We start from the raw sequence: 57,671 nt of genomic DNA, 5'->3' as shown, positions 1-57,671 counted from the left end.
AATTTGCGGTAGGGTTTCTCGTTTTAATTGCGGTAAACTAACAACCCCAACGGCGATTAATAGCAGCATTAAAATATTAGCTGCGGTGGGATGTTTAGCGAAAAAACGGATCATCATCTACCTCCTTTGTAGATTACCTAGCTCTGTGTAGGACTTTGCTCAAGCTGCAATAACATCCCTTCAACAATGGGGAATAAGTCAGTAGTAATTAACCTTTGTTGGTTCATCGCGGTCACCTTGAAGAGATATGCATGCTCCTGTTTAAGCGCGTTACCGACCGCTAATTTCAATAGGTGATTGTTTTCATCGGCAAACAAAGCAAAGCCATTGCGTACTAAATGCCGTGGGATGGCAATAAATTCTTGGGCTTTTGCTGATAAACGCACTTTTGCCCGCATTCCAGTGAGTAAAGGCAAGCGTTCACCTGGCTCAATGTGTTGATAACTGTTTGCGACACTCACTACCACGCCAATGGTTTGACTGCGCGGATCAAGCGCATCACTAAAGCGCTCAATGCGGCCCTGCCATGTTTGTCCGTCATTGCCTAATAACGATACATCTGCACTGAGTATCTGCTCACTTAAGTAGCTCTGCATACCTTGTGATGACAAGGTAGCAACGTTTGGCGGCGTAGCAAAAAAACCGCTAAATTCATGAAATGCTTGATAGCTAAATTGTGCATTAATAAGTACTTTAGCAATGTCACTAGCGGCAAATAATGGCGTGCCCTGAGTAACAAATTGTCCTTGCTCAACATGCACTTGTTGAATACGTCCCGTAAATGGTAAACGCACCTCAGCTCTTGCAATAGCCAGTTCACTTTGCGTTAAATCAGCGTCAACTTGTTTTATCGATGCTTCTAGGGCTGATATTTCTAGTGGAAATAAGCTCTTTTTATTTTCCAATTGTTGTAACTCTTGCTTATTAATAAGCAAGACTTGCTGTGCATTATCTAATTGTGCTGTTGAAACCGTCGACTGCTGAAATAAGCGCTCTATTCTTGCAAATTCCGATTCTGCGATAGCCAATTTATGCTGACTTAACTCAATATCAAGCTGTGTGTTTTTTAACTCTATTTGCTTTGCAGCCAGTGCCAACTTTGCACTCGCTACAGCAGCTTGTGCTTGAGCTTGGCGTAACCGTGCATCACTATCATCAAGCTTTAGCAGTAAGGTATTTTTGCTAAATAACTCACCTTTTTTTAAGGCTGGGTGGACGTAAACAACTTTTCCCGCCACCTCGGCAATACTTTTTAGTTGCACGTTTGCTTCAATATCACCAAAACCAACAATACTTGGTTGGATCATTTCAGGTTTAAGCACTTGATAGCTTGCTGGAAAACCCTGCTGCGACACAGCTTCATGTGCTAAAGATGGCAGTAATTTAATAATTAATACCACCATTAACACTGCCAACACGAGCAAAATAGGTAAATTGCGTTTTGCCTGAAAGTTCCAACCTATCATTACATTCTCCTCAATCCATTTAAGAAGCTGTGATATAAATGTTCTGCCCATTCAGAGCCTTGCACTGTTTCATCAGCTATTTGCCAAGCCTGGCGACGAATAGTTTTTAATACCAAAGGAGCAAGCATAAGGGAGACCAAATTAAACGCCGCTAACTTTGCAACTTGAGGGTCATCAATGCCTGTTTCTTTGGCAACTAAAGCAGGCAGAAACTGCGATACCCTCGCTGGAAACGCATCCATAAAGGCATAAGCAAGCGGCGTAGTTTTATGCAATACCTCTTCATGTAAAAGGTGCACTAAACCGGGTTGTGCCTGCATCACTTGATCAATAATCAAAATAAACTGTAGTAGTGGTTTTTCAGCCTGTTGTAAACGCTCAAATTGCCCTAGCTGGGCATCTGCTAACTGCTCAATTAATGCGACAAATAATGCCTCTTTGCCACCAAAATAATACTTAATCATTGCCGAGTTAATTTCAGCTTCTGCGGCGATATCGCGAATTGTAATTTGGCTATAAGATTTGCTGTTTAATAATGTTTGCGCAGCTAAAATTAATTTGTTCTTTTGTAGCGTCTGTTTTAATGGATCGACAGGACGACCTCTTTGTTTGTTTTCCATGCTATTTTCAAATTAAATTAATCACTTGATTAATTTAATAGATATCACTACTTTTTGTCAATCATTTGCTTGGTTTTTATACCAATCGTGTTAAGTTACTGACCATTTATAGCGACAGAAAAATACACTGATAACAAGGCAGAAATTTTGACATCTAGTTGTTCTACATGAAAAATTACTAACGCAGTTAGCGCTTTATTTAGCGCACTAGAATGGTTAAATATTTAAGTCGATTGGTATTATTCAGTTAAGTAAAATATGTTTAGCTGCTTTGCAAATACAGCTCATAGCAGGTAAAACCAACTTCAAGGGCTATTAAGCAGAGTAAAAAACTAACCAACTGACCTACTTTGATCTTAGCACACACATAGGCACCTAATGGCGCACCAATTACCACAACCGGTATAGCCGCGAGTAAGTAACTTTCAATTTCTGGGGTGATTTGCTGTAAATACCAGGCATTGATGGCACTTCCCACCAACGAAGTAAAGGCCATAACAATAACCGACGTGGCCGTTGCCTTTTTAATATCGGCATTATAAGCAATAACCAATAAAGCAAATAGAGCAATATCGGCACCCGACCCTACCAAACCACTAAGAATACCGCCAACAAAAGCAACCAACATAAACCGTGGTAAAGCGGGTTTGATAAATTCACGGCTCGGCAGATGGTGCGCTTTGCGCCACCACCGTAGTAATAATGTTAAGGCAAAGCACAGTAGCAAAAAACTAAAAATAGACTTAACCACTAAGCGAGGAGAAAATGGCGCAATATAAAGTAAACTCAAAGCAACGCCCAATGCCGACATAGGCAATGCCATAAGAATAACATTTGTGTAAACGGGGATCCGCCGGCATATAATCGTAATTGTCGCAGCGGTCATACCAAAACTCTGGATCGCCAGAGAAAACACTTTGGCTGTACTAGGCTCAATACCAAGTACTTTGGTCATCACCGGAAATGCGACAGCACCGCCCCCCAACGCCGTTCCGCCCGCAACAAACGAACCAAGAGCCATAGTCAACGCAATATCCAGCTCCGCAATAATCTGATAAGCAGCCGACTGAAAACCCTGCAACCAAATAAGGCTCGCATACACTAGTAAAGTAAAATACAGCGGCCAACTATTTGGCCGAGCTAATCTATAAAGCATGTTTGCTCTCAACAACCCAACTTTTACACAATGCTAACATTGTTCTTTTTCTTATAAATAGTCTATTTGGACCATATTTGATCGCTATTGTTATATCGGCTTACATTCACCTAGTACTTTTGCAATACCAAACTCAGCAGCAAAGGGGCGTAAATCCACACCACCAGACATAGACGTCACAGCGGCAAACACCTGTTGATTATTGATAGCAACATTGAGTGCGCCAAAGCCGCCCATCGAAAGACCTGTGATCCCTCGCCTCATTTTAGACCGATTGGTCGAATAGCTATTATCAATATCATTGACAACATCTTCTGCTATGTAAGTTTCATATTGGGAATCGTTAAGCACTGGCGAATTTAAATACCAAGTGCCGTAATTACCGTCAGGGTTTACAATAATCACATCATACTGATCAGCTAATTGCGCTATATTGGTTAACTTAGTCCAATCTGTATGGTTACCGCTAAAACCATGTAATACATAGATCACATTGTAACGTTTATTGGTTGAATAGTTATCCGGCAGTACCACAGTGATTGGCTGCGCTATCTTGGTTTTTTGCCCTACAAAAGTGTTGCTCTTAACTTCAAATGCTAAACAGTAGCCACTAAATACAAGGCTAAAAATGATTACAACGAGATGTTTCATATTGTTATTTTTTAATGATGTAATTGTATTTTTATCATTCCACTGTTTTTATACGAAGTAAACAACTAATTTATCATACAATTAAAGCCAATTATAAAGACGATTACTCTCGCTGTTTCCATAGCTTCACCATACATTATTTGCTAGGTGCTTTTTGACGAAATCTATCCGTGCAAAATTCGCCTTTTTTCCAAACTTTGGATAAAGCTCCAATATATCTAACCATTGAGTAAGGAATTCTTTATTTGATAGTGCTTTAGGTTTGTTTTCGCAGTATTCACGCTCGACTCTATATAACTCAGCCTTGATTGCCCGCATTTGTTTCCAGCAGGTGTAGCACAGTTTACGCTCAATCCACATATACTCTTTTCTTACTTCATAAGCCTGCTTTTGCTCTTCAGCAAGAAATACAGCCTCACTGTTACATTTGATGCAAACGTATTTAATATCTTCATAATACACTGCGAGAAATTCGTGGCCGACAGAGCGCTTTGATTCTTGCGAGTATTCATTTCTATTTAGCGGAACTTTATTCATTGGCGTATTAACCATTTTCGTTATGTTAAGTCGAGAGACAGTAAAGTGATACATTGAGTATCAGCTTTTACGTATATTCCTATTTATGTAATGTGTTTTACCCATGCTAATATTAGCCTTCAAGTTAATCCTCATTTACTTTTCTTTCTTTGCTCTTTGTGCAAAAAAAATTTAGTGAATTATTCACAAAGAGGTCAAGAGGCGCTGCGCTTTAGAGGAATATAAGCAAATACTGTGCTAATCATGTAAGGATTATTGCGTAGCGCTCTTTATATGTATTTGCCGTAAGCGACCTGCTTAACTGCCAAATCGACAGAGTTAAGGCTCATATGTGTTAGGTGTTTTCACTTTTGCTGCCTTTTATGAAATAGATGGATAAGAGTACACACAAAGCAGCGCTAACAATAAATGATGATATAGCAAAAGTCTGAATTCGTGAGAAATAATCTGACCCAATTGCAGGCAAAGCCATGACGCTCGGCAGTACTATCACAAATATTGTTGCAGCTGGAAAAGGTAGTGGTGTAGCCAAGATGGTTCCAAACAAAGCAAATATTGCTCGCTTGTTAACAACTGTAAACTTAGTACGGTTTAGTGTTTTTATTATTATAAACCCAAAAATTCCAATCGAAATCGTATAAACAATTAGCCACCACACCCCACCAGTAAGAAAATTGATAGCAGAGACCTTGTAAAATTCTTTTTGGTTCGTTTCAGGGGGTGAAAATATAATATTTATGGGCTTATTATGATTTGATTCTATAAATGAAAGTATCTCTTCATATAACTTATGCCCCTCGATTGAAAAACCTCCAGGCCTGTAGTTGTAGATATTCAATTCCAAAGCTGGAGAATCGGATATTACTGATTCTGAGCTCGGGTAATTTACAAAACGCTTTTTGATCGCAAGGTCTGAGTAATCAATTATTACCACATCCACTTCTAATTCTTCGCTCTTAAAACGCCTTGTCCGATGGATCCAATTTATTTGGTCGTTATTAGTATTAGCGATGGAATCACCCTTATGCTTTCCACTGCTCCACTTTAGTAGATCTAGCATTTCTTCATCTTTTCCCAGATCGGCAAAACCTTTAGCCTGAAGAAAGTCTCTAATACTGCCCTGCAGTGTATTGAATTGATTTGCATCAGTAACATCGATATGCAACGTGGCACGTGGGACGCTGTATGATGAGCCACATGATATGAGCATTATGGATAAAAGTATTATAAGAACTGTGCTTCGCATGTCTCTTACATCTAACGAGCCTGTAGAATTACTCGTTTTTAATTTATTTTTCTTGATGCATTAACCTTAGCCGAGTTCCTATTTTGATTCAATTGGTTACTTTAGTTTACGTGAAATATAAAAAGATGGCATCTTATGGTGTTTTGCAGCTTTCTATTGTGTGAACAAGTCAATAACATTTTCCACAGAATGAAGTGAAGGCATTCACTATCGTTTGTCCGCGTAAGGTCAACTTGTTCAGCGAAATTGATAAAAATGGATTTATTTTGACAGGATAAATTAAGCTTAACTCCTTACCCAATGAAGGAGCCATAACAATTTACTATAAAATGAATAATACCTATTAGATCACAGTAATTAGTGGGTGAAAGGTTAAAAGCAATCAGGTGAAAATATGCAGAGCAAGTTCCTAAAAGGAGTAACTCTACAACCTCAACGCTACAATATACCTACGAAGCAGAGAAGCGAGTTGAGGTAGGAATAATTGGTGTGTTAGGCGGTGTTCGTGTTTTACGCTGTTTCAATTAAATGCACCGTAACCTTATATTCATAACACTGAATTATTTCACCACTTGCATTACGTCCAAAATTTATACCTTGTTGATAATGCACTTCCAAGTTTTGATTATCACGCCATTTTAACTCTAAATCTAGACCAGCTTTATAAGCTGATACCGCTCCAGCGCCGCAACCATTTGGGAAATCTAAAATAACCTGCGTTAGCTCACCCATCTCATTATTATACTCATATACATAGGCCTGAATTTTGCCTGATGGAGAGTTAACTTTTCCATACTTTACTGTTCCATCAGCTATTTCAGGCTCGCAGCCTAGAAGTAAAAACAAGACTAAAAGAAGTGAAGGAAATTTTAAGGTTCGAATGTTCAATCAACCACCTAACGAGCCTGTAGAATTACTCGTTTTTAATTTATTTTTATTGATGCATTAACCTTAGCCGAGTTCCTATTTTGATTCAATTGGTTAATTTAGTTTACGTGAAATATAAAAAAGGAGTTGCTGTTGCTTTAATTGGCGTTTTGGCGGTGTTTGAGTCGCTTATTTAAGGAGCTAAGGGTTAGTTTTATTAAATTAATGTGTTTTACGCATGCTAATATTTGCCTTCAAGTTAATCCTCATTTACTTCTCCTTCCCTTCTCTTTGTGCAAAAAATCTTTAATTGAATTATTCACAAAGAGGTTAAGAGACGCTGCGCTTTAGAGGAAGACACAAAAGAAGTATGAGTCACTGCTGCGCCAATAGCTGCTTCAATCTGGTACAGTTTTATTTAAACCTAGGCCCACAAAATTGGCATAATCCACGAACGTCCAACTTCATTACGGGAAACATATTCTCAAAATTAACTTTTGGAATATTATTGGGTGTGTCGGGGCCTCTGCCATATTGACCACAAGCAGCACATTGCCTAATTCATTTTCGTGTTCTTGGCTCACGCAAGAACCACTCTTAAGTTTTAGTTTCAGTTATCATGAACACCTAACGTGGAGCTTTTGGCAATTTTGGAGCCGCGAAGCGATGGAAAAATTGTCCGGCAACAGCGACTGGTTATACATGTGACTCCTCCGGGACCAATACCAATAAATCTGTAACCCCAATATCTGCACCTGCCTGTGATAACAAAGTAGAAACCTGCCCCCGATGGTGAGTTTGGTGATTAAAGAAATGTAGAAGCAGGTTTGAATAGCACTTATTCGCGGACACCCCTTTGGTATTGTGGTAGCTGAGAACGTAACCCAGGTCATCATCGGAAAGTTCACCGATCCAGTTGATAATTTGTTCATCTAACCAGTTACGATGTTTATGTAAACTGCTAAAATCATTAAAAATAATCTGATTCAGGCTGGTTGGGTTCGGAAGGTCTGCAACCTCTCGTAAAGAAGTTAAGCAAGACGGGTGTGTAGCAAACCGCTTGAGCCAGATGGTGTCACCAACAACGATGTGATTTAAGATACCCAGAACGGAACCAAAAAAAGCTCCGCGATCTTTAGCGAGTTCCGTTGCACTGAGCTGACCCGCAGCTTCATAAGCCTTTGAATTCATCCACTGATTATAGGAAGCCAGCAATTCAAAATGTTGTTTCAGGCCCATCGGCCCTCCTTCTCATGTACAACGCCAATGGTAATGGGCGCCAACGGAGCGCCGCGTAGTTGGCGTCCCGTTGACCACATTGTGTACGCCCGACATGGACATTGACTTATGAGGTGAAAGCCCTCTGTAGGAAGATCACCGTTTAAATAACATACTGTTATTTAACGATAGACACTCGCAAATGGCAAGGGCTAAATCGCGAGAGATAGTCTGTAGGAAGCCGCTAGCATTCTTTATAAAAGTAAGTGCGAGCTGATGAACAAAAACATCATATTGTAATGGTCAACTAATTTTGGAGAGATTCTAATGCGGCATTTTTTAATTCATTATATTTCTGATGCGGTGTCATATAATCAAGCGTTGAATGCCTGCGTTTGTAATTGTAAAACTGAATATAATTACCTACTTCACTTATCACTAAGCGATTAAAACTCAATGTAAATGAATAGAAAAAGTCAGGCGGTCCAGTATCAGGCTCGAAATTTCTCGAGTTTACCTTTCGTTACGGCCAAGTGCAGATCCACGAACAGGCGTTAAAGAAGTTTAAAGCAAATGTCAGGGAGCTCACTAACCGCAACTGGGGGATCTCAATGACCCTACAAATTCATAAACTCACACAGTATTTGCGCGGCTGGGGACACTACTACCTGATAGCCAACGCTTATCAGCTAACGGTGGATTTAGATCATTGGGTCTGCGTAGGATAAGGATGTGTTACTGGCGACAATGACGCTCTTTATAAAGGTATAGCACGCACTAAAGTACGCAGTTTAATGAAATTGGGTGCTAGCGAACGACTCGCCATAGCCTGTGGTATCACCAGTAAAGGCCCTTGTAGAAGCTCAAAAACAAAAGGAATTAACATTGCGCTAGGCAATAACTACTTAGCTTCACAAGGTTTAGTGTCATTGAGAGATATTTGGATCAATATTCATTACGGGAGATGAACCCCTATTGCACTTTCTGCTAATAAAAAGCGCATGATGGATGGTGTGGGGGCCGGAAGTTAGAAACCTCCGGCTACCCGATTATAGTGCGTTTTCAAAACCACATGATAAGCACATTCCACTATCAGCATGTAGTTTGTTACCTTCGCAACCTTCTTCCTCACATTGCCGTTCTAAGAGTGTTCCGGTACGGTTACATATGCAACAATCATAAACAGCCATGCCTTTCTTTTGTTGGTAAGTTTCTCCAATACCATCCATGAATTCATGGTCGAAGAAATCCATTTCTGAAACTATTTTATAACAATCAGGGCAATGAACCGATCTAGTTTTTTTCTCAAAGTTAAAATACTTCAGCACTAAAGATGGGCTTAATGCTTGTACTACTACTGTAAATTCATTAAGCAATCCGTTAACTAGGTATGCGTTACTATTAGCTTCTTCTTTAAAATGCCTAATTGAGTTTACTGGCGAATTACCTAAATACCGTTTTCTAGATTTAAACCAGTCTTTATCGTCAGAAAAATGATGATAGGTAAATAAGATAAACTCTAGTACCTCTTCTGGTTTCACTGATAGATTTTTATCGACGGTATGCATTACTTTATTTCTAATTATTCTTAAGCGTTCATTCCATTGAATGAACTTGTCAGGGAATCTAACTTCACAAACCGTATCGTGCACCTTTATCAGATCTTGTGCATCAAGAGACCTAAAAGCAGAAAAAAAGGTATCATTTTTATTACAGTTTTTTGGCCATGATTGAGGGTTTCCTGAAATTAAAAGATATGGAGAAATATCTACTATTTTCCCTTTTATATAAAATTCTACAGCTTGCTGTACCAAAGCAGTGGAAGTAATTAAAGTCTGTTTGGCTGAATCCCAATATCTATCTGCTTCATTAGCATGAGGAGAGTCTTCTATCAGTCCTAAGACTTCATCAAACTCACTTAATAGCTCAACGACTGAGTCCCAAGAAGAGTTTAAATAATCTTCAGAGGTTTTAAAAAAATCTTCTTTTGTTGGAAAGTCTATAATCAAAAGTTAACCCTGTATTGGTGAAGCACTATAACGCCCGCAAAACCGGACAATTTGGAGCGCAGCGGAAAATTGTTCCGCGTGGTTGCGCTTGTTATGTTGGCTACTATAGGCATTTGATTATGCTAATAAAATACCGCAAGGAAAAACAAAACTTCGTGACATCCACTGAAATACGCCAACTATCCCTGCGAAATTTACCTTCTAGCATACACCACCCCGTCCAATATTCTGCGCCACTCTCGTTCTTCACGAATTCTAGATTATATGTAGTAGCGTGGATTATCTTGTTGCAGCACTCTCGAAGGGATGGTTTAAAAACTCCTTCATGTACTTTGACTATGGACTCAAAATGTTCAAATGATTCCTGATCTGCCGAGTAGTTAGGATTATCTTCTATTGAGAAGTCATAACTATCTTGTAAAACTCTTGTCCTCGTAGCACACAAGATCAAATGACTACTAACAGTTTCAGACAGCCACTCAATGTAATCAGAATGTTCGATTTCAAACTCGCTGACTAAGTATTCTTCTTTCTTTTCTGAGCTGTATGACTCAAGCAGCGTAGATACATGGTTTTTACTGGCAGATGCAAGCTGCTCAATGTAATAGGCTTCATTTACAATCGAATTATAATAGATAGGATGAGACATATTTACTCAGTAAACATAACGCCTGCAGTTGCGGAAAACTTGTAGCGACGAAGGAGCGAAAAGGTTTTCCGCCAACCTGCGCTTGTTATGTTTTTTTAACAACATCCCACTCTCTTTTTAGCACTGCTTGTGACGTGCTAATAACAGTATTGTAAGCATCAAAAAAAACTTTATCCTCTTTGCCAGATGAGGCGCCTGCCGCATTAACCATACTCTCTATCTCTTTAAACAACTTAGCATGATCTTCTTCAGCAGGATTAATCATTAACCTGACTTTATGTTGGATGTGAATAATTCGTTGATACTCATCATTCTCTAAGTCTTCATATGTACCTGTTGACCAATAATGAAGACAATTTGAAGTAACCTCTACTACCAGCTCCCTTAACTCATTAATCCAAGCTTGCCGCATTGGCCCTAGCAATTGTTGCTTCGCTAATTGCAATGTCGCTTTCGATTGGTTTTTAGATATATAAAGAGATACCAGCGGTCCTACCACAACGGCAAGAGCGGCAATCATCAACGATATAACGGATATTAATTGTGGATCAATTTTCATTCTTCACTACCAATAGAACATAACGCCCTGTTAAGGGGTGAGCAACGCAATACTGAAGCTGCCGCAAACCACCTTAATCACTTTAACCAACGCATAGTAAAAATGCCACGCGTTGCGAATCCCTCTTGAACAGTTTGTTAGCTTAATTGCCACGATAAGGTATCGGTGTTTTTGTTACTTGCACTGCCGATAAATTGGATTTAGCAAGCAGCAACTCGAGTGATTTTTTCGCAAGATCCGAATGAGGGTTTGGACCAATGATCAATTCCTTTACACAACTGCTATTAACATTTAGCCGAACATAAGGAATTAAGAAATAGTCAGAACTACGTAAGTGGATATTTATATGTTCTTGCCCATAGACAACGTACCGCCACTCACACTCTTCCTTAAAGCCTGCATCTTTCATTAGTGTACATGCAACTTGAGCTTTCGAAATAAAGTCTGAGATTGCGGACTGATTATCACCGTTCGGAGACATGGGTTCATTGATATAGTCTGTCAATAAATCTTTAGCATATTCATATTTAAATTCATCATCATATATAACTGGGTAAAGAAGGCTCTTAGTATTAAGCTCTGATTCAAAGTTTGGAGAAATACCTATAGAGACACCATGCCCATTGGGGGTATAAGCTCTCCACTGACTCAATAGATCTTTCTGACTTGTCAATGAAAGAACAAAAACTCCAGCGTCCTGCGCGAAGGACAAGTTTGTTCCAATTGTTTCAGTGAATCGGAAAAAAGATTCTAAACCACCTAAATGTTGTAGGATTAGGGGATTTCCTTGATTTTCAACTTTAAACTCTGTGAAAACATCTTTGAGCACTCTGAACCCATGAAAATACTCCTGATGATCATTGAGAAAATTTATTTCACTAACCCAAAAAGATAGTTTCCCACTTCCTTTTACAATGTTATTGATTGCATCAAATGATGTGTAATGCCAAAGAGCATCAGGTTTGTCTTGATGCAAGTATTCAAGGTAGTCTTTATACAACTCTATCTCCATTACCTAAATTATTAAGCTAACGCCAAGCTAAGCGGCGCGCGTCAGCGCGTCCTTGCTTGAGCGCCTTGTTAAATTGCGCTTAAAAATTCTTGATATGTTTAGTTAAATTGCTAGCCATTTCCACATATGCCCTTGCATCACTTTCGCTTAAACTAAGCTCTTCAGCGTGAGCTGATTTATTTCTCAGCTGACGCAGCTTCTTATAGATTACAAGCTGCTTATCATCTAGAACTTTACATTGATGTAAGTAGTCACCTAGTTTTGGATCGTTTCGAAATACATCGCTAGGAGGCTGACTCCAGAATGAACTAGCAACTTCAACTGCCGCTGCCTCAAGCTCAATCCAAGCTTCAATAATGGCAGCGCGTGTGGAATATGAAACAAGATCTAGTGCTTTAGACGGTGTAGGCACACCCAATGGAGGCTGATTGTCTTCTTCTGGTAGAGCATCGCTTACCTTAGACTTTAAGTCTTGTACTTCTTGAGAAAACTCAAGCTCTAATTCTTTATATTTAAGCTTCTTCATTAATGGAACAAGTTCAACAATTGGTTTCCGTAATAAAAATACGAGACCGATCACAGCGCTTGGCCATGCAAGTGCTTTGACTATCTCTGAAATAAATGTAAAACCATCCATATAACTTCATGTTCCGTTTAGCAATTTAACAGCTTATTCAAAGGATCTAAACCCGGGAGTTGCAGACAGAAGATCCTTTGAATTTTTCAATGTTTTCAGTCTACCTCTGTATCTAAATGTAAATCAAGGGATTTGTATTTGTTGTTTTTTTGTTATTGTAAAATACAAGAAATAACCCCGCGAGTTGTTGAAAAAAACTCAAACACAATTACTGTTTATCTATGGCTATGTCGTAGTTAAGTGTGGGTAGGCGAGAATTCATTTCATAAAGCTTTTTTAACCATGTTTGATCTGAGCATTCCTTGTTATCTTCTATTTGTGCTATAACAGCCGATTTGTAGCGCAAGGCTGGCTTGCGCTACAAATTGATATTACTTTAGCGAGTGTTCGAATGCGCCCACATCACCTGGGAATACAACCGGTGAATCAATGCCGTCTTTATTCACTGCGGCTACACCAAAGTAATAGTTGTCGATCACTACATTAGTGAGCGTTGCTTCGTTTACATTACCCACATAACGGCTAAACTGCCATTGTGGCTCACTGGTATAACGCCAGTAAATTCTGTAACCAACCGTTGTTTTATCGCTGTTCTTTTGCCATTTTAAGGTGGTGCTCGGTTGCACTGCACCTGATATTTCAACCCCTGTTGGTGGCGCGGGTGCCCACGCCATAGCTGCAAGGCTCACTGCATTGAGTGAGGTTAGTTTTGCTGTGTAATCAAAATCAACACCGTCGATGGTGTCACCATAAACAATGCCATCTTCAGTGCGTAAATCTTGGTGCTGATGATTGTAGTTTTCGTTAGTTTCCATCACCCGCACAGCGGCATAGCCCATGTCGTTAAATGGACGATGATGACCGCCTCGGCCAAAACGATCGAGTCGATACACGAGCATAGTATCTAAATTTGGAATGTAGCGATCGGCAATGGTATCAATATAACGGGCTAAGTTGCGGCTTGCAGAGTCGACCTCACCACCGGTAAAACGGCGTTTATGGGCTTGCTCTTTGGTTTCAATGACACGTGTGCCCTCTGAGAATATACGTGCGGTGGTGTTATCGGTTACACCATTGATGCCGGTAATATTTCCGATCATGTCATTATTGAGCACACCATGAACTTGCCAGCCTTGCTGCTTTGCATAATCCGCTAAAATCTTACCACCAAACAGGCCTTGCTCTTCACCTGAAAGCGCCGCATAGACAATCGAGCCGTTAAACTGATACTTTGACAAGACGCGGGCTGATTCAATAACGCCAGCCACTCCCGATGCATTATCATTCGCGCCAGGTGAGTCACTGGTAAAATCCATCACATCACTGACCCGAGAATCAATATCGCCCGACATCATTACCATACGATTAGGCTGATCAGTACCACGTTGGATCGCAATGATATTGACCACTTCGACAGGGTTTGGAATACGTTTTTCACCTGAAATTGTGTCTTTAACTTCTAAAACCTCTAAACAGCCGCCACACTCGGCAGATATTTTTTCAAACTCAGCCTTTATCCAACGCCTTGCAGCACCGATACCTCGGGTATTTGATTTAGTCTCGGACAAGGTGTGACGGGTACCAAAATCAACTAAGGTTTGAATGTCATTTTCAATCCGCTTAGCCGATACCGACGCGGCAATATCATGAAGTTTGGTTTGATCTTGATGATCTGGTTCGACCGCCAGCGTGCTAGTGGCAATAAACAGTGTACCAATAAGTATTGCAGGTTTACAGGATGCAAGAAGGTGGCTTTGTTGCTCAAACATGGTTGATGCTCTTTTATTGTTGATGAATGAATACCCAAACCACAATACGTGAGTGATTAAATGCTGCAAATAATTTTGAGACTAACAACTGATTAACTCGTTTAATCACCGATTAGTGAAATAATCAGTATAATAATTAGTGCAAGCCCACTGTGATAGTGGGCTAACTGAACTAAGCTTTACGTAAATAATTACACAACGCCCTGCTCTATCATTGCATCGGCAACTCGGCGAAACGCCGCAATATTAGCGCCTAACACTAAATTGCCTGGCTCACCAAACTCAGCAGCGGTATTGCTTGCGGTATCAAAAATATTTTTCATGATCTGTTGCAGCTTAGTATCCACTTCTGCAAACGTCCACGTTTGCATACTGGCATTTTGCGCCATTTCTAATTGGCTTGTTGCAACACCACCGGCATTGGCGGCTTTACCTGGCCCGTAAGCAATATTAGCATCGAGAAACACATCGATGGCCGCTTTCGTGCTTGGCATATTTGCACCTTCACTCACCAGAATACAGCCATTATTAATTAGCGCCTGTGCATCGGACTCGGTCAACTCGTTTTGTGTCGCACAGGGAAAAGCCGCATCAGCGACAAAACGCCACACCGCATGGCCATCATCGGGATAATCTGCAGCAGAAATATATTGCGCATCGCTGTGTTTATCTACATAACGGGCTAAACTTGCCCGCTCACCTTCTTTGAGCTGTTTAACATGTGCCAGATCAATACCCGCTTCATGATAAAGCGTGCCCGTTGAATCACTACAAGTGATCGGGGTTGCCCCTAACTGATAGAGTTTTTCCATCGCATAAATTGCGACATTGCCAGCGCCAGACACTAAGCAGCGCTTACCTTGCAAGCTACCATCGCGTGCTTGCAGCATATAATTAGCAAAATATACCGCACCATAGCCAGTAGCTTCTTTGCGTACTAGTGAGCCACCCCACAATAAACTTTTACCCGTAAAGGCGCCGTCGTAACGACCGGTTAAACGTTTATACTGACCAAACATATAGCCTATTTCACGCGCCCCCACGCCAATATCACCCGCTGGTACGTCAGTTGTTGGGCCGATATGGCGATACAATTCGTTCATAAATGATTGGCAAAAGCGCATTATTTCAGCATCGGAGCGACCTTTAGGATCAAAATTAGCGCCGCCTTTACCGCCACCAATGGCTAAACCCGTTAATGCATTTTTAAAAATTTGCTCAAATCCTAAAAATTTTATGATGCTGGCATTTACACTGGGGTGAAAACGTAAACCGCCTTTGTATGGCCCTAAGCTTGAGTTAAATTCAATCCGGTAGCCTTTATTGACTTGAATGTTACCGTTATCATCAAGCCAAGGCACTCTAAACATAATTTGCCGTTCAGGTTCAACTAAGCGTTGGATGATGGCGTTTTTTTGGTATTTACTCACGTTTTCGAGTATTGGTTCAAGAGACTCAAGCACTTCTTCAACGGCTTGATAGAATTCGCATTGTGCGGGACTGGTGTGTTTTAACTGCGCAATGGTAGTGTGGATATAATTCATAATTATTCTTCCGTGTTAAATGTTTTTGTTGTATCAAATATTGAAATAGACGTGGTCAAGTTTATGTTTCATACAGTAACAGTCTTAAAATAATGGAAATTTTTAACACTGTAGCATGCTATGGGGGGATATTTAACGGCCAGTAACGTGAATAATATTTGAGAAGATAAAGCACTGCATCAATTTTTACTCACTTTAAGTGAATAAATAAGCTTTTATTATAATACTACTTCAAGCGAGCGACAAATTGGCAGTAATGTAACTTTAGGTGGGTAAGTAAAAAGCAAAGATATGTCGTATCTAGTGGAGTTTATATCTTAGATCCCTCAAGATACGACTAATGCATTATTCGCCGCTAACAGTTGGGCGCAGTTGTAGCTGAATACCGGTTAAAAAATTACGTAAAATTTGATCATTACAAACACGGTAATGTTTGTTATCCGCTTTGCGTGAAAAAGCACTTAACTCATGCTTGCTTAAATTAAAATCGGTTAAGGCAAGCACCTCAATCACATCTTCTGTTTTCATATTCAATGCGATACGCAATTTCATTAAAATAATATTATTATTTAGTTTGCTCTCTGGAAGCGGCTGTTCACCCTCGCGTCTACCACGTTTTGTATTGATAAAGCCATTTAGAAAAGTCGCAAATTCAGTGTCACTTGGCTCTACATGCCCTGCTTCACTTTCTTTGGTCAGCCAACCTGTCACTTGCAGTGGTGTGACGACATGATCGGCCGCTGCAAAAATTTCAATCATATTAGTATCAGTTAAATTAAAGGTATAACGCAGACGACGTAAAATATCATTATTAGTCAAAGTAAATTCCAGAGTAAGATAAGACAACCAAGCAAGTATTGCTGGCTTATTAAGAAGCCGCACAGTTTAACAGAGTTAATGAGGCGCCCCTATTGATATTTTACTCAATCCCCAATCCAATCTGCCAGTACCGACATGACACCACTGATGCTTGATTTAACCCAGCTCCCCCATAGCAGTCTATTAGCCAATATACGCAGCCCGTATGGATTATTACGCATCGTGGAAAACGGCCAATATCGCTGGTTTACCCTTGGCGATGATCACGTTATACAAGGCGTTATGGATAAAACCCAGCCAGATTTACTCTGTGCGCCTGTTAATCAGGCAATGTTTATCAGCCTATTGCCTATCACAGCAAACACTCAGTTACTCAATTTAGGTGCTGGTAGTGGTTGCTTTGAACGCGCCTTAAAGGAGTCCGCTATTAAGCTCACCTCAGTTGAAATCAGCGCTGATATTATTGCAGCAGCGCAGAAGTATTTTTTACTCGACGAAACTACGCCAATTATTAATGATTGCGCTGAGCATTTTATTGCCCAGTGCCAGCAGCGTTTTGATGTGATTTTAATCGATATTTTTAGCGCCCAGTCACAACAAGCACTGTTACAAAAGCACGCGTTTTGGCATGCCTGTTTTACTCACCTTACGCCACGTGGGAAAATAGCCATCAATCTCGCCCCAAGCAACGAGCAACAGGTGATCAACTTACTGTTATTACTGCGCTCATTGTTTAACGAGTTTATTGTGATTGAATTTAAGCAGTTTAAAAATATTGTCGTGATCGCCAGTAATGCCAGTTTAGCTGGCATTACAATAGAGAATATACAACTGTGCGACAATATTAATACGGCAAATCTAGCTGAAAATATCAAACAGTTATTGTATACGAAGAATTAAAAACGCGAGCCGGGTTGGCTTAAAAAAGCGAGCTCGGCAGCCGTTGAAGGTCGCCCTAAAATCTCATTGCGGTGCGGGTAACGGGCAAATTGATCAATAATCTTTTTATGGGCAAGTTCATAGTCTTCGTTTGCTAAACCTTTAAATAAAGCTAGTGCAAGGCTATGAATATATTTTGATTCGCTGTGCATAAACGGCATATAAAAAAACACCCGTTGCGACTCGGGCAGTGATTTATCAAAGCCTTTTTCGATTGCAAACTGGGCAAGGGTAAGTGCTTGCGGATCTTGGCTAAATGCGTGTGGTGTATCGCGGTAAATATTACGTGAGAATTGATCAAGCACTATGATCTCCGCTAATGAACCAAGTGCAGTGGTGCGCCAGCTGGCACACTCACCTTGTATTATTGCCATTAACAGGTCTGCAAATTTCGCCCGTATCGTCGCATCCGTTGCTGCTGATTTTTTATACCATCCTGATGGGCCTAGCTCATCAAACCAATAATCAAGAACTTGCTGATATGCGTACATAGTGCCTCCTTTTATAATATTTACGCTTAGCTATTAAACCAAAAAATGACGGCAAAGATCGTAATAACACGACAAAAACACGCCATTGCATAATTAAAATAATTTATTTGCGTAGCTACGCTTAGTTACCAAGCACCTTGGCAGGATCAACACGGGTTGCTTGCCATGCGGGGTAAATGGTTGCCAGTACCGCAAGCATAAAAGTAACTATCACGGTGATCACAATGTCTTGCCAAACCAGCTTGCTGGGTAAAAACTCAATAAAATAAACCCCTTCGAGCGGATTAGCACCGAGTAATTGACTCACTAAAGTAAATAGCTCACTGATATTCAGCGCTAGCATCACACCAATAAAGCTGCCAAGCACTACACCAATAAAGGCTTGGCTAAGCCCTTGTAAAATGAACGTTGCTAAGATTGTACTGTCTTTTGCGCCCATGGTTTTTAAAATGGCAATGTTGGCCTGTTTTTCTCGCACTTCCATCACCAACGATGAAACAATATTAAAACTCGCCACTGCAATAATTAAAAATACCACAATATAAACAATGGTTCTGACCATTTGTATATCTTGATACAAGCTGCCTTGGGTTCTAAACCAGCTAGAAATATACACATAGTCATCGATTGTTTGGCCAACCCGTAGCGCAATTTGGTGCGCTTGAAAAACATCGGTTACCGCTAAACGAAGTCCGGTTACTTGCAGCTGTTCATAGCCAAGCACTGATTGCGCTTTACTTAGATGAATAAATGCCGCCGTACTATCGATTGGCCCACCCATCTCAATAATGCCGGCTAAGGTTAAGGTCACTCTTTTTGGCGCTAATATCTCCGTGCTAGTTTGATTTACTTGGGGGATCAATAAGGTAATTAACTCCCCTTGCTCAACCCCTAACTGTTTTACAATTTGTTGGCCTAAAATAATTTCGTCTTCGCTGATCTGGCTGACCAACTTGCCATGGGTAAACTGGTTAACCGCAGAGACCTCACTTTCAAAAGCAGGATCTACACCGCGTACTTCAACCGCTTTCAGTTCACTTTTATACTGCGCCATACCATTTACGCTTATAAACGGTGCAGCACCGGTGACACCGGGCTGTTGTTTGAGCTTTGCCACTTTTTCAGGCCAATTATCAATCGCGCGATTTGGCGCAACATACTCAACTTGTGGCACAACGCTTAATAAACGATGTACTAGTTGCTGTTCAAAACCATTGATCACTGACAACGCCACGATCAGCACGGCAACACCGAGTAAAATACCAATGGTTGACGCTTTGGCAATAAAGCTAACAAAACCATTTTTTTCATCGCTGCTGCCAGAGCTTGCCCTAAAACGTTTACTTAAATAGGCACTAAGCAACATAGCTGGCCTCTTTGACTGCCAACTTACCATCGTCAAGATACGCAATTTTGCCCAGTTTGTCGGCTAATTCTAAATCATGGGTTACTACCACAAAACTGGTATTTAAACTGCTATTAAGCTCTTTGATCAAATCGTAAATTTTAATTGCGTTTTGTTTATCTAAATTACCTGTCGGCTCATCAGCCAATACCAGATCAGGCTCTGTTACTAATGCGCGCGCAATCGCCACCCGTTGCCGTTCGCCACCTGATAACATCGATGGTTTATGGTCGCAACGATGAGATAAGCCAACTTTTTCAAGCATTGCTAAGGCTTTAACATTGGCCTGTTTAGCGCTGAGACCTTTGATCAATAGAGGCATCGCAACATTTTCTACCGCATTGAATTCCATCAACAAATGATGAAACTGGTAAATAAAGCCTAAATGATCGTTACGAAATTTTGCTTGCTCAGCACGAGATAATTTAGCAACTTGCTGGCCTTTAATTTTAGCAACCCCAGCAGTTTGTGAATCCAAGGTGCCTAAAATATGCAACAAGGTGCTTTTACCAGAGCCAGAACTACCAACAATTGCCAGCATTTCACCTTGTTGTAAGGTTAGATCTATGCCTTTTAATACCTCTACTTCACTGGCACCATCTTGATAGACTTTGCTTAACTGTTGACATTGGATAACTAAATCATTCATAACGCAATACCTCTGCGGGGCTAACATTGGCAGCTTTACGCGCCGGATATAAAGTAGCTAAAAAGCTCATGGTGATGCTACCAACGGCAATAACAGATAAACTCATTACGTCAAATTTAACCGGTAGAGCAATCCCTGTTAACAGGTTTAAACCTATCCCAGCTAACACTTCGTTAATATATGCACTGAGTAACAGGCCAAGTGCTGCGCCAATACTGGTGCCAATCAAACCATTGTATAAACCTTGGATCATAAATACTTGCTGCACTTGCGCGGGGGTTAAACCAAGGGTTTGTAAGATAGCCACTTCACTTTGTTTTTCACTCACCATCATGGTCAACGCAGAGACAATATTAAATACCGCCACTAACACAATAAGCGCGAGCAGCATTGACATAATTCGCTTCTCCATCGCCACCGCGGCAAATAAAGTACCTTGCGATTGACGCCAATCAGTCACCGAATGCTGACTTAAAATATTACTCGCTGATGCGCTAAAGGTATCTAATTCAAAAGGATCGTTGAGGGAAATGCTTAAATTAGGCGCGCTAGTTGCTGGTAGCTTTAACACGCGTTGCAACGATTCGCCACTAGTAAAAGCCAAACTCATATCGATTTCGGAGCCGGTTTCATAAATGGCAGCAACCGTGAATAAACGTTGGCTAGGAACTCGACCAAGTGGTGTATAAGTGGATGCATTAGGCATAATCACTCGCACTTTATCGCCTAAACCAATACCAAGTTTTCTGGTTAAGTAACGGCTAACGGCAATGTTATAGCGCGATGCCATAACGGTTTGCCAGTTACCTTGAACAACTTTATCACTAATTTTATACAAAGACGCGTTATCATCGTACAAGCCTTGCAATAACACGCCATGAAGATCACGGTTGGTTTGCAAAATAGCCTCACCATGGCGATACAAACTCGCATGTTTGACAAACTTTGACGCCAGGATATCATTTTGCAGTTGCGTCATTTGTGCTTGTGTTTGCCCCTCAGCTGCAATTTCAACATGGGGAATAAGGCCCAGCATGTTAGTTTTAAGGTTATTTTCAAACCCATTCATCACTGAGCTGACAGTAAATAATGCCATTAAACCTATAGCGATACCGGCAATGGAGAAAAACGAAATAAACGAGATAAATGCGTTCCCTTTCGAGGAGCGGCTGTATCTCAGCCCGATAAACAGGCTAACAGGTTGAAACATAATTATTTATGGTTACATTTAATGCCAATTCTGGGCTCATACTAGCATAGATAAAGTGCGATTGGGTATGCGCAAAAATGTAAAAATTAATGACAAATCCACTGCTGTATTAAAATTGAGCCACTTTAATTAAACTTTAGTTTAGAGATTTAATAAGATGATCAAGTAATGCGCGCACGTTGGTTGCCACAAACTGCCGCGGTGGATACACCCCCCACACGCCTTCTGGTTTTGGCTGGTTATTGGTTAAAATCGGCACTAAATCCCCCGCTGCTAAGTCTCTTTCAATGTAATAATTCGGCAATTGAATAATACCCAGCCCTTTTTTAGCCGCGTCAGCTAACGCCCAGCCACTGTTACACCGCAATCGCCCTGCTATTTTAATATGTTTGTCACGTCCTTGTTCACAAACACGCCAATAACTACTGTTACCGACTAAACATTGATGATATTGCAATTCAGCTAAGGTATGAGGCTCACCATAACGGGCTAAATACGCTGTTGAGCAGCAAATTACAAAGTGGCGCTCACTTAAACGCCGTGCTTTTAAGCTAGAGTCTTTTAAATGACCCAGACGAATAGCCAAGTCAAAGCCCCCTTCCAGTAGGTTTTCTTGCTCGTTACTCAATGCCATTTCGACTTCAACATCGCTGTGCTGTTGCATAAAGGTGTGCACCGCAGGCATCACAAAACTCTCACCATACATGACTGGCGCGGTGAGTTTGATTTTACCTTTTGGTGTACTTTGTTGTTGTGCCAGTAACCCAGTAGCGTCGTCTAAAGCATGCTGTAACTGCTTAGTCTGGTGTAAAAATACTTCGCCTTCTTTGGTCAGTACAACTTTACGAGTAGTCCGCGTTAATAATTGAGTATTTAAGCGCTGCTCTAATTGTGTTACGTGGCGGCTAATATGCGCCACCGATACCCCTAATATGCTTGCTGCGCGGGTAAAACTGCCTTCTTCGCCCACGGCAATAAACTCATCTATACCTAACCAACGGCTCATTATTACTATACTGTAAAAGTGTTTTATAGAAATGAAGATTATCATTGTTTGAGAAACAAATAAAATAACGCTATTGTTTTAACCATCCATGTAATTAATAAAAAGAGAGAGCCCATGTCAGAGTTCATAAAATCAAAAGCTGCAATAGCTTGGGGACCTAATCAACCACTATCTGTTGAAGAAGTGGATGTGATGATGCCGAAAAAAGGCGAAGTCATGGTTAAAATCACGGCAACGGGTGTGTGCCATACCGATGCGTTTACTCTATCAGGCGCTGATCCTGAAGGTATCTTCCCAGCTATCCTAGGCCATGAAGGTGCAGGTGTAGTGTATGCTGTTGGTGAAGGTGTAACGAGTGTGGCTGTGGGCGATCATGTGATCCCTTTATACACCGCTGAATGTGGCGTGTGTAAAATGTGTACCTCAGGCAAAACAAACCTATGTTCAGCGGTACGCGAAACCCAAGGTAAAGGTTTAATGCCAGATGGCACCACTCGTTTTTTCAAAGATGGTCAACCAATCTACCACTACATGGGCACTTCTACGTTTTCTGAGTACACAGTCCTGCCAGAGATCTCTTTAGCCAAAGTAAATAAAGCAGCCTCTTTAGAAGAAATTTGCTTACTGGGTTGTGGTGTAACAACCGGTATGGGTGCAGTAACCAATACTGCAAAAGTGCAAGCTGGTGATACGGTCGCTATTTTTGGTTTAGGTGGCATCGGTTTATCAGCCATTATTGGCGCGAAAATGGCTGGAGCGTCACGCATTATCGGCATCGACATTAATACCTCCAAGTTCGATCTTGCTACTAAGTTAGGTGCTACCGATTTGATCAACCCAAAAGATTTCGACAAGCCAATCCAAGAAGTGATTGTTGAGATGACCGATGGCGGCGTTGATTTCTCCTTTGAATGTATCGGGAATGTTGATGTTATGCGCTCTGCCCTTGAGTGTTGCCACAAAGGTTGGGGTGAGTCGGTGATCATTGGTGTTGCCGGTGCAGGGCAAGAAATTTCAACTCGCCCGTTCCAGTTAGTCACAGGTCGCGTGTGGCGTGGTAGCGCCTTTGGTGGTGTTAAAGGTCGCTCACAACTACCTGAAATTGTTGAGCGCTACATGGCGGGCGAATTTGCATTAAATGACTTTATTACGCATACCATGGGTCTTGAAGACATTAATGACGCATTTGATCTGATGCATGAAGGTAAAAGTATTCGTACTGTTATCCACTATTAATCAAGGTAGCCACACTGAGTGTGTGGCTAGTTAGCGAGGATACTATGTTAGATAATTTAAGTGCTGCAAAAGTCAGCGGTGGTTGGCACAAACAATATAGCCATACTGCAAACAGTACTCATTGTTTAATGCGATTTGCGATATTTTTGCCACCAGGCGCAAGCCAAACCAATAAAGTCCCTGTGCTGTATTGGTTATCAGGCTTAACCTGCACGGATGAAAACTTTATGCAAAAAGCCGGTGCTTTCAAAAAAGCAGCTGAATTAGGCATTGCCATTGTTGCCCCAGATACCAGCCCTCGTGGTGACAATGTACCCGATGAAGACAGTTATGACTTTGGCCAAGGTGCCGGCTTTTATGTTAATGCCACGCAAGCGCCCTACAACACCCACTACAATATGTATGAGTATGTGGTAAACGAACTACCCGCTTTAATTGAGCAACACTTTCCAGTGACCGACAAAAAGGCAATTAGTGGTCATTCTATGGGTGGCCATGGCGCGTTGATGATTGCCCTGCGCAATCCACAAAATTACACCAGTGCGTCGGCATTTAGTCCCATTGTGAACCCAATAAACTGTCCGTGGGGGCAAAAAGCGTTTAGCCACTATTTAGGCGACGATAGATCGACGTGGGCACACTATGATACCTGCGAGTTAATGAGTCAGGCCAATGAAACTGATCACCTACCAATGCGTATTGACCAAGGTGAAGCTGATAACTTTTTAGTTGAACAACTAAAAACTGAAAACTTATTTAAGCAAGTAAATGACAAAGGCTACCCTGCAGAAATTAATATGCATGCAGGTTATGACCATAGTTACTTTTTCATCAGTAGCTTTATTGACGAACACCTATTATTTCATCAATCGTATTTACAGGCTCAGTAGTCTGCTTCTGTGTGAGGTTGTCAGACGTTACTTCCTCACACTCTTTAATCGCTTGAGTAATTTGCTGACAAACCAACTTAGGCTTTGCATTAGCCCCTTCTTTAATAAACTCTATAATAGCTAAATCTATTTCATTGCCAAATTTTGAGAATGAGAATCCATCTGCATTTTTGATAGATACACCTGCACTTTGCTGGGAATTACTTGAGGGACCTATTGTAGGCTTATTCCCAACACTATTATCAACAACAACCCCGACAGCTGTACAACCTGATATTTTTAAAACAATTAAAAGATAAATACAATATTTAAACATCTTACTTCATCCATAATTTATAAGAGTGGATTAACTATATATTAAAATTAATTCTAAACTGTAAAAAACTGTAAGATGCCTTGTAATATTTTAATTGAACAACACTTCCCAAATACTGTAATGTCATAACAATGAAGAACATTACAGTCGTGCCAAAGTACATTCGCCAAAAGAAAATAGCACCGAGCTTACTCTTGCAGCTCACTGATAAATTCTTTCACAAAACCAATTAGCTGCAAAATAAAAATAAACAAAAATGGCACTGCACCAATGACCGCCAAACTGCGGTTTAGTAGTTCATTATTTTGTAGTAACAATACCCAGCTACTCAAAGCAAGTACAAAAGACCAAGTGTATAAGCTTAGCCTATGACTACTTTTTGCTCCCGCTAAGTTGCGGATCACTAATATGGCAGAGTCAACTGAGGTGGCGACAAAAATCAGCAATAACAGCAAGCTTGCCCAAATAAGTACGCCACCTTGCCACCCGAGCTGTTTGAAAAATACAAATAAACCTTGGGTATAGTCAATTTTAATGGCGGCCATAATGCCGCTACTATGACCACTGTCCCAGCCAATTGCAGATCCAGAAAAAACACTAAACCATAAGATAGTCACACACGTTGGCACAACGACCACGCCGACTATGTATTGCCATACCGGTCGTCCTTGGCTTATTTTAGCTAAAAATACGCCAACAAATGGTCCCCACGCTAACCACCAAAAATAATAATTATAGGTCCAGCTATTCGCCCAGGCAGGCTCGTTTAATTGACTAGAAAACTGCCAAGTTCCAGTTACTAATAACTGGATATAATACGTACTGCCACTTATAGCAACATCGATAATCGGTTGCAGTGGCACCATCATCAGCAGCCAAACAAGGACAAAAAATGCTAAAAACACATTGAATTGGCTCAGTGTCTGCACGCCTTTTTTTAACCCTAAACGCGCAGACAAACTATATAGCAGCGCCAGTAACACGATAATAATTAAACTAATCAACCACGGCGAATGAACACTCAGCTTTAGTTCAATTCCTTTGCGTAGCAATAAGGTAGAATTTGCAATCGTGCCAACCACACCAAAAAATATAGCTAAAATGGCTAATAATTGGATCACAAACTTGAGCTTTAATTGAGCTATTCTGCTTAAAAATACCCGTGTTAAGCTCAGTACTGGTGCACTGATATCCCCAGCTTTACCGCTATTGTGACTTAAACCACCGAGCACTAAACCAAACACCGCATACAAGGCCCATGCATGTGCCCCCCAATTCACTAACGTGATAGCCAAAGCTGCAGCTTGGCGATCAGGATATAAACTTTGCTTTAAAGGCGGTTGTAATACATGCATCGCAGGCTCTGCCACGCCCCAAAACACTAAACCCGATCCCATTCCTGCGGCAAACAACATCGATAACCAACCAAAGGTTGAAAATTCAACCGTTGCTTGCTCACCGCCTATTTTTCGTTGCCCAAGCGGGCTCATTGCCAACACAATGACGCTGATCAATAAAAAATTGACTAATAAAAAAAACGGCCCACCCAATACCGCTAACACATTAATGATCAGTGGCTGGATATTTGCTGTAAGCATGTCAGGGAATAAGAATGCCCACCCTACTGATATAAGGCACAGTATAAGTGCAAATTTTTCAAGATTAGCGGTGAGTTTAAAAAAATGAGCTCGAATTGCCACACTGATACCTTAAGAATTATCAATGCTAAGAGTACGGCGCTTTTAGATTGATATCAAATTAGCATTTATGAAATACCAATTTTATGAAAAACAAGCTGATTTTAACAAGCTAAACAAGCAACTCATTTAATCCACTGAGTACAGTAGACACAAAAAAACCGACCTAAGTCGGTTTTCTCAGCGTGCTAAGTTACTTGGCAGCCAACAGCTTCGCTTGCTCTTGTTGGCTTGCCATAAATTCGTTAAAGGTGCCGTGGAAATTCACTACTTCTTTGTCACGAATATCAATAATACGGGTTGCCAGTGATGACACAAATTCACGATCATGACTAACAAAAATCAATGTTCCTTCAAAGCCTTTTAACGCATTATTAAGCGCTTCAATCGCTTCCATATCCATGTGGTTTGTCGGCTCATCCATTACCAACACATTGACATCTTGCATCATCAACTTGCCAAACAATAGGCGGTTTTTCTCACCACCTGAGCAGTTTTTAGCTTTTTTATTCGCATCATCCGCGGTAAACAATAAACGGCCAAGCATGCCACGTACCATTAAATCGTTATGTTTAGCTGTACGCCACTGTGACATCCAATCAAATAACGTTAAGTCGTTATCAAAATCTTTGCTGCTATCTTGTGGGCAATAACCAATAGAAGCATTCTCTGACCACTTAACAACGCCGTGGTTCGCTTCAAGTTCACCCACTAAACAACGAATAAAGGTTGATTTACCAACCCCATTTTCACCAATAATCGCTAGTTTTGAACCGGCTTCTAAAATCAGCTCGCCGCCTTCAAACAATACTTCGCCATCAAAACCATGACCAAAGTTTTCTAAGATCAATGCTTGGCGGTGCATCTTTTTACCTTCATCAAAATACAATGATGGCGCCATACGGCTTGATGATTTCACTTCATCTAAGCTGATTTTATCCATACGTTTAGCACGTGAACTGGCTTGTTTTGCTTTTGATGCATTGGCACCAAAACGGTTAACGAAATCTTGTAACTCTTCTATTTCAGATTGCTTTTTCGCATTACCGGCAAGTAATTGCTCACGAATAAGTGTTGATGCTTCGATGAATTTTTCATAATTACCTGGGTAAATACGTAGCTCACCGTAATCAATATCAGCCATATGAGTGCACACAGCATTAAGGAAATAGCGGTCATGAGAAATAATAATCATCGTACATTTACGTTGGTTAAGCTCCTGCTCTAACCAGCTAATAGTGTGAATATCCAAGTTATTGGTCGGCTCATCCAGTAATAAAATATCTGGATTTGCAAACAAGGCTTGGGCAAGCAGCACCCGTAATTTCCAACCTGGCGCCACTTGCGACATTAAGCCAAAATGAAATTCTTCTTCAATACCTGCTTTTAATAAGATATCGCCAGCACGACTTTCTGCACTGTAGCCGTCCATTTCAGCAAACACACTTTCCAGCTCAGCCACTTTCATGCCATCTTCTTCACTCATTTCAGGGAGTGAATAAATGCGTTCACGTTCTTGCTTTATTTTCCATAATTCAACATCGCCCATGATCACCGTATCAACTACCGTGTATTGCTCAAAGGCAAATTGATCTTGGCTCAAGTTACCTACTTTTAAGCCCGGTGCAATAGAGACATTGCCCGAGGTAGGCGCCAGCGAACCATTGAGGATTTTCATAAAGGTTGACTTACCGCAGCCATTGGCGCCAATTAAGCCATAACGATTACCGTTACTAAATTTAGCTGAAATATTTTCGAATAAAGGTTCGGCACCAAACTGCATGGTAATGTTAGCGGTAGATATCAAGATGAGTTTCCTAAGCAAATACTGGCAAGTAAACTGTTCGATGGATAAAGAAAAGTTAATACAGGCAATAACACGGTATAAAGAGGACGCGAATTATACAGGCAGTGCCGCCACTAGTCGAGCTTAGTCTCACGAAATGACGGCCTATATGAGTTCGCCACCGATAAACTCACACAAGCAAGCAATGAATACACAAAAGCGAAGGCACTGCCTTCGCTTTACACTCAAAAAAACAGCTTAAGCAAGCTTGTCTGAGGCGACTTTATAAGTAGGATCTTCAATCACGTTCACTTCAACTAAATCACGGGCTTTATAAAGTAACTGGGTGCAGTCTTGGCTTAGGTGACGAAGATGCAACTGTTTACCTGCTTTAGTGTATTTATCAGCTAATGCGTCAATGGCTTCTATGGCGCTGTGATCAGCCACTCGGCTGTATTTGAATTCGATGATAACGTCTTTAGGGTCGTTTTTAACATCGAATAACTCTGCAAAATTTTTCACTGAGCCGAAAAACAATGGTCCGTGTAATTCATAGACTTTAGAGCCTTGTTCATCAATATAGTTTGTTGTAAAAATATGTTTCGCATGTTGCCACGCAAAAACTAAGGCAGAGACAATCACACCTACGCATACAGCAATCGCTAAATCAGTGATCACAGTAACTGCTGACACTAACACAATAACAAAAGCATCTGACTTTGGTACCCGCTTCATCATTTTGAAACTTGCCCATTCAAATGTGCCTAACACCACCATAAACATCACACCAACCAGTGCTGCAAGTGGGATCATCTCAATTAAGCCTGCGGCAAACAAAATAAACGCCAGCAACATCACTGCCGCTGTTATGCCTGATAAACGCGAACGGCCACCTGAGTTAATATTGATCATCGATTGACCAATCATTGCACAGCCCCCCATTGCACCAAAGAAACCACAGGTTACATTTGCAGCACCTTGACCAATACATTCTTTGTTACTTTGACCACGGGTTTCTGTAATTTCGTCAATCAAACTCAGTGTTAACAAAGACTCAATTAAACCAATCGCCGCTAAAATCAGTGCATAAGGGAAAATGATTTTCAGTGTTTCAAAAGTAAACGGCACCATTGGAATATGGAATTGTGGTAAACCACCAGCAATAGTTGCTGCGCTGTCACCGGTCATATCTTTTAAGAAATCAAGTACTGTACGCGCTTCTAAATCAAAGCCCATAACAATCGCAGTTACTGTAACAATGGCCACTAAGGTCGATGGCACCGCCGTAGTTAATTTTGGTAGGAAATGAATAATAGCCATGGTTAATGCCACAAGTGCGAGCATGATCATCATTGGTGTGCCAGTCATCCATTGCACCCCACCCGCGCCGTCAGACACTTTAAATTGGCCAAGTTGAGCAAGGAAGATAACAATCGCTAATCCATTGACAAAGCCCAGCATGACAGGATGCGGTACCATGCGAATAAACTTACCCAGTTTAAACACCCCAGCCAGTATTTGCAGTAGCCCCATAAGTAGTACAGTCGCAAATAAATATTCAACGCCATGATCTAACACTAAACTTACCATAACAACGGCAAGTGCACCGGTTGCACCAGAGATCATACCTGGGCGGCCGCCAAAAATAGCGGTGATCAAGCCAACAATAAATGCTGCATATAAACCAACTAAAGGCTCTACATTTGCAACAAACGCAAAGGCAACAGCTTCAGGTACGAGCGCAAGCGCAACCGTTATACCTGATAAGATATCGTTTTTAGCAGAGCTTGGCGCCTTGCTTAATAAGTTAAACATTGAATTCCTCTTCGGGGGTGGGATCAAAAAAGCGCTGAATTCTAACAAATTAAGCTAAGGTTAACAATTACAGTAAGAGGAGCAGGCTAAAGTCTATAATTACTCTAACCTGATTAAAGCGATATTAAAGTGGCAACGAGGTACTGCGTTTTACACACGTCATGGTAACATTTGAATGAACTTCTTGGACAAATTCAAGATTCAATAAATTATCACGCACAAACTGCTCATAGCCTTCGATGCCTTTAGAAATAATCCGTAGCATAAAATCCATAGTACCAGCCATGCTGTAACATTCCGTTACTTCGTCATAACTTAAGATCAGTCGTTCAAACTCAGCAAGATTAGTACGGCCATGATTCGATAAGCGAACATGCGCATACACTAACATATCAAAACCGAGCTTTTTCTCATCTAATAAAGCAACTTTGCCTTTGATGTAACCATCTTGCTCAAGCTTAGCAATACGACGCCAACAAGGTGACTGAGATAAACCTACTTTATCAGCAATATCTGCGGTCGAAAGACTCGCATCTTGCTGTAACAGTGCCAAAATTTGGCGATCTACGTGATTTAGAGACATTTTATTTCTTAATTATTTTACTAAATTGATTAAATTATACATTGCTTTATTCGTTGAGTCTTGTGTTTTTATGCATTTTTTATGCGTAACTAACCAAATTTACCCCTAATAAATGGATTCGATATGCGCTCTGCAACGACTTTAGTGTCAGGTCCATGTCCTGAGAGTATTTTGGTTTCATCGGGCAAAGTGAGAATTTGCTGCTTAATTGAGGCGAGTAATTGCTGCGCATCCCCTTTAGGAAAATCAGTACGCCCTACTGAGCCTTTAAAAATAACATCGCCGACAATTACTAACTGCTGCTTGGCTTCATAAAAAACAATATGCCCTGGGGTGTGACCTGGACAATGACGGATCTCAAAGCGCAGTTCACCTAATGGGAAAATATCACCATCATTGAGCCAATGTTGTGGATAAAAAGGCGTGACTGGTGCAAAGCCAAACATTTGTGCTTGCATAGGGAGTGCATCAAACCAAAACAACTCGTCTTGTTGTGGCCCAACTATATCAACTGCAAAGTGCTCAGCGAGTATTTTTGCCGCGCCAACATGATCAAGATGGCCATGGGTGAGTAAAATACATTGCAGCTTAAGGCTGTGCTTAGCCAGCTCAGCAATAATTTTTTCAACGTCACCACCGGGGTCGATCACGGCGGCTTGGCGTGTTTGTTTACAAATAACAATCCGACAGTTTTGTGCAAAAGCAGTTACCGGAATAGTAATGATTTCCATGCGTTAATTCTTCCTTGGCGGTTTAGCTGCAAATGTCATTAACACCGGATACTTTAAATAGGCTTGATCGTAAAAGGGGGTATGTTCATAGAGCCAGTTTAAGCGTGCTTGTGGATCTTTTGCAAAAGCGGCATCCTCACGAATTTTTTTATCAAATTCTAATGCTAACGCGGGTTTATCTTTTAACATATTACGAGCATACGGCGCTAACGCATAGTTTTCCATATACTCAGTGCGTTGAAAAATCGTGTTGAACTCACCCCAAGCAAAAAATGAATCCGGTGCCTTCGGGTGTAAAAGATGCGTTGCTAATTCACCTAAAGGTTGCGCGGTTGCCACTTTAGACCAACCAGTCAAATTGTTATCGGTTACATCAACGAAATCAAAATCAGCACTCACTCTAAAGCGTCCTTCAAACGGTGCTTTATCAAATTCATGCTCTGTCACTAGTGCCACTTTTAAATTAGTTACCAGCTCATCACTGCTCATATTTTCTACAGTAATACCATGCAATTTAAGCTTTTCGACAATCTGTGGATACGCAGGTGGAATATAAAACGCACTGGGTACAGTGAGCACGGTTTTTACGTCTTTTTGCCAATAAATAGGCAACGCATCATAATGCTGTTTTTCACCTAAGTATTTCACTTCCATCTGACCACTTAGCGCACTTTGACTGCGCGCATACTTAATGCCTTCAAATACCACAGTATTTGGCTCTTTAGCATAACCACGTTCCACTATAAGTTGGCTTGGGACAAATGCATGTTCTTTATTAACCGCATCCGCTAATTGTTGATGATGTTGTGCTAATGCTGAAATCGCCCCATCTAAAAACACATAGGTGCCAAGCACTCGTTGCTTATAGGGTTTAAGTGAATGGTTTTCAACTAGAATAGTAGGTAATGAGCGTAAATCGCCCCAGCCATTTGAATAACGAGGCGTGGCAACCCAGCCCGCTAAGCCTTTTTTAAATTCACGTTTATCCATGACAAATACCAGCGGCCCTGGAAGGTGTCCTTGTGCGCGTAATTTTTCGTCAATTACCGGTTTAAAATACTGATCCAAGGCATCTGACACACTGGGGGATTCACTAGCAAACACGGGGTTGTAGCCATAGGTAACATCATACTGATAGTCTGCGCCGTCAGTTACATGCACATCAATATATAAGTCAGGGTTAAACTGTTTGATAACACTTAATACACCGCGCACTTCTGGGGTATCTAGTTTCGTGTAATCACGATTCAAATTAAGATTATTGGCATTGGTTCGAAAACCCATTTCTACTGGGCCGCGTTGATTAATACGGTTAAATTGGCTGCTGCGTTCATGGCCATCAACATTCAAAATTGGAATAAATAAGATATTTACTTGGCTTAAAATATCACGACGTTTACCAGTTGCAATATCGCGTAGCAACATAAACATGGCATCTTTGCCATCAATTTCACCCGCGTGGATCCCTGCTTGAATAAAAATAGTCGGCTTGGTATTTTGCATTAACTGCGAAGGTGTAAAGGCACCTTCTTCGCTAGCTACCATCATGTTGATCGCACGGCCGCTGGCGCTGTGGGCAATCGTTTGCACTTGGAACTGGGTCGGGTTGGCCGCGACAAGACGATCAACAAAGGCCATAGTTTGTTGATAATTTGGTGATTCGAGGCCTTCGCTTAGTTCGAAATCAGTGGTTAATGGGCCTTTTTGTTGTATCAGTGCCAAGCTTTGACCTTGCCAAGGCAGTAATGGTGGCAAATGGCTATCTAATGTGGCACTAGCACTTAACAATAATAAACTGGCGATCATAGGACTCTCAAACGTTGGCCTCTTTAATAAGGTGAAATTATAACAAGGAAAAGTGACAGATCGCGTAAACTGCGGTGATTCAACAAAAAAATGCAGCCAATGACAATTTGAAAACTTTATAGGACTAATATTCACGCATTAAAAAAGGCGCTATAAAAGCGCCTTGCCAGTCAAGAATAATGTGCTTAAAACATATCTTGATAAGGATTCGTTTTAGTAAATGCAATCGCTTTATCAAAACCAGGGATCTGCATGTCGGTTTCAGAAATTACAATGTCATTTTCATCAATCATGCCATCACCAAAGCGATAAATAAGCTCATACTGGCCTAAATCGGCTTGCTGTTGGTAACTGGTTTGTGCAGCAGTTACAGTTTGATTAGTTAATGCGTATGCTTTCATCACATCGCTGCCATGGCGTTTTGCTAACATTTGCATGGTTACTTTAGGGGATAACACTGTGGCGGTTGCATTATTACCACCAAAACCTTTTGAGTTGATAAAGGCTATATCCATATCAGCACATTGATAATGTTCAGTACGAATATCTAAGTGTTGGTTATACACATCATCAGCCACTTTATCTATGGTGGTAATTCCCGGCATAATATTATGAGTAAATACACCCAGAGCCATTGCGAGCTGATCGCCACTAGCAGGTGCAATGGTATGCCCTACATATGCTTTAGGTGCAGCGACTTTCCAGTTATCAATCGCGAATGTTTCGGCTACGCGATGATAAATAAGCGATTCAGTAACACGGTTTTGTGGCGTACTTGAGCCGTGTGCTAAAATAAAACTGCGTTGTTGCACAGCCTCTGCGCCTAAGATATTAGCCGCTAACGCCACAGATTTTGCCATGGTGATGTAGTTACCAGGTCCTGGTGCTGTAATCGATTTTTTCACGCCATCAGCATTAACAAACACATCAGCGACTGAGCCCATAATATCGGCTCCAAGTGTTAATGCGAGTGCATCATCCATTAGAATAACTACTTGTGCGCCTTCACCTATGGTAAAACCACAGTTTTCACCAAATGGACGACTGGTACGACGATGATCAACGGTCTCAGTGCCATCTAAACGCTTTAAGCCTTCTTCGTTAGCAAGCGCTCCCATGTTGCCAAAACCTTCGATAATTTCAGGTGTAATCGCACATTCAGAAGACGCTACGACGGCTACCCGTGTACGTCCCGCCTGAATATCATTCACAGCCGCACGTAGGTTGTATAAAAACGTGGCACATGCACCTGACGTAGTAAATGTAGTACCCACATTACCGGTTACATAGGCATTAATAAAATCGGTAGACATGGTATTTAAACCAAGTGCTAACTGTTTAGTACTTACCCGTTCGCCTTGTTGGCGCGAACGAATTAAGCCACCAAACCCTTCATCATTCACTTGCCCCGCCACGGATGCTGAATAAGTACCAATTTGATCTGGCTCAACACTGTTCATAATCTGTTGCCAATCAAGGCCTGTCGAACGTATGGCATCCGTTGCCGCAAAAATAGTGGCTTGTAAACCGCGCGGTTGATAACGACTATTATACATATTTGCTGGATCAAAACCGGTAGGTAATTGTCCCGCGGCTTTTATTGGGTTGTCACGGGTGCTGTCGTGCTTTATATCAAGCTCGGCACTAATGGTGACTTTTACTTTTTTGTCGGCTAAATCTTCAATTACCCAACTTGAAGGTATTGGCTGTGGTAAATCACGACGACGGGCTTCAAATACAATCGCTTGCTCATCACTGAGTGTTAGCGTCATTTTTTGCTGCCATGGCGTTGCATCGACATCAAAATGATTTTTTTCAATTTTACGGATCAAAGTACCAGCAATAATTTGTTCGCCAAATTGTGCTTCAATATCGCTTTGCTTTACTAAATTACCGTGTTGGTCTTTTAATTCGCCCTCTTGTAATGAAACAAGATTCATTAAAGTCGCTAAACCTAAAAATGTTTCTTGGCGTGCCTCGGCTGCCAAATTGTCTAACACGATACGACGATAACCTTGATGAAATGAGGTACGGCCTGCGGCGTTAATTCCGCCCATGCCGACAATAACGGGTAATGCTGTCATAATTTACCTTGAGAAAACGTGTTATAGGAGAAGTAGCTAGTTTAGATGGATTTTACCGCCAAGATTGTGCTTAAATAGCCAAATAACAAGCCTAACAGGCCAAAACCAACTGGTCGGAGCAATTAAATGGACAACAATCTCGAAGATAGCCCGTTACAGATCAGTATTTTGGTCTATCAGCATTTATTGATCACCAGTGTAACGCTGCCCATCGAAATGCTCAGAGCCGGTGAAGCCTATGCAAAAGGCCATGCAAAAGGCGATGAAATAACCACGCAGTTTCGGCCATTGCTGATCAATTTAATTGCAGAAGATAAGGAGCCAATCCACAACCGCAGCGGCTTGGCGATTTTACCTGAATACAGCTATGCCAACGCTCCGCATAGTGATTTGATCATTGTTCCTGGTATCTGGCGTAACCCTCGTCCGGTTGTTAGAGCAAATCAAGGGTTAGTGCAGTGGCTTACTGATAGTTGGCAACAAGGTAGCTCAATAATTGGCGTGGGTACTGGTAATTGCCTTGTGGCCGAGGCAAAGCTTCTAAATGGTCACCCTGCGACTACCCATTGGCATTATGCCGAACAATTTAAGCGTGATTACCCACAAGTGCTACTCAAACCTGACTTTTTCATCACCCAATCAGAACGTTTATACAGCGTAGCAAGTTTGAATGCGTTAGCAGATGTGATCGTGCATATTATTAGCCAATATTACGGACAAGCAGCCGCTCAACACGTTGAGCGTAACTTTTCACACGAAATACGCAAACCTTATGAAGATCAACGTTACCTTGAAGGTGCCGTGGATAGACACCCTGACGAACTGATCGCGCAAATTCAATTTTGGCTAAAAAATAATTTAACTGCTGAGCAAAGCCTAACTGACGTTGCCCAATTGTTTGGCTTAAGCTATCGCTCATTCACGCGGCGATTCAGAGTTGCCACCAATCAAAGCCCGATTGAATATTGGCAGCAACTACGGGTGCAAACAGCGAAGGAATTATTAGCTTCATCGAATTTATCGATTCAAGAAGTCGCGCTAGAGGTGGGCTATAACGATCAAGGGCACTTAACCCGTGTGTTTAAAAAATTGCTATCACAAACCCCTAGTGATTATCGTAACGTGGTTAGGAGAAAGTTATTTGGTTAACGTGATCGATTGTTATTGTTTATCTAACGCGTTGATGGATATGATAAACCGCCACTTAATCGTGGCGCTCGGCTTCTTTTTTATTGCCTCTATAGTAACGTTTTGAGTAAATTTTCACATGCCGATGCACTCCTTTACTCAAGCTTTTAAATTTAGCTTCAAGGACATCAACGCCATATAAAATACCCACCACTAAAATAGAGAGTTTGATCGCCGCCAGTAAATTATTGGTCGCAATCACCACACCAATGGATGCTAATACCCAGATTGTTGCGGCTGATGTCACGCCCACCACTGCGCCATCTTTTGCGAGCATCACTCCTGCACCTAAAAAGCCAATACCGGTAATAATTTGTCCAACTACCCGCGAATGGTCAATCACATCGCCATGCAGCATAAAGGCAGTCGCTAAAAACAAATAAGTACCCAGAATGATCAGCACAGAGGTGCGGATCCCCACAGGTTTGCCGCGCAATTGGCGCTCCATACCAATTAAAGCACCGCAAAAAGCAGCGCTGCCAATTGCCGACCATGAATAAGGGGCGATGTCTAAAAGTTCATACACTGTCACTACAATTCCTACTACAACAGATTATTTTGCTAGCGCCAAAGCGGTACTCAATCGAGAACTACCAAAACTAGCCATTTTTAAAAAATCACTTCTTGCGATTGGTACGTGTTGGCAATCAATCGCCAATTGTTTGTCGTTTTCACAAAACGGATCATGAACATATAAACAATGCTCATCCAAGTGAGTAACACACACCCAATGAGGCGATTTTTTACCATCAAAGCGATACGTACTGATCAATAACACCACGGCCATTGCTTCAGCAAGCCATTGCTCGATATGCTCAAGCGTTAAATCTTGATATTTAACGTCAAGTTTGTGGTTAATTGCTTCAACTACAAATTGATTATGCACAGTATGTAAAATCGCTTTTTTGTTGTCGTTTCTTACTCCGTCAATAAACAAAGTCTCACGTGTATTAACAATAACTTGCGTATTAAAGCCACGCTTTTTTGCCGCCAGTGCAAGCCCTAATGGATGACAACCACCATGCCCTGAAGTCATGAATATGGTGGTTGCTTCGCGCCAGATATCGAGTTCACTCACCTGCGTGATAGCTGTTTTTTTTATTGATGACATTGCCATCAATAATGCAGCTGGCCCACAGGTAAATTCAGTTGTTTGCTGATACCACGGTGTTTCCCGCGTAAATTCAAGCTCATTGGTGTTACGAATGTTTTTTTGCATTCGTAACGCATCACTGTGATCGTGGTAATAATCACTGTATTGGCCAAATACCCGATAGCCGAGCTTTTTATATAAGGCAATGGCGGCTAAATTATTTACCGCCACTTCAAGGCGCATAAACACACGACCACGCTCAGCAGTGGCACGTTCAAGCGCCTTTAACAGCTGCTGTGCAAGGCCTTTGCCCTGTGCTTGCGGTGTTACTGCTAACGAATATAAACGGGCTAACCGGGTGCCTTTATGGCACCACACCAAGCCGTAGCCAAGCAACTGGTTATTTGATTCGCCAACCAACAAAATACCGTGTTTAGCAGCAATCCAACGCTTTAAACTGCGCGCACTTAACCTATCTTGGCTAAAACTTTGTTGTTCTATTGCAAGTAGTGCCTTTAAATCAGCCTCTGTGGCAGCTCGCACTGCCACATCATGATCAGACATTAACCTCGACCTCGGGCTTCAAGACGTTGCTTAAATTCATCCATGATGATCATATACAGCTCATCACCGAGATAAGCATCTTCAACTTTATGGTCAATGCTTGGGTTATCATTCACTTCAAGCACATAGGCACGACCTTGATGCTCTTTCACATCTACGCCATATAGCCCCTTACCAACCGTTTTGCAGGCTTTTAAAGCCGCATCGAGCACGGCTTTTGGTAGCTCAAAGGTCGGCAGAGTTTCAAAGCCGCCAGAGAAAAACCGCTTTGCATCATGGTTGTATATTTGCCAATGATTACGTGCCATTAAATAACGGCACGCATAAATAGCACGACCATTTAGCACGCCTACTCGCCAATCATACTCGGTATACATGTATTCTTGGGCTAACACTAAGGCACTAAATTCAAACAATTCACTCAGCTTAGCTACAAGCTCGGGGCGATCCGCTACCTTATACACGCCTTTGGAAAACGACCCTTCTGGCATTTTAAGCACTAATGGGTAAGTGAAGCTATCTTCAAGCTGAGCAATGGTTTCATCACTTTGATCAGCCACCACAAGGGTTTTTAAACTCGGCACTTTTTGGTAATTAAACGCATCGTGCAAATACACTTTATTACAACAACGTAAAATGGATTCAGCGTCATCAATTACCACTAACCCTAAGCTTTGCGCTTTGCTCGCTAAACGATATGTTGGATGATCTATCGCTGTGGTTTGACGAATAAACAGCGCATCAAACTGGGCTATATTATCTATCTCATCAAAACTAAGCGCCTGCGCATAAATACCATGCTTTGCGGCTGCTTTGATAAATCGTGTAATCGCATCTTTATCGCTCGGCGGCACTTTTTCATTGTGATCAACCAAAATTGCCATATCCCAGCGGTAGCGTTTTTGGGTGCTACTAATACGCCATTGCGTTTGTGTAAACTCGGTTAATTTAGCCACAAAATCTTGTTGCTGTTGGTCATTAAGTGACGTCAAAGAACCTTGTTTTAATAGCCCTTGTTGATCAACAAATAAAATCGGTGCTGGGTATTGTTTAAATACCGCTTTGGCTGCTTTATTTTGTAATTCATTAACCGCATGACCAAAGTACAAGGCATCAGTAAGCACCCCAATATTCAGCATTAAGGCTTGGCCACTGCGTAACGCATTGATGGTTTTAACACTTGGCAAAACTTGGTGTTTACGTGCCTCAGCAAGCAATGAGCAATAATAGCCTTTACTCAAGTACTGGCTTGAGTCGCATAAATTAATAATGCGCGTTTTTGGCTCATTATGCTTTGGATAATCTCGTAAGTAGGTATTGAAGGTAATTACGTTTTCGAATGAGTGAGCAAGTGACTGCTCGTTGTTATCAACCACAATCAAGGTTTTAAACACGACTTTTCCTAAAATAAGTCAAAATAAAATATATAACAATGAATATAAATAGAAACACCCATACTGCTAAGTAATAGTTGTGCATAACACATGTACTTAACAGGATGGGTGCTTTAGATCCAGCGACTGCTTAATCTACAGGTGATTTATAAAGGGTTTTTAACGACCTTACCAACGAGTAATTTTTAGCGTTAGGATAAGTAAATTTAATCAATGACGTTACAATTAGAACATCTAAAAAAACAGCCTTTTAGAAAGTATCGACTTTTAACCTAAGCGATTGAATATATTTAAATTTACAAAAGTATTGTAGCCGTAATTGATGGTTTAATTTTTCGCAGTAACGAACTTCGCAAGGCGGGCAACTCTGCAATCGGAGACTGGCGGGGATAACAGGGCAAATTAACGCGTCAGACGCTTTGCTATTGCAAATAAATGCAACACAGTTAGTGTTAAAAGTAGCCGCTGGAGATGAATTTATTATCCAGCGCTCAGGTTCATTACTAAAGTAGGTTAATAATACTCAATTGTTGGCTTTTCCCGGCAATGCTCAATGTCACCTCATCATCGCATTGCTTATTTAATAATGCTTTACCTAATGGCGCATGGGGAGTCAGTACTTGAACCTGATATTGCTTATGTTCGACAATTAATCCTCCCGCATTTGGACCAATATAAAACCATGCCTGTGCCCCCGTTTCATACTCAACACAGACCAACGCACCCACTATAACTTTGTCGCTGATGACTTCTTTAAAGCTTTGTTCAAACTGTTGTATACTCTGATAACATTCATTCACGCGCTGTGCCTGACCTTGTGCCAAGTAGGCGGCCTCCAACCCTAACGTGTCGTATTTATTTTCTGCTATATTCTCTTCATGGGTTGCTGTGTCATGTGCTGTTTTAGCCGCTGATTTTGCGGTTTCTAACTGAGCAGCTAAAGCAAAGCGTAAATGCTCTATGAAATGGATTTTATTGATCATGTTATCTATTCGTCATCAGTAATAAAGGCAAAGGAATTAGGCGCCGCTATTGTTATTACAGTAGATATTGGCTCTGCCAATTCAAGGTTAAGTATGCCCTTTTAAAATAGCGCCATAGTTGACGCTATTAACGCTTATTTAGCAATCCACGGCGTTACTTTTATCAGTGGTACAGAGATAGCAAATGCGGTTTTATCATTTTCCCACTGCTCGTCAATACTCACACGACAAATCGACTCTTGGCAGTCAAAAGCAGCATCAGCAATGGTTACCGGCGAAGCAAATGTCAGTACCAGTCCTTGTTGCTCAGGTAATAAAAAGCTCATTAGCTTACTAATAAAGAAACCAGACAAGTCCGAAAGTAACTCATCAAACTCTTGGTCAAGCTGATACAATTGTTGCTTATTGAGATGGCTATTATTAAATTCGCGAGCTTCAATTTGCAGTTTTAGCTGACAATCGTGGTTTTCATTTTCTGGCTCTATCACAACCACGGCTTTATTTGTATCAAGCTGTTTGTCATACGGCAATAATAACTGGGCATGCTCAGTATAATTGAGTGGGAATTCTTCTCGCTCAGTAATAATGCGGCCATTTTTAATTAAACATTCGTCATTAGTTGCTATATCAGTGATATAGAAATTAACCTGGGCAAATTGAAAATCCCCTTTATTAACCACTTTTAAACGGTCATAAAAACCATCGTAAGAGACTACAAACTCTTTTGCTTGGACACTAAAACTTGCTATCAATACAACGGCAACTGCCATCATATAGCTAACACAACGCACTGGATTATTCATCAAAGTAAGCTCTATTTTGGTTGATCATCTGATTTAATTCTTCAATATACGCTTCACCGCGTTCAGAGTATGAAGTTAATCCGTAGCTCAATTTAGTTGCCGAAATTGGCTGCTGTTGCTCACGTAAATCAGCGCGAATACTGCGCAGCTGTTTATAAGCAGCATGAGTATTAATGTTTTTGAAATACGAATTAACCGCTGCACGAACAGATTTAAATGCTGCCACTTCATGATCCGCACCACTATTGCGGCGATTCGGCACCATACCGCAACCTTTGCTATAACACCATTGACCAAAAAAATTCAAACCAATGCGGGCAAACCGCGAGGTGCCCCATGCTGATTCGTTGGCCGCTTGCATCAATGCCAATTCTTTGGGAATGATATCAACTCGACGCAGAGCTTGCTTTAACGCCAAGCTGTCTATGGTTGCTGGTAATTTATAGCTGTTCAAAATTGTTTTAACTTGCTTAGTTTGGGCGCTACTTAATGGCTCATCATATTGCATCATCATCAAAGCAATTTCTAACGTAGCACGTTGTTGCAAAATTTTCTTATTTTCAGCTTCAATATGTGGGCGAATAAAGTCGAAAAACGCATGTTTTTTTTCTTTTACATCTGTAAAACGATCAAAATCGGGTAGTTTTACAGTGTGTAATGGCTTTTCTTGCTTTTTAATCGGTGGTTTAGTTGCAATTGTTTCACTGTCAATTAATGAAGTCGATTTTTCTATGAATGGGTAACTCAACGCCCAGATAAAAAATAGGCTAACAATTAAACGAAAAAGGAACTTAAGCATGTATTCTCTCAAAAAAACTAACATATATGCATGGTATATCCACATGCATGTGCCTAGGCATTATACCTAACCCCTCAAATAAAGGCGAATATCCCCACCTGAATGATTTATAATCTAAAAAAATCGGCTACAATTAAGCTCATATAAACCTTAAAGAAGTTTTGGATGTGCATTTAATGGAATTAGATTGGCAAAGTCGTATTATTGATCAAAAGAAACACCGCCCTAATGATAACCGCTCACCTTGGCAGGTCGATCGTTCTCGTATAATCCATGCAGCTGCATTTCGTCGTTTACAAGCGAAGACTCAAATAATGGGCATTGGCCTAAATGATTTTCATCGTACACGGTTAACCCATTCTTTAGAGGTGTCGCAAATTGGCAGTGGCTTACTTCGCCATCTAGAAAAACAACACCCAGATTTTACCCATTTCCCCGATCCCAGCTTACTTGAAACACTGTGCTTAGCGCATGATATAGGCCACCCGCCTTATGGTCACGGTGGTGAAATCGCGCTTAACTATATGATGCGAGAGCATGGCGGCTTTGAGGGTAACGCACAAACATTACGTATTGTATCAAGACTAGAGCCATACAGTGATGGCCACGGTATGAATTTAACACGACGTACGCTACTTGGGTTTATTAAATACCCTGCTTTTATCGATGATTTATGGCACACCATCCCCCATCACGATCCACTGCGCGCCTATATCAAAGCGGATGACTGGCGACCGGCAAAAGGTCTATACCATGATGACAAAGAGACATTTGACTGGATTGTAGCGCCATTATCCTCAGCTGATAAACAACGTTTAGGCCACTTTAAGGCAATTGATGAGTTTCGCTCTAAAACCAGTTTTAAATCTCTTGATGCTGCCATCATGGAACTTGCTGATGATATAGCCTATGCGGTACATGATCTTGAAGATGCCATTGCAACAGAGCAAATTACCTTAAAAGAATGGCAAAATCATGCTCTGCCTGCACTTGCGCAAGTAGACTGTGAATGGCTAATGCACAGCCAATTAACTGAGCGATTATTTTTAGGCAGTGAAGCACAACGAAAAGATGTGATTGGTGAGTTAGTAAACCTGTTTATTACTCAATCTTCGATTACACACACAGAGTTTGCATTTGATAACCCGATTCTAAATTATACCGTGGTACTGCCAGATAGTTATCAGCAACTACTCGATGCACTAAAGTCATTCATTTATCAACGACTCATACGTGCATCACATATGCAGCAAATTGAGTTTAAAGGGCAAAAATTAATCATTGAATTATTTGAAGCATTTGCCTGCGAGCCATTACGGCTTTTGCCTGAAACAACAGCGAATATATTTCGTCAAGTACAGCAACAAAACGGCAATACGCAACGGGTTATTTGTGATTACTTAAGTGGCATGACTGACGAATATGCGTTTAAAACGCATCAACGCTTGTTTTCAAGTAATAATTAAAAAGGACATACCATGACAACAACATTGCAAGCCTGTTTAATAGCTCTGTCAGTGGTTTTAGTGACCCCTAGTTATGCTAAAACGCCTCCTTCAGAGTCGCAATTTGAACAAGTGCTCAGTACTGCACATGCTTTATATAAAGATGTACAAGCAGGTGCAAATGCAGATTACATTCCAGCTTTAGCCAAGGTTGATGCAAACCTGTTTGGCATTGCCTTAGTAACGGCAAAAGGCAAAGTGTATAGCAAAGGTGATGTTGATACGGAGTTTTCAATTCAATCAATTTCTAAAGTATTTACGCTCTCATTAGCAATGGAGCAACAAGGCGCGGATGCTATCCAAGAAAAAATTGGCGTAAATGCAACGGGCCTGCCATTTAATTCAGTGACGGCCATCGAGCTTAATCAGGCGCGTGCCGTAAACCCGTTGGTTAACGCAGGAGCCATGACAACCGTCAGCTTACTCGACGGCGATACCGATAAACAAAAATGGGGCTCAATTGCGCATTGGTATAATGATTTTGCAAACCGAAAATTAACGGTGCTTGATGATATTTATCAATCAGAATCAGCAACCAACGGCCACAACCGTGCCATTGCTGAATTATTAAAATCTTATGATCGCTTTTATGGTGATGTGGATTTAGCGCTGGATGTATACACCCGCCAGTGCTCTGTTGGGGTGACCACAAAAGATTTAGCGATGATGGCCTCCGTGCTGGCAAATGCAGGCGTACACCCTGTCACGGGTAAAAAACTGATGGAGCCAGAAAACGTCTCGCGCGTATTAGCGGTAATGACCACCGCAGGATTATATGAAACCAGTGGTGACTGGGCTTACCAAGTCGGTCTGCCTGCAAAAAGCGGGGTGGGCGGCGGGATCATTGCCGTGGTACCGGGTAAATTCGCAATTGCGGTATTTTCACCAAAATTAGATAAAGCAGGTAACAGTGTACGCGCACAACTTGCTATTGATTACATTGCTGAAAAAGCGGATGTAAGAATATTTTAAGCGATTAACAAGAAAAAATGCCGCAGCAATTGCTGCGGCATTTTTATTTGTATTACTCAATTACAGTGATTTAATACCCATGTTGTAAAGCGTAAAGCCATAGATATCTGCATATTGATCAATAATTTTGCTGGTTGGTGTACCGGCACCGTGACCTGCGTTAGTTTCAATGCGGATAAGATACGGATTGTCGCCAGCCCCTTTCGCTTGCAGCTCAGCGGCAAACTTATATGAGTGCGCTGGTACCACCCGATCATCATGATCGCCCGTAGTGACCAAAGTCGCAGGGTATTTAACCCCCGTTTTCACATTATGAACTGGCGAATAGCCTTTCAAATAAGCAAACATTTGTTTACTTTGTTCACTGGTACCATAGTCATAAGCCCAGCCAGCTCCGGCGGTAAATGTATGATAACGCAGCATATCAAGTACCCCAACCGCAGGTAATGCGACTTTAAATAGTTCTGGGCGTTGAGTCATTACAGCGCCCACTAATAAGCCACCGTTTGAACCACCTCGCACCGCTAAGTAATCACTCGAAGTGTATTTTTCAGCGTTTAAGTACTCTGCAGCGGCAATAAAGTCATCAAATACATTTTGTTTGTTAAGCTGTGTACCGGCATCGTGCCACTGTTTTCCATACTCACCGCCACCACGAATATTCGCCACTGCATAAACGCCACCTTGTTCAAGCCACGCTGCAATGGTTGGGCTAAAGCCTGGTGTCATACTGGCATTAAAGCCGCCATAGCCATATAAAATGGTTGGGTTTGTGCCATCTCGTTTTAAATCTTTTTTGTAGGAGATGATCATTGGCACTTTTGTGCCATCTTTAGAGCTATAAAATACTTGCTCAGAGGTGTATGCCTCGGTAGCAAATTGCGCGCCAGACTTGCGGTAAACTTCAGAGTTACCCGTATTTACATCAAACGCATAGGTATTGCCTGGGGTGGTGTAATTAGCAAATGAATAATAAAGTGTAGTGCTTTCTTTTTTACCACTAAAGCCACCCGCAGTGCCCACTCCGGGTAAGCCAATTTCACGTACTAACTTACCTGCTTTGTCATATTGTTGCACTTTAGAAATTGCATCAACCATATACTTAGCAAAAAAGAAGCCGCCACCCTTAGACATGCTTAATACATTGTCTGTTTCTGGGATCAGATCCTGCCACTGCGCAGCTGTTGGGTTTGTCGCATCAACCGTCACCACTTTTTTATTCGGTGCATTTAAGTTGGTGACTAAAAATAACGTGCTGCCATCGTTATCCAACAGGTAAGTGTCTGAATTGGTATCGCCAACAATCGTCACTAATTCACTATCAGGCTTGGTTAGGTCTTTAATAAACAGTTTGTTACCTGAGGTAGACACGCTGGCTGATATTAATAAATAACGATTATCACGGGTTACCGAGGCACCAATGTAACGGTGTTTTTGTTCATCCGTACCGCCGTAGATAAGTTCATCACTGATTTGCGCTGTACCTAATTTATGGTAATACACTTTGTGTTGATCAGTCTTTGCAGACAGCTCACTGCCTTTGGGCTTATCATAGCTTGAATAGTAAAAACCATCATTACCAACCCACGACAAACCGCTGAATTTAACATCAATTAATGCCGATTCAAGTTGCTCTTTAGTGTCCGTATTAATGATGATCACTTTACGCCAGTCACTGCCACCTTCAGAAATTTGATAAGCTGCCAATGAGCCATCTTCTGAGAACGTAAGACCCGACATTGAAGTCGTACCATCTGCACTAAATTTATTTGGATCGAGGAATACCTCCGCCTCGCCTCCACCTTTGGTACGATAAAGTACATATTGGTTTTGTAAACCATCATTTTTATAGAAATACGTGTAATCACCTTCAATAAATGGCGCCGTTACTTTTTCATAATTCATTAGCTTTTCAAGGCTGGCTTTTAATTTGTCACGGTATGGAATGTTTTCAAGGTATGAGAAAGTAAGGTTATTTTGTGTTTTAACCCAATCAGCAGTGTCACTGCTCATATCGTCTTCTAACCAGCGATAAGGGTCTGCAACCTGTTCATCAAAGTATTGATCAACCACTGTCCCTTGTTTTGTTTCAGGATAAGCAATAGATTTAGTAACCGTCATGGTTGGTTTTACATCTTTTTCTGCGGGCGTTGATACTGATGTTGATTCAGAGCAGCCCCAAAGCGCAACTAAAACGGCGCAGGTAATGGCTTTTTTTAACATTGTTATGATCTTTCGTTTATTTGTTAGAGCTAGCACGTTATAAATTTAGCCTAAGCTTGTCTAGTAGTATGAGAGCAAAGCGCCTATTATCTGTAAAGAAATGTAAAACGCTATATTTTTAACCATTAAGAACATAAAAGATAAGTAATATGAAAAGCACACCTGAATTTACTAGCTTTAAACGCTTTTACCCCTACTACTTAAAAGAGCATAAAAATATAACCTGTCGTCGTCTGCATTTTGCTGGCAGCTCCTTAGTACTCATAATCATTTTATACGCCCTGTTTAGCCAACAATTTATGTTATTGTGGTTGCTCCCCATTATTGGCTATGGCTTTGCATGGGTTGGCCATTTCTTTTTCGAAAAAAACCGCCCTGCTACGTTCAAATACCCGTTTTATAGCTTATGGGGAGACTGGGTGATGTTTAAAGACATGTTGATAGGCAAAATAAAATGGTAGTAAATAATGTTGCCTTGTAACAACTATCGCCACAAAAAGATCATTATCTAAACCTGTTATTGTCGCTTTTCAGTGATATAGTTAACGCCATTTTCGCTATTCAAGATATTAAAATGTATCGATTATTTGAACGGATGACTAAGCCGTTTCCACAGCAGCAGCCCACCCAGCCTCCGTCAACTTTATTTGCGTTTTGCCGCCATTACACCAAAGGCATGGAAGTCTCGCTGTTCTTTATGTCGCTTAGTGCGGCATTACTGGCTATTTTAGAGGTTTCTTTATTTAGTTATATGGGCCAACTTGTTGATTGGCTCAGTACCTCTACACCTGAAACATTATTTATTGAGCAAAAATCTGAACTCATAAAAATGGCGGTCGTACTGCTTGTCGTATTGCCGACCGTGGTGTTTTTTCATTCTGCGATACTGCATCAAGCCTTGTTGGGTAATTACCCCATGTCAATTCGCTGGCTAGCGCATCGTTATCTGCTGCGTCAAAGTGTCAGCTTTTACCAAAACGAATTTGCAGGACGTATCGCCACCAAAGTCATGCAAACCTCCCTTGCGGTACGCGAAACGGTGATGAAATTACTCGATGTACTTATGTATATTGTGGTTTATTTTGGCGCGATGGTATTTTTAGTTGCTGAAGCAGACTGGCGGTTAATGATCCCGTTACTGGTGTGGTTAGCTTTGTATATTTTGATTCAAATGTACTACGTCCCTAAACTCAAAAAAGTAGCCAGTTCACAAGCTGATGCCCGCTCTGAAATGACCGGTCGCATAGTGGACAGCTACACCAATATTTCGACTATCAAATTGTTTTCCTACACCCAACGTGAAGAGCAATACGCAAAAGACAGTATGGATGTGTTTTTACAACCTGTTTATAAGCAAATGCGCTTAGTGACCAGTTTAAACTTTGCCATTCAAACCCTTAACTACTTCTTGGTGTTTAGCGTTGCCGCACTGTCATTGTATTTATGGACTTTAAGCGCCATTAGCGCCGGCGCCATTGCTATTGCCGTTAGCTTAGCGCTGCGTTTAAATGGCATGGCACAGTGGATCATGTGGGAAATTAGTGGTTTGTTTGAAAACATCGGCACTGTCGCTGATGGCATGAAAACCTTATCAAACCCGATTGAAGTTGATGATCAACCCAATGCCAACACCTTACAAGTCAGCGCAGGTGCAATTGACTTTAATCAAGTGCATTTCAATTATGGTAAAGCCGCCAATGAAACTAACCGTGGAGCGGTGATCAACAGCTTAAACTTAAACATTAAAGCCGGTGAAAAAATAGGTTTAGTGGGTCGCTCTGGCGCGGGTAAATCAACGCTGGTTAATTTATTACTGCGTTTTTACGATGTGGATAGCGGCAGTATTAACATTGATGGTCAAGATATCTCAACAGTGAGCCAAGAAAGCTTACGTAAGTATATTGCGATGGTCACCCAAGATACCTCTTTACTGCATCGTACAGTGAAAGAAAATATCTTATATGGCCGACCCGACGCCAGCGATGAAGAAATGTTGCGTGCGGCCAAGCAAGCCAAAGCCCTGGAATTTATCGACGACCTTGAAGACAGTAAAGGCAATAAAGGCTTTGCTGCCCAAGTTGGTGAACGTGGTGTAAAACTCTCAGGCGGACAACGTCAACGTATCGCCATCGCCCGCGTGCTGCTGAAAAATGCCCCGATACTGATTTTAGATGAAGCAACCAGCGCACTTGACTCTGAAGTCGAGGCGGCCATTCAAGCGAGTCTTGATGATTTAATGACAGGCAAAACCGTGATCGCCATTGCTCATCGACTATCAACCATCGCGCAAATGGATAGGCTTATCGTTCTTGATGACGGTGGTATTGTAGAGCAAGGCAGTCATGACGAACTACTGGCGAAAAATGGCATTTATGCCGCTTTATGGGCACATCAAACCGGCGGTTTTATTGGTGTAGAGTAGCGATTAGTTGCAGCCGACTATAAATTTAAGTTTCAAGACACAGCTTTGGAGTCTTGAAACTTATACCGCTATTATTTAGCGAACTCTTATTTAACTCGCTAAAATGAACCTGTTTTTAATTTAACAGCCCCTTCATTGTGCAATTTAGCAATCGCGTTGTTCCTTCTTAAAAGGGACTGCCATTGTTGCAAAGTAACGCCTTGATATTAAGCCCCTGTGAAACGCTGAATTCTGCACCTTGAGGTGGTTTGGGTATACTGCTATAATCGCGGCCTTTCATAGCCGGCGTAATTTGTCAGAGTGTCTTTTCTTTAGCTCTGTAATACGTGTAAACGCTAGTAGTTTAATGACAGCAACCTGTATAAGCGAAATTATCCATGAGCGAAAATAGTCACATTAAAGTCATCGTTGGCATGTCCGGCGGTGTTGATTCTTCTGTATCAGCTTATTTATTAAAACAACAAGGCTATCAAGTTGAAGGCTTGTTTATGAAGAACTGGGAAGAAGACGATAATGATGAATATTGCGCTGCGGCAGATGATTTAAAAGATGCCCAAGCAGTGTGTGACAAGCTGGGTATTGAGCTGCATACAGTTAACTTTGCCGCAGAATATTGGGATAACGTGTTTGAGTATTTCCTTGCTGAATATAAAGCAGGTCGTACACCGAATCCAGACATTATGTGTAATAAAGAAATCAAATTCAAAGCCTTTTTAGAATTTGCAGCCACCGCCCTTGGTGCTGACTTTATTGCCACCGGTCATTATGTGCGTCGTGAATTACGTGATGACAAATACGTTATGTGTCGTGGCCTTGATGATAATAAAGATCAAAGCTACTTCTTATATACATTAAGCCATGAGCATATAGCACAAACGCTATTCCCGGTTGGTGATATAGCCAAACCTGAAGTGCGTCGCATTGCAGAAGAGCAAGATTTAATTACTCACGATAAAAAAGACAGCACTGGTATTTGTTTTATCGGCGAGCGTAAATTTAAAGACTTTTTACAAAAGTTCTTACCTGCGCAACCGGGGGTTATCGAAGACACCGATGGCAATAATGTTGGTGAGCATGAAGGCTTGATGTATCACACATTAGGGCAACGTAAAGGTTTACTAATTGGTGGCATGAAAGAAGGCTCAGGCGAACCTTGGTACGTGGTCGATAAAGATCTAGAACGCAATGTGCTGGTTGTAGGCCAAGGTAAAGATCACGCGCGCCTTTACAGCAATGGCTTAAATGCTAACCAATTACACTGGGTTGACCGTGTTGGGCCAAAAGGCACCACTCGCTGCACAGTAAAAACCCGTTATCGCCAAGAAGATATAAACTGTACATTACTGGTTGGTGAGGATGGTTTAGCAAGAGTGTTATTCGATGAGCCACAAAAAGCCGTTACCCCAGGTCAATCAGCGGTATTTTATGCCAATGAAGTCTGCTTAGGTGGTGGTGTTATTGATTCGGTGATCAAATAATGAATGAACACCAAGTCATGGCACTTGCAGCCATGTGCCAAGTAGCAAAGCAAGTACAAAAAATTGCCCAGTACGGCAGTAGTAACGATTACGAGTTAGAAAAACTGTTAAACAGTATTGTAGAAACATCGCCAGAATCACCCAGCGATGTGTATCAAGGCACTGAAAATCTTAGAGATGGCTATAAAAGCTTACTTAATCAACTCAGTGCTGGTGAAAAGAAAGATGTAGAAATCGTCAAATACGTTGGCGGTTTAATGCAACTTGAACGCGCTTTAAGCGCCAAAGCAAGTAGCTTAGCAGAGCTTGGTAAAAGCATAGAAGATGTTAAACGACGTCTTGATCACTTTGCCATTACCGATGACACTGTGATAGCTGCCCTTGCTGATATTTATTCAAAGGTGCTTAGCCCCCTTGGGCACCGAATTCAGGTTTATGGCAAACCTGATTTATTAAAACAGCAATTAATACAACACAAAATACGTGCATTGTTATTAGCAGGTATTCGCAGTGCAGTATTATGGCGACAAATGGGCGGTAAACGCCGTCACTTTTTCTTTGCGAAAAGAAAAATCATTGCCATTGCTAAAAACCATATTTAATTATCGTTCAAAACTAAAATTTAGGAGTTATTATGGAGCTTTCAGCGTTAACAGCTATCTCTCCGGTAGATGGTCGCTACGGCAGCAAAACCACTGAACTACGCAGTATTTTCAGCGAATTTGGCTTGATAAAATACCGTGTAACAGTCGAAGTTCGTTGGTTACAAGCCCTTGCAGCTGCGGATGCTATCCAAGAAGTACCGGCATTTAGCGACGAAGCCAATGCTTTACTTAACGCGATTGTTGATAACTTCAGCGAAGCCGATGCGCAGCGTGTAAAAGATATCGAACGTACCACTAACCACGATGTAAAAGCGGTTGAGTACTTATTAAAAGAAAAAGTAGCGAATAACGCCGAGCTACATGCAATCAATGAGTTTATTCACTTTGCCTGTACATCAGAAGACATCAATAACCTATCTCACGGTTTAATGCTCACTGAAGCACGTAATGAAGTATTACTTCCTTATTGTGACCAATTACTTAATGCAATTAAAGAAAAAGCCATTGAGTATAAAGCAGTACCTATGATGACCCGTACGCACGGTCAACCAGCAACACCTTCAACTATGGGTAAAGAATTTGCTAACGTGTATATGCGCTTAAAGCGTCAACGTGACCAAATTGCCCAAGTTGAAATGTTAGGTAAAATCAATGGCGCGGTTGGTAACTACAACGCTCACTTAAGCGCCTACCCTGACTACGATTGGCACAACCATGCTGAGCAATTTGTAACTAGCCTTGGTTTAACATTCAACCCGTTTACGACGCAAATTGAACCGCATGACTACATTGCCGAGTTGTTTGATGCGATTGCGCGTTTTAACACGATTTTATTAGATTTCGATCGTGATGCATGGGGCTATATCGCACTCAACCACTTTAAGCAAAAAACCATTGCGGGTGAAATTGGTTCATCAACGATGCCACATAAAGTTAACCCAATTGATTTTGAAAACTCAGAAGGTAACTTAGGCTTAGCAAATGCCATTTTCTCACACCTTGCGCAAAAGCTACCTGTATCTCGCTGGCAGCGCGACCTTACTGATTCGACAGTACTGCGTAACCTAGGCGTAGGTATGGGCTATGCGTTAATTGCATACCAATCAACCCTTAAAGGTGTCAGCAAGTTAGAAGTTAATGAGCAACGTTTACTTGAAGAACTTGATCAAAACTGGGAATTGCTAGCAGAGCCAATTCAAACCGTAATGCGTAAATACGGCATCGAAAAACCCTATGAAAAGCTAAAAGATTTAACCCGTGGTAAACGCGTAAATCAAGAAATTATGGCTGACTTCATCGATGGTTTAGAGTTACCAGAAGAAGCAAAAGTTGAAATGAAAAAACTAACGCCAGCTAATTATATTGGTCGTGCTGTCGAGTTTATCGACAACCTAGTTTAAGCTTTCTGCAACAACTTATTTTGTATAGACTATAAAGCGAAAGGTCCTTGCCTTTCGCTTTTTCATTTTTAATGGGCGCAGCATGTATCAACTAACTATAAATGGCTTAACTGAGCAACAATTTTTAACCCAATATTGGCAAAAAAAACCGCTATTGATCAAACAAGGTTTTGCAGACTTTATTGATCCGCTTGATGCAAACGAGCTTGCAGGCCTTGCCATGGAAGAGAGTATTGAGTCGCGTATCATTACCAATCAGGATAATGATTGGCAGGCGCACCATGGCCCATTTGAAGATTTTGAATTGCTTAAAGAGCAACACTCTACGCTATTAGTACAAGCTGTGGATCATTGGCATCCAGCGGCTGCACAGCTACTCGAACCATTTCGATTTATTCCTAACTGGCGTATTGATGATTTAATGATCAGCTTTTCAACGCCAGGCGGTGGTGTAGGGCCACATTTAGATCAATACGACGTGTTTATAATTCAAGGTGAAGGCAAGCGTCACTGGCGCGTCGGTATGCCAGATAGCAACTTAAAACAATTTGCACAAAATAAAAGCTTATTACAAGTTGAACAATTCCCCGCTGTTATTGATTGTATCCTTGAAGCTGGTGACATTTTATATATCCCGCCAGGTTGCCCACACGAAGGTTACGCAGTAGAAAATGCGCTTAATTATTCAATTGGTTTTCGCGCGCCTAATCAGCGTGATTTACTTTCAAACTTCGCTGATCACATTATCGATAAAGAAGCCGGTAATAGTCGCTATCAAGATCCAGACATTATGCTTCGTGATTCTAAAGGTGAGATCCAAACAGCCGAAGCCGAAACCATTAAGTTATTAATGCAAGCGATGCTAAATGACGATGTATTATTTAAAGCATGGTTAGGTACAACACTCAGTCAACCTAAACATGAAATGGATTTAATGCCACCAGAAGATTTATTTGATAGTGAACAAATAACCGATCTATTAGCGGATGATGATGTGGTTTTTGAACGTTTAGGCGGTACTCGTGCGTTATATCAAGTTTTTGAAAACGAAATACTTCTAAGCGTCAATGGCGAGAATTATAGCCTCCCGGTTAGTGATCTAGCAGCGGTTAAATTACTCACAGATCACACTATGGTGACAGCAGAGCAACTTAATAGTTCAAAAAATAGTTTAGTTTTTGCACAAACCTTTACTACACTTCTTAATGAGGGGATTTGGTTTTGCTAGGAGTATGTTTGTATGGGCTATCATATCAACAAGGTGGAATGGGAGTTAGGTAAGGAATTACTACAACAGATCAGAGAGCGGGTATTTGTATGTGAACTACATATTCCCAAACATATCGAGTTTGATAACCTTGATCGGTATGCTCATCATATACTAGTAACTGATGACAGTCAGGGGCCTGTTGCAACAGGCCGATTATGTAGTGATGGCCTGATTGGCCGCATTGCGGTGCTGCCAGAGCATCGTAATCGCTCTGTGTATCGCTCACTCCTTACATATATTGTTGAACTTGCACAGCAACAAGGCTGTGATTGCGTCAGCATTAATTGCATTTTAAATGAGGTAGAGCGATTTAAACGCAATGGCTTTGAACAGCAAGGCCATGTGTTTATGGAAGCAGGTATTCCTCGGCTGCGAATGCAATGCCCGATAAATCGATTTAATACCAAACCATTCACTCTGGTACATTAAATTAAAACAAAAAAGCGAACTAATTGATCTGAAAAACCAGTTCATAAGTTCGCTTTTGTAACCCATTTATTTAACCTGAATTCAGGTTATTTAGCTTCGTTTAGCCATAACTGTTCTTTTTCATACATCTCATAAAGACCATGGGCACGATTAATTAAAAGATTAGCAAAATCAACTTGAGTTTTATCACGGGCACCGCCGCTGTGAATGATTTGATCCGCCTTTAACTGCCATTGTAGAGAAAAATAGCGCAATACATCACGGGCATTTTCTGCAACCGATGCTAACGCATGATCCGTTGGTAGGCGACCGGTGATCACCCAATAACTTTTACCGTCTTGGCCTTTAAACTTCCATATTGCACATAATGGGGCAATAAATCGGCTTTCTTTTTCTATTAAGCTTTTTGGCATTACGCCCTTTTCTGCTAAATGCTTTTGTGCATTTTGAAAACACTCGCGTTGCCATGCAATACTCTGCTGCTTTGCTTGTTCTTGTTCTTCTGGTGTTAGCGGTTTAGCTTGTTTTGATTCCACTTGTTCTTGTTCCATTACAATAGTTACTCTTTTACAACATTTTTTACACTGTAAGGGCATATAATTTATGGTGCAAGCAATAAACGACAAAACTTCCTCGTTGTCCGTGTGTTTGTTTGCTATTCAGCCAATAAACGAGGTTATGTTAGCGATAGCTGGTTCTTGCTGTTAAACGGTTAAATAAGCCAGGGAAAAAACGCTTAATCGTTGGCGCCCAACCACTGATCCCCTCACCTATTACAACTTCATCTTGCCCTTTCGCTATGGCGTTGATCATCTGCTTAACCGCAAGCGTTACATCCATACCATTTTCAATGGAGTGTTCTGCCTTATTTTGCGCCACACCATGTTCATTAAGTGAATTATGGGCAATAGCGGTTTTTATAGAACCTGGGCAGATCGTTAAACAATGAATGTTTTTATTTGCAACCTCTGCGCGCAAACAATCCATAAAACCGACGACTGCGTATTTAGAGCCAGAGTAACCCGTTCTAAACTGAGAGCCAACTTTGCCTGCGACACTACTGATTGATACTACAGAGCCACCGCCATTTTTAACCATACTCGGTAACACCGCTTTAGTGAGTGCCACTAAACCAAAGTAATTCACTTCCATTAACTGGCGGTATACTGAAAAATCATTTTCTAAAAATAAACTACGCTGCGACACGCCCGCGTTATTAATCAATATATCTACTTTACCAATGTCATTAATGTTTTTAGTTACGTATTCAAGTACCTGCTCTGGTTGAGATAAATCAAGAGCAATGATTTTATGTTGAGTGCCTGCTAATTCATTACTTAGCTGCTGGAGTTTTTCGACATTACGGGCTGATAAAATAACCTGCGCGCCCAGCTGTGCAAACTGAATTGCTAATTCTTTACCAATACCTGAAGATGCACCGGTGATCCACACTGTTTTATGATTGAAATTCATTAGTTACCTTTATTTTTATAAGTTGTTTAAGGTTTAGGTGGACCTGCAATTTCAGTCACTTCATGTTCGAGTGTTTTATAGAAACCCAACATAAAAAGTAGCTCAACAAGCACAAACAAAGGTCCAATCACAAGGCCAACTATATCGTCAACAAACGCCGGTTTTTTGCCTTCATAATAATGGCCGATAAACTGTAACAGCCAACCAAGCACAAAAATCCCTACACTGATCAGCAACCAGTGACTAAAAGTGAGTTGCGCAATTGGTGCAGCGACAATAGATAATAACACTAACAGCACGGCCATAATTAATCCCAATGACACACTGAGCATTAAGTAATAAACCACTGACGCGAATACCGCAATCTGTGCGCCATTAAGCGCAAACGCTCCGATTGGTATATGAATACGTGCAAGTAAACAAATAACCGCAAATACAATCAAGGGGATACCAAAAAAGTGCGTTAGAACATTACGTTTTGAGCGGTGATATAAACCATAATTACCAAGTTGTTGTTGTAAGGTTTTCATCTTGTATTCTCGTTTTATTGGCTAATAAAACTACTTTAGCAAATAACTATAAAGTAATAATGTCTACTAGCCGACATTTAAAAAACGCACACTACACTAACGCGCTTATAATTTTGCCTTTGTCGTGTTCAGGTGCTTTAGCTTGCAGCTCTCGGCCTTTTTGATACTCTTGCTCGAGCATCTTTTGCAAATTTTCCATTTGTTCAGACAGCGCGGTTGTATCACCTTCCTGATCGTGTATTTTTTTCGCTAACTCCTCTATAGCAGCCTTAAGCTCAGCTATTTTTTCTTTATCAACGCCTAATCGTTGATAAATAAGCGCTTCATTTGCCTGTTCGAGGAAACTTTGCTCATAGGTTGGATTCTTAAGCGCAGTGGTTGTATCAACTTGGCTAGTCTTTGCCACATCCACCAATGCGGTTGCCGCTTTTGGTGGCATCACTGGTTTTTTTTGCTCCGGTGCCCGGTATGGCGCTGCTCGATACGGATCAGCAAACATAAGTGTAGTCATGGTTTCAATTCCATTGAGAATATGGGTTTATCACCAAATTAAGCAAATTTGAAGCCAGTTAGCTACATCCGAAAGAGCGCATTACTGTGCTAATGCAAGCAACTTTTCTTTATCGATAATTTCTACGCGTTGATAATGTAAAGATACAATATTTTTTGCGCTTAGCAGTTGTAAGATTTGATTAATTGTTTGCCGAGTTAGGTAAGTCATATCTGCAAGTTGTTGCTGCGATAACATCACGGCTTGGCGATCACCCGAATGTGAAGTAACAGCCATCATCAGCAATCGTTTACAGAGTTTTTGCTGCGCTGTTAATAATGCATGGTCTTCAAATGATGCAAATAATAAACGCATCTTATGCGACAACAGTACGCCAAAGTCATGCCAATACGCTGGTTGATTGGCCAGTAACTGTACTAGAGAGCGATGCGGGACAAACAGTAGTCGCGCAGCTATTTGTGCGTGTACATCATGGGTGCGCAGGCCGCCATCGAATAAAGCCACTTCACCGAACCAAGTAGCAGCGTCGATAAAAGTCAGCACCGCCTCTTTACCTTCGCTATTAACGCCACTGACTCGCATTACTCCATTAAGCACAGCATATAAACCTGCATTACTATCACCAC

55 protein-coding genes and 1 pseudogene (2 of these 56 cut by a window edge) are annotated in these 57,671 nt (G+C 41.2%); 14 read left to right on the top strand and 42 right to left on the bottom strand.

From position 1 onward, the window contains the following. The 10 genes and pseudogenes from ACMVDV_RS03920 to ACMVDV_RS03875 form a co-directional block, all read right to left on the bottom strand. Window positions 1–117, bottom strand: partial view of an efflux RND transporter permease subunit gene (locus ACMVDV_RS03920; RefSeq protein ID WP_416157260.1) — the beginning only. Its footprint begins 3,024 nt before the window's first position; 117 of the gene's 3,141 nt are visible here — the first part of the coding sequence; the start codon lies at window positions 115–117; its stop codon lies off the left edge, out of view. Between the two features lie 20 nt (window positions 118–137). Further along, on the bottom strand, window positions 138–1,466 hold the full coding sequence (locus tag ACMVDV_RS03915; RefSeq protein WP_416157259.1) for an efflux RND transporter periplasmic adaptor subunit: 1,329 nt from the start codon (window positions 1,464–1,466) through the stop codon (window positions 138–140). Continuing rightward, complete coding sequence (locus tag ACMVDV_RS03910) at window positions 1,466–2,086, bottom strand: TetR/AcrR family transcriptional regulator (RefSeq protein WP_304184409.1); 621 nt, start codon at window positions 2,084–2,086, stop codon at window positions 1,466–1,468. The genes ACMVDV_RS03915 and ACMVDV_RS03910 overlap by 1 nt, the downstream gene beginning before the upstream one ends. A 262-nt stretch (window positions 2,087–2,348) precedes the next feature. Beyond that, window positions 2,349–3,242 carry a sulfite exporter TauE/SafE family protein gene (locus ACMVDV_RS03905; protein WP_416157258.1) on the bottom strand — a complete coding sequence of 298 codons (894 nt, stop codon included), beginning with the start codon at window positions 3,240–3,242 and terminating at the stop codon, window positions 2,349–2,351. 90 nt (window positions 3,243–3,332) lie between these two features. Beyond that, window positions 3,333–3,893 (bottom strand): alpha/beta hydrolase, encoded by a 561-nt coding sequence (locus ACMVDV_RS03900; protein WP_416157257.1) that lies wholly within the window; start codon window positions 3,891–3,893, stop codon window positions 3,333–3,335. 126 nt (window positions 3,894–4,019) lie between these two features. Further along, window positions 4,020–4,430 carry a zinc-ribbon domain containing protein gene (locus ACMVDV_RS03895; RefSeq protein WP_416157256.1) on the bottom strand — a complete coding sequence of 137 codons (411 nt, stop codon included), beginning with the start codon at window positions 4,428–4,430 and terminating at the stop codon, window positions 4,020–4,022. A 334-nt stretch (window positions 4,431–4,764) separates the two neighbouring features. Further along, window positions 4,765–5,595 carry a hypothetical protein gene (locus ACMVDV_RS03890; RefSeq protein WP_416157255.1) on the bottom strand — a complete coding sequence of 277 codons (831 nt, stop codon included), beginning with the start codon at window positions 5,593–5,595 and terminating at the stop codon, window positions 4,765–4,767. 591 nt (window positions 5,596–6,186) lie between these two features. Then, entirely contained in the window at window positions 6,187–6,564 is a 378-nt protein-coding gene (locus ACMVDV_RS03885; RefSeq protein ID WP_192540574.1) for a hypothetical protein, read from the bottom strand. A gap of 675 nt (window positions 6,565–7,239) precedes the next feature. Then, window positions 7,240–7,782, bottom strand: coding sequence for a DinB family protein (locus ACMVDV_RS03880; protein ID WP_416157254.1), 543 nt, complete (start codon window positions 7,780–7,782; stop codon window positions 7,240–7,242). Window positions 7,783–8,068: 286 nt separating this feature from the next. Next, a pseudogene (locus ACMVDV_RS03875) lies at window positions 8,069–8,200 on the bottom strand (IS3 family transposase); the annotation flags it as partial. A 94-nt stretch (window positions 8,201–8,294) separates the two neighbouring features. Here ACMVDV_RS03875 and ACMVDV_RS03870 point away from each other — a divergent pair. Next, on the top strand, window positions 8,295–8,489 hold the full coding sequence (locus tag ACMVDV_RS03870) for a group II intron maturase-specific domain-containing protein (protein WP_416157253.1): 195 nt from the start codon (window positions 8,295–8,297) through the stop codon (window positions 8,487–8,489). A 321-nt stretch (window positions 8,490–8,810) separates the two neighbouring features. Here the strand turns inward: ACMVDV_RS03870 and ACMVDV_RS03865 are convergent, their stop codons facing one another. The 7 genes from ACMVDV_RS03865 to ACMVDV_RS03835 form a co-directional block, all read right to left on the bottom strand. Beyond that, window positions 8,811–9,770 (bottom strand): hypothetical protein, encoded by a 960-nt coding sequence (locus ACMVDV_RS03865; RefSeq protein ID WP_416157252.1) that lies wholly within the window; start codon window positions 9,768–9,770, stop codon window positions 8,811–8,813. 734 nt (window positions 9,771–10,504) lie between these two features. Beyond that, window positions 10,505–10,978 carry a hypothetical protein gene (locus tag ACMVDV_RS03860; RefSeq protein ID WP_416157251.1) on the bottom strand — a complete coding sequence of 158 codons (474 nt, stop codon included), beginning with the start codon at window positions 10,976–10,978 and terminating at the stop codon, window positions 10,505–10,507. 142 nt (window positions 10,979–11,120) lie between these two features. Further along, window positions 11,121–11,978: a DUF2971 domain-containing protein gene (locus ACMVDV_RS03855; protein ID WP_180758396.1), complete on the bottom strand. Its 858-nt coding sequence runs from the start codon at window positions 11,976–11,978 to the stop codon at window positions 11,121–11,123. Between the two features lie 91 nt (window positions 11,979–12,069). After that, on the bottom strand, window positions 12,070–12,627 hold the full coding sequence (locus ACMVDV_RS03850; RefSeq protein WP_416157250.1) for a hypothetical protein: 558 nt from the start codon (window positions 12,625–12,627) through the stop codon (window positions 12,070–12,072). A gap of 371 nt (window positions 12,628–12,998) precedes the next feature. Beyond that, the gene (locus ACMVDV_RS03845) at window positions 12,999–14,396 is read right to left on the bottom strand and encodes a M28 family peptidase (RefSeq protein ID WP_416157249.1); all 1,398 of its coding nucleotides are present in this window, start codon (window positions 14,394–14,396) and stop codon (window positions 12,999–13,001) included. A 191-nt stretch (window positions 14,397–14,587) separates the two neighbouring features. Further along, the gene (gdhA, locus tag ACMVDV_RS03840; RefSeq protein WP_416157248.1) at window positions 14,588–15,940 is read right to left on the bottom strand and encodes an NADP-specific glutamate dehydrogenase; all 1,353 of its coding nucleotides are present in this window, start codon (window positions 15,938–15,940) and stop codon (window positions 14,588–14,590) included. A gap of 345 nt (window positions 15,941–16,285) precedes the next feature. Further along, window positions 16,286–16,759 (bottom strand): DUF1456 family protein, encoded by a 474-nt coding sequence (locus tag ACMVDV_RS03835; RefSeq protein WP_416157247.1) that lies wholly within the window; start codon window positions 16,757–16,759, stop codon window positions 16,286–16,288. A 135-nt stretch (window positions 16,760–16,894) separates the two neighbouring features. Between ACMVDV_RS03835 and ACMVDV_RS03830 the strand changes: the two genes are divergently transcribed. Next, the gene (locus ACMVDV_RS03830) at window positions 16,895–17,659 is read left to right on the top strand and encodes a spermidine synthase (protein WP_416157246.1); all 765 of its coding nucleotides are present in this window, start codon (window positions 16,895–16,897) and stop codon (window positions 17,657–17,659) included. Here ACMVDV_RS03830 and ACMVDV_RS03825 read toward each other — a convergent pair. From ACMVDV_RS03825 to ACMVDV_RS03805, 5 genes are all read right to left on the bottom strand, one after another. Then, window positions 17,656–18,189: a DUF924 family protein gene (locus ACMVDV_RS03825; RefSeq protein ID WP_416157245.1), complete on the bottom strand. Its 534-nt coding sequence runs from the start codon at window positions 18,187–18,189 to the stop codon at window positions 17,656–17,658. The genes ACMVDV_RS03830 and ACMVDV_RS03825 overlap by 4 nt on opposite strands. A gap of 121 nt (window positions 18,190–18,310) precedes the next feature. After that, window positions 18,311–19,555, bottom strand: a complete 1,245-nt coding sequence (locus tag ACMVDV_RS03820; protein ID WP_304185059.1) for a lipoprotein-releasing ABC transporter permease subunit — start codon at window positions 19,553–19,555, stop codon at window positions 18,311–18,313. After that, complete coding sequence (gene lolD / locus ACMVDV_RS03815) at window positions 19,545–20,243, bottom strand: lipoprotein-releasing ABC transporter ATP-binding protein LolD (RefSeq protein ID WP_416157244.1); 699 nt, start codon at window positions 20,241–20,243, stop codon at window positions 19,545–19,547. Before lolD ends, ACMVDV_RS03820 begins: the two co-directional genes overlap by 11 nt. After that, window positions 20,236–21,453 carry a lipoprotein-releasing ABC transporter permease subunit gene (locus ACMVDV_RS03810; RefSeq protein ID WP_416157243.1) on the bottom strand — a complete coding sequence of 406 codons (1,218 nt, stop codon included), beginning with the start codon at window positions 21,451–21,453 and terminating at the stop codon, window positions 20,236–20,238. The genes lolD and ACMVDV_RS03810 overlap by 8 nt, the downstream gene beginning before the upstream one ends. 136 nt (window positions 21,454–21,589) lie before the next feature. Next, entirely contained in the window at window positions 21,590–22,459 is an 870-nt protein-coding gene (locus ACMVDV_RS03805) for a LysR family transcriptional regulator (RefSeq protein ID WP_416157242.1), read from the bottom strand. Between the two features lie 114 nt (window positions 22,460–22,573). Here ACMVDV_RS03805 and ACMVDV_RS03800 point away from each other — a divergent pair, with 114 nt between their 5' ends. Beyond that, window positions 22,574–23,695: an S-(hydroxymethyl)glutathione dehydrogenase/class III alcohol dehydrogenase gene (locus tag ACMVDV_RS03800; RefSeq protein ID WP_304185054.1), complete on the top strand. Its 1,122-nt coding sequence runs from the start codon at window positions 22,574–22,576 to the stop codon at window positions 23,693–23,695. Window positions 23,696–23,739: 44 nt separating this feature from the next. Beyond that, entirely contained in the window at window positions 23,740–24,585 is an 846-nt protein-coding gene (gene fghA / locus ACMVDV_RS03795) for an S-formylglutathione hydrolase (RefSeq protein ID WP_416157241.1), read from the top strand. On the opposite strand, the gene ACMVDV_RS03790 is transcribed toward fghA, so the two are convergent. From ACMVDV_RS03790 to ACMVDV_RS03755, 8 genes are all read right to left on the bottom strand, one after another. Next, window positions 24,536–24,901, bottom strand: a complete 366-nt coding sequence (locus ACMVDV_RS03790) for a hypothetical protein (RefSeq protein ID WP_416157240.1) — start codon at window positions 24,899–24,901, stop codon at window positions 24,536–24,538. The two genes, fghA and ACMVDV_RS03790, sit on opposite strands and share 50 nt — an antisense overlap. A 188-nt stretch (window positions 24,902–25,089) precedes the next feature. After that, window positions 25,090–26,601 carry a BCCT family transporter gene (locus ACMVDV_RS03785; protein WP_416157239.1) on the bottom strand — a complete coding sequence of 504 codons (1,512 nt, stop codon included), beginning with the start codon at window positions 26,599–26,601 and terminating at the stop codon, window positions 25,090–25,092. A gap of 190 nt (window positions 26,602–26,791) precedes the next feature. Beyond that, window positions 26,792–28,405: an ABC-F family ATPase gene (locus ACMVDV_RS03780; protein WP_304185048.1), complete on the bottom strand. Its 1,614-nt coding sequence runs from the start codon at window positions 28,403–28,405 to the stop codon at window positions 26,792–26,794. 237 nt (window positions 28,406–28,642) lie between these two features. Then, the gene (locus tag ACMVDV_RS03775; protein ID WP_416157238.1) at window positions 28,643–30,199 is read right to left on the bottom strand and encodes a SulP family inorganic anion transporter; all 1,557 of its coding nucleotides are present in this window, start codon (window positions 30,197–30,199) and stop codon (window positions 28,643–28,645) included. A 124-nt stretch (window positions 30,200–30,323) separates the two neighbouring features. Beyond that, a complete protein-coding gene (locus ACMVDV_RS03770; RefSeq protein WP_016707271.1) occupies window positions 30,324–30,782 on the bottom strand; it encodes an Lrp/AsnC family transcriptional regulator in 459 nt (152 codons plus the stop codon). Window positions 30,783–30,871: 89 nt separating this feature from the next. Continuing rightward, window positions 30,872–31,513: an MBL fold metallo-hydrolase gene (locus tag ACMVDV_RS03765; RefSeq protein ID WP_416157237.1), complete on the bottom strand. Its 642-nt coding sequence runs from the start codon at window positions 31,511–31,513 to the stop codon at window positions 30,872–30,874. A gap of 3 nt (window positions 31,514–31,516) precedes the next feature. Next, window positions 31,517–33,319 (bottom strand): M14 family metallopeptidase, encoded by a 1,803-nt coding sequence (locus ACMVDV_RS03760; RefSeq protein ID WP_416157236.1) that lies wholly within the window; start codon window positions 33,317–33,319, stop codon window positions 31,517–31,519. Window positions 33,320–33,504: 185 nt separating this feature from the next. Further along, window positions 33,505–35,403, bottom strand: a complete 1,899-nt coding sequence (locus tag ACMVDV_RS03755; protein WP_416157235.1) for a beta-ketoacyl synthase — start codon at window positions 35,401–35,403, stop codon at window positions 33,505–33,507. Window positions 35,404–35,529: 126 nt separating this feature from the next. Between ACMVDV_RS03755 and ACMVDV_RS03750 the strand changes: the two genes are divergently transcribed. Then, the gene (locus ACMVDV_RS03750; protein ID WP_304185037.1) at window positions 35,530–36,552 is read left to right on the top strand and encodes a GlxA family transcriptional regulator; all 1,023 of its coding nucleotides are present in this window, start codon (window positions 35,530–35,532) and stop codon (window positions 36,550–36,552) included. Window positions 36,553–36,607: 55 nt separating this feature from the next. Here ACMVDV_RS03750 and ACMVDV_RS03745 read toward each other — a convergent pair whose 3' ends face one another. The 6 genes from ACMVDV_RS03745 to ACMVDV_RS03720 all read right to left on the bottom strand — a co-directional run bounded on the left by ACMVDV_RS03745 (window position 36,608) and on the right by ACMVDV_RS03720 (window position 42,227). Further along, a complete protein-coding gene (locus tag ACMVDV_RS03745) occupies window positions 36,608–37,123 on the bottom strand; it encodes an MgtC/SapB family protein (protein WP_304185035.1) in 516 nt (171 codons plus the stop codon). 21 nt (window positions 37,124–37,144) lie between these two features. Further along, window positions 37,145–38,248, bottom strand: a complete 1,104-nt coding sequence (locus tag ACMVDV_RS03740) for a GNAT family N-acetyltransferase/peptidase C39 family protein (protein WP_416157234.1) — start codon at window positions 38,246–38,248, stop codon at window positions 37,145–37,147. Further along, window positions 38,248–39,642, bottom strand: coding sequence for a RimK family protein (locus ACMVDV_RS03735; RefSeq protein WP_304185030.1), 1,395 nt, complete (start codon window positions 39,640–39,642; stop codon window positions 38,248–38,250). The genes ACMVDV_RS03740 and ACMVDV_RS03735 overlap by 1 nt, the downstream gene beginning before the upstream one ends. Before the next feature lie 503 nt (window positions 39,643–40,145). Next, window positions 40,146–40,622 carry a transcription elongation factor GreAB gene (locus tag ACMVDV_RS03730; RefSeq protein WP_416159048.1) on the bottom strand — a complete coding sequence of 159 codons (477 nt, stop codon included), beginning with the start codon at window positions 40,620–40,622 and terminating at the stop codon, window positions 40,146–40,148. Window positions 40,623–40,759: 137 nt separating this feature from the next. Then, window positions 40,760–41,428, bottom strand: a complete 669-nt coding sequence (locus ACMVDV_RS03725) for a DUF2987 domain-containing protein (RefSeq protein ID WP_416157233.1) — start codon at window positions 41,426–41,428, stop codon at window positions 40,760–40,762. Beyond that, on the bottom strand, window positions 41,421–42,227 hold the full coding sequence (locus tag ACMVDV_RS03720; protein ID WP_416157232.1) for a glucosaminidase domain-containing protein: 807 nt from the start codon (window positions 42,225–42,227) through the stop codon (window positions 41,421–41,423). Before ACMVDV_RS03720 ends, ACMVDV_RS03725 begins: the two co-directional genes overlap by 8 nt. 176 nt (window positions 42,228–42,403) lie before the next feature. Between ACMVDV_RS03720 and ACMVDV_RS03715 the strand changes: the two genes are divergently transcribed. Further along, complete coding sequence (locus ACMVDV_RS03715; RefSeq protein ID WP_416157231.1) at window positions 42,404–43,693, top strand: anti-phage deoxyguanosine triphosphatase; 1,290 nt, start codon at window positions 42,404–42,406, stop codon at window positions 43,691–43,693. Window positions 43,694–43,705: 12 nt separating this feature from the next. Next, window positions 43,706–44,704: a glutaminase A gene (glsA, locus tag ACMVDV_RS03710; RefSeq protein ID WP_416157230.1), complete on the top strand. Its 999-nt coding sequence runs from the start codon at window positions 43,706–43,708 to the stop codon at window positions 44,702–44,704. Between the two features lie 60 nt (window positions 44,705–44,764). Here the strand turns inward: glsA and ACMVDV_RS03705 are convergent, their stop codons facing one another. Next, the gene (locus tag ACMVDV_RS03705; RefSeq protein ID WP_416157229.1) at window positions 44,765–46,927 is read right to left on the bottom strand and encodes a prolyl oligopeptidase family serine peptidase; all 2,163 of its coding nucleotides are present in this window, start codon (window positions 46,925–46,927) and stop codon (window positions 44,765–44,767) included. A 149-nt stretch (window positions 46,928–47,076) separates the two neighbouring features. Here ACMVDV_RS03705 and ACMVDV_RS03700 point away from each other — a divergent pair, with 149 nt between their 5' ends. The 7 genes from ACMVDV_RS03700 (at window position 47,077) to ACMVDV_RS03670 (ending at window position 54,531) form a co-directional block, all read left to right on the top strand. Further along, window positions 47,077–47,388, top strand: coding sequence for an Mpo1-like protein (locus ACMVDV_RS03700; protein WP_416157228.1), 312 nt, complete (start codon window positions 47,077–47,079; stop codon window positions 47,386–47,388). 113 nt (window positions 47,389–47,501) lie between these two features. Next, entirely contained in the window at window positions 47,502–49,349 is a 1,848-nt protein-coding gene (locus tag ACMVDV_RS03695; protein ID WP_416157227.1) for an ABC transporter ATP-binding protein, read from the top strand. A 377-nt stretch (window positions 49,350–49,726) separates the two neighbouring features. Further along, complete coding sequence (mnmA, locus tag ACMVDV_RS03690) at window positions 49,727–50,827, top strand: tRNA 2-thiouridine(34) synthase MnmA (RefSeq protein WP_304185018.1); 1,101 nt, start codon at window positions 49,727–49,729, stop codon at window positions 50,825–50,827. Next, window positions 50,827–51,429, top strand: a complete 603-nt coding sequence (gene hflD / locus ACMVDV_RS03685; RefSeq protein WP_416157226.1) for a high frequency lysogenization protein HflD — start codon at window positions 50,827–50,829, stop codon at window positions 51,427–51,429. Before mnmA ends, hflD begins: the two co-directional genes overlap by 1 nt. A gap of 32 nt (window positions 51,430–51,461) precedes the next feature. Beyond that, the gene (purB, locus tag ACMVDV_RS03680; RefSeq protein WP_416157225.1) at window positions 51,462–52,832 is read left to right on the top strand and encodes an adenylosuccinate lyase; all 1,371 of its coding nucleotides are present in this window, start codon (window positions 51,462–51,464) and stop codon (window positions 52,830–52,832) included. An 82-nt stretch (window positions 52,833–52,914) separates the two neighbouring features. After that, entirely contained in the window at window positions 52,915–54,060 is a 1,146-nt protein-coding gene (locus ACMVDV_RS03675; RefSeq protein ID WP_416157224.1) for a JmjC domain-containing protein, read from the top strand. Between the two features lie 12 nt (window positions 54,061–54,072). Further along, window positions 54,073–54,531 carry a GNAT family N-acetyltransferase gene (locus ACMVDV_RS03670; RefSeq protein ID WP_192540542.1) on the top strand — a complete coding sequence of 153 codons (459 nt, stop codon included), beginning with the start codon at window positions 54,073–54,075 and terminating at the stop codon, window positions 54,529–54,531. An 86-nt stretch (window positions 54,532–54,617) separates the two neighbouring features. Here the strand turns inward: ACMVDV_RS03670 and ACMVDV_RS03665 are convergent, their stop codons facing one another. The 5 genes from ACMVDV_RS03665 to ACMVDV_RS03645 form a co-directional block, all read right to left on the bottom strand. Next, on the bottom strand, window positions 54,618–55,082 hold the full coding sequence (locus ACMVDV_RS03665) for a DUF4826 family protein (RefSeq protein WP_416157223.1): 465 nt from the start codon (window positions 55,080–55,082) through the stop codon (window positions 54,618–54,620). Between the two features lie 130 nt (window positions 55,083–55,212). Next, entirely contained in the window at window positions 55,213–56,004 is a 792-nt protein-coding gene (locus ACMVDV_RS03660) for an SDR family oxidoreductase (RefSeq protein WP_304184866.1), read from the bottom strand. A 26-nt stretch (window positions 56,005–56,030) separates the two neighbouring features. Further along, entirely contained in the window at window positions 56,031–56,534 is a 504-nt protein-coding gene (locus ACMVDV_RS03655) for a DUF962 domain-containing protein (RefSeq protein WP_416157222.1), read from the bottom strand. A 91-nt stretch (window positions 56,535–56,625) separates the two neighbouring features. After that, complete coding sequence (locus ACMVDV_RS03650) at window positions 56,626–57,045, bottom strand: hypothetical protein (protein WP_416157221.1); 420 nt, start codon at window positions 57,043–57,045, stop codon at window positions 56,626–56,628. A gap of 81 nt (window positions 57,046–57,126) precedes the next feature. After that, window positions 57,127–57,671 carry the 3' portion of a Crp/Fnr family transcriptional regulator gene (locus ACMVDV_RS03645; protein WP_416157220.1) on the bottom strand. It continues 130 nt past the right edge of the window, so the window shows 545 of its 675 coding nt (coding positions 131–675); its start codon lies beyond the right edge, outside the window; its stop codon occupies window positions 57,127–57,129.

Source organism: Pseudoalteromonas sp. ASV78 (assembly GCF_047806705.1).
Taxonomy (GTDB): Bacteria; Pseudomonadota; Gammaproteobacteria; order Enterobacterales; family Alteromonadaceae; genus Pseudoalteromonas; species Pseudoalteromonas prydzensis_A.
Note: the sequence above shows the minus strand (reverse complement) of the source record. Positions and strands in the feature narration are given on the sequence as shown.

Excerpts from the sequence above, each read along its gene's own strand:
- ACMVDV_RS03845 (WP_416157249.1), bottom strand. The coding sequence starts at position 14,396 with ATGTTTGAGCAACAAAGCCACCTTCTTGCATCCTGTAAACCTGCAATA.
- ACMVDV_RS03705 (WP_416157229.1), bottom strand. The coding sequence starts at position 46,927 with ATGTTAAAAAAAGCCATTACCTGCGCCGTTTTAGTTGCGCTTTGGGGC.
- ACMVDV_RS03695 (WP_416157227.1), top strand. The coding sequence starts at position 47,502 with ATGTATCGATTATTTGAACGGATGACTAAGCCGTTTCCACAGCAGCAG.
- ACMVDV_RS03725 (WP_416157233.1), bottom strand. The coding sequence starts at position 41,428 with ATGAATAATCCAGTGCGTTGTGTTAGCTATATGATGGCAGTTGCCGTT.
- ACMVDV_RS03650 (WP_416157221.1), bottom strand. The coding sequence starts at position 57,045 with ATGACTACACTTATGTTTGCTGATCCGTATCGAGCAGCGCCATACCGG.
- gdhA (WP_416157248.1), bottom strand. The coding sequence starts at position 15,940 with ATGAATTATATCCACACTACCATTGCGCAGTTAAAACACACCAGTCCC.
- ACMVDV_RS03660 (WP_304184866.1), bottom strand. The coding sequence starts at position 56,004 with ATGAATTTCAATCATAAAACAGTGTGGATCACCGGTGCATCTTCAGGT.
- ACMVDV_RS03775 (WP_416157238.1), bottom strand. The coding sequence starts at position 30,199 with ATGTTTAACTTATTAAGCAAGGCGCCAAGCTCTGCTAAAAACGATATC.
- ACMVDV_RS03740 (WP_416157234.1), bottom strand. The coding sequence starts at position 38,248 with ATGTCTGATCATGATGTGGCAGTGCGAGCTGCCACAGAGGCTGATTTA.
- ACMVDV_RS03800 (WP_304185054.1), top strand. The coding sequence starts at position 22,574 with ATGTCAGAGTTCATAAAATCAAAAGCTGCAATAGCTTGGGGACCTAAT.
- ACMVDV_RS03750 (WP_304185037.1), top strand. The coding sequence starts at position 35,530 with ATGGACAACAATCTCGAAGATAGCCCGTTACAGATCAGTATTTTGGTC.
- ACMVDV_RS03790 (WP_416157240.1), bottom strand. The coding sequence starts at position 24,901 with ATGTTTAAATATTGTATTTATCTTTTAATTGTTTTAAAAATATCAGGT.
- ACMVDV_RS03880 (WP_416157254.1), bottom strand. The coding sequence starts at position 7,782 with ATGGGCCTGAAACAACATTTTGAATTGCTGGCTTCCTATAATCAGTGG.
- ACMVDV_RS03755 (WP_416157235.1), bottom strand. The coding sequence starts at position 35,403 with ATGACAGCATTACCCGTTATTGTCGGCATGGGCGGAATTAACGCCGCA.
- ACMVDV_RS03655 (WP_416157222.1), bottom strand. The coding sequence starts at position 56,534 with ATGAAAACCTTACAACAACAACTTGGTAATTATGGTTTATATCACCGC.
- ACMVDV_RS03850 (WP_416157250.1), bottom strand. The coding sequence starts at position 12,627 with ATGGATGGTTTTACATTTATTTCAGAGATAGTCAAAGCACTTGCATGG.
- ACMVDV_RS03675 (WP_416157224.1), top strand. The coding sequence starts at position 52,915 with ATGTATCAACTAACTATAAATGGCTTAACTGAGCAACAATTTTTAACC.
- ACMVDV_RS03830 (WP_416157246.1), top strand. The coding sequence starts at position 16,895 with ATGACACCACTGATGCTTGATTTAACCCAGCTCCCCCATAGCAGTCTA.
- ACMVDV_RS03770 (WP_016707271.1), bottom strand. The coding sequence starts at position 30,782 with ATGTCTCTAAATCACGTAGATCGCCAAATTTTGGCACTGTTACAGCAA.
- mnmA (WP_304185018.1), top strand. The coding sequence starts at position 49,727 with ATGAGCGAAAATAGTCACATTAAAGTCATCGTTGGCATGTCCGGCGGT.
- ACMVDV_RS03820 (WP_304185059.1), bottom strand. The coding sequence starts at position 19,555 with ATGTTGCTTAGTGCCTATTTAAGTAAACGTTTTAGGGCAAGCTCTGGC.
- ACMVDV_RS03760 (WP_416157236.1), bottom strand. The coding sequence starts at position 33,319 with ATGATCGCCAGTTTATTATTGTTAAGTGCTAGTGCCACATTAGATAGC.
- ACMVDV_RS03670 (WP_192540542.1), top strand. The coding sequence starts at position 54,073 with ATGGGCTATCATATCAACAAGGTGGAATGGGAGTTAGGTAAGGAATTA.
- ACMVDV_RS03900 (WP_416157257.1), bottom strand. The coding sequence starts at position 3,893 with ATGAAACATCTCGTTGTAATCATTTTTAGCCTTGTATTTAGTGGCTAC.
- glsA (WP_416157230.1), top strand. The coding sequence starts at position 43,706 with ATGACAACAACATTGCAAGCCTGTTTAATAGCTCTGTCAGTGGTTTTA.
- purB (WP_416157225.1), top strand. The coding sequence starts at position 51,462 with ATGGAGCTTTCAGCGTTAACAGCTATCTCTCCGGTAGATGGTCGCTAC.
- fghA (WP_416157241.1), top strand. The coding sequence starts at position 23,740 with ATGTTAGATAATTTAAGTGCTGCAAAAGTCAGCGGTGGTTGGCACAAA.
- ACMVDV_RS03860 (WP_416157251.1), bottom strand. The coding sequence starts at position 10,978 with ATGAAAATTGATCCACAATTAATATCCGTTATATCGTTGATGATTGCC.
- ACMVDV_RS03765 (WP_416157237.1), bottom strand. The coding sequence starts at position 31,513 with ATGGAAATCATTACTATTCCGGTAACTGCTTTTGCACAAAACTGTCGG.
- hflD (WP_416157226.1), top strand. The coding sequence starts at position 50,827 with ATGAATGAACACCAAGTCATGGCACTTGCAGCCATGTGCCAAGTAGCA.
- ACMVDV_RS03720 (WP_416157232.1), bottom strand. The coding sequence starts at position 42,227 with ATGCTTAAGTTCCTTTTTCGTTTAATTGTTAGCCTATTTTTTATCTGG.
- ACMVDV_RS03895 (WP_416157256.1), bottom strand. The coding sequence starts at position 4,430 with ATGAATAAAGTTCCGCTAAATAGAAATGAATACTCGCAAGAATCAAAG.
- ACMVDV_RS03715 (WP_416157231.1), top strand. The coding sequence starts at position 42,404 with ATGGAATTAGATTGGCAAAGTCGTATTATTGATCAAAAGAAACACCGC.
- ACMVDV_RS03910 (WP_304184409.1), bottom strand. The coding sequence starts at position 2,086 with ATGGAAAACAAACAAAGAGGTCGTCCTGTCGATCCATTAAAACAGACG.
- ACMVDV_RS03825 (WP_416157245.1), bottom strand. The coding sequence starts at position 18,189 with ATGTACGCATATCAGCAAGTTCTTGATTATTGGTTTGATGAGCTAGGC.
- lolD (WP_416157244.1), bottom strand. The coding sequence starts at position 20,243 with ATGAATGATTTAGTTATCCAATGTCAACAGTTAAGCAAAGTCTATCAA.
- ACMVDV_RS03700 (WP_416157228.1), top strand. The coding sequence starts at position 47,077 with ATGAAAAGCACACCTGAATTTACTAGCTTTAAACGCTTTTACCCCTAC.
- ACMVDV_RS03905 (WP_416157258.1), bottom strand. The coding sequence starts at position 3,242 with ATGCTTTATAGATTAGCTCGGCCAAATAGTTGGCCGCTGTATTTTACT.
- ACMVDV_RS03810 (WP_416157243.1), bottom strand. The coding sequence starts at position 21,453 with ATGTTTCAACCTGTTAGCCTGTTTATCGGGCTGAGATACAGCCGCTCC.
- ACMVDV_RS03665 (WP_416157223.1), bottom strand. The coding sequence starts at position 55,082 with ATGGAACAAGAACAAGTGGAATCAAAACAAGCTAAACCGCTAACACCA.
- ACMVDV_RS03805 (WP_416157242.1), bottom strand. The coding sequence starts at position 22,459 with ATGAGCCGTTGGTTAGGTATAGATGAGTTTATTGCCGTGGGCGAAGAA.
- ACMVDV_RS03915 (WP_416157259.1), bottom strand. The coding sequence starts at position 1,466 with ATGATAGGTTGGAACTTTCAGGCAAAACGCAATTTACCTATTTTGCTC.